The sequence below is a fragment of the Streptomyces sp. NPDC028722 genome (genome assembly GCF_040637655.1).
In the GTDB taxonomy this organism is placed as follows: Bacteria; Actinomycetota; Actinomycetes; order Streptomycetales; family Streptomycetaceae; genus Streptomyces.
In genome coordinates this window covers 57672-115342 of the sequence record NZ_JBEZWU010000004.1, presented here as the reverse complement: position 1 = coordinate 115342, position 57671 = coordinate 57672, and the positions used below count along the sequence as shown (strand labels likewise).

At 72.6% G+C, this 57671-nt stretch carries 54 protein-coding genes and 1 riboswitch (2 of these 55 cut by a window edge); of the genes, 47 read left to right on the top strand and 7 right to left on the bottom strand.

Annotated elements, in window-relative coordinates:
* The 11 genes from alaS to nusB all read left to right on the top strand — a co-directional run.
* A protein-coding gene (alaS, locus tag AB0F03_RS08100; protein ID WP_361987695.1) for an alanine--tRNA ligase crosses the window boundary here: on the top strand, window positions 1-1429 show its 3' portion. The gene continues 1244 nt to the left of window position 1, outside the view; only the last 1429 of its 2673 coding nucleotides appear in the window; its start codon lies beyond the left edge, outside the window; its stop codon occupies window positions 1427-1429.
* 15 nt (window positions 1430-1444) lie between these two features.
* Complete coding sequence (ruvX, locus tag AB0F03_RS08095) at window positions 1445-1909, top strand: Holliday junction resolvase RuvX (protein WP_361987694.1); 465 nt, start codon at window positions 1445-1447, stop codon at window positions 1907-1909.
* Window positions 1910-2031: 122 nt separating this feature from the next.
* Window positions 2032-3687: an endolytic transglycosylase MltG gene (gene mltG, locus AB0F03_RS08090; RefSeq protein WP_361987692.1), complete on the top strand. Its 1656-nt coding sequence runs from the start codon at window positions 2032-2034 to the stop codon at window positions 3685-3687.
* Window positions 3688-3778: 91 nt separating this feature from the next.
* Complete coding sequence (locus AB0F03_RS08085) at window positions 3779-4618, top strand: shikimate dehydrogenase (protein WP_361987690.1); 840 nt, start codon at window positions 3779-3781, stop codon at window positions 4616-4618.
* A 164-nt stretch (window positions 4619-4782) separates the two neighbouring features.
* Entirely contained in the window at window positions 4783-5967 is a 1185-nt protein-coding gene (gene aroC, locus AB0F03_RS08080; RefSeq protein ID WP_361987688.1) for a chorismate synthase, read from the top strand.
* Window positions 5968-5999: 32 nt separating this feature from the next.
* Window positions 6000-6482, top strand: a complete 483-nt coding sequence (locus tag AB0F03_RS08075) for a shikimate kinase (protein ID WP_361988217.1) — start codon at window positions 6000-6002, stop codon at window positions 6480-6482.
* A complete protein-coding gene (gene aroB / locus AB0F03_RS08070) occupies window positions 6479-7570 on the top strand; it encodes a 3-dehydroquinate synthase (protein WP_361987686.1) in 1092 nt (363 codons plus the stop codon). Before AB0F03_RS08075 ends, aroB begins: the two co-directional genes overlap by 4 nt.
* Window positions 7571-7892: 322 nt before the next feature.
* The gene (locus tag AB0F03_RS08065; protein WP_361987684.1) at window positions 7893-8807 is read left to right on the top strand and encodes a Pro-rich N-terminal domain-containing protein; all 915 of its coding nucleotides are present in this window, start codon (window positions 7893-7895) and stop codon (window positions 8805-8807) included.
* A gap of 587 nt (window positions 8808-9394) precedes the next feature.
* On the top strand, window positions 9395-10501 hold the full coding sequence (locus AB0F03_RS08060; protein WP_361987682.1) for an aminopeptidase P family protein: 1107 nt from the start codon (window positions 9395-9397) through the stop codon (window positions 10499-10501).
* A 78-nt stretch (window positions 10502-10579) separates the two neighbouring features.
* Window positions 10580-11146, top strand: a complete 567-nt coding sequence (efp, locus tag AB0F03_RS08055; RefSeq protein ID WP_121789765.1) for an elongation factor P — start codon at window positions 10580-10582, stop codon at window positions 11144-11146.
* A 2-nt stretch (window positions 11147-11148) separates the two neighbouring features.
* On the top strand, window positions 11149-11577 hold the full coding sequence (gene nusB, locus AB0F03_RS08050; protein WP_356824593.1) for a transcription antitermination factor NusB: 429 nt from the start codon (window positions 11149-11151) through the stop codon (window positions 11575-11577).
* A 230-nt stretch (window positions 11578-11807) separates the two neighbouring features.
* Here nusB and bldD read toward each other — a convergent pair whose 3' ends face one another.
* Entirely contained in the window at window positions 11808-12311 is a 504-nt protein-coding gene (gene bldD / locus AB0F03_RS08045; protein ID WP_121789767.1) for a transcriptional regulator BldD, read from the bottom strand.
* Window positions 12312-12565: 254 nt separating this feature from the next.
* On the opposite strand from bldD, the gene pyrR reads away from it, so the two are divergent.
* The 14 genes from pyrR to AB0F03_RS07975 all read left to right on the top strand — a co-directional run bounded on the left by pyrR (window position 12566) and on the right by AB0F03_RS07975 (window position 29302).
* Window positions 12566-13135: a bifunctional pyr operon transcriptional regulator/uracil phosphoribosyltransferase PyrR gene (pyrR, locus tag AB0F03_RS08040; RefSeq protein ID WP_361987679.1), complete on the top strand. Its 570-nt coding sequence runs from the start codon at window positions 12566-12568 to the stop codon at window positions 13133-13135.
* Window positions 13136-13226: 91 nt separating this feature from the next.
* Window positions 13227-14261, top strand: coding sequence for an aspartate carbamoyltransferase catalytic subunit (locus AB0F03_RS08035; RefSeq protein ID WP_361987677.1), 1035 nt, complete (start codon window positions 13227-13229; stop codon window positions 14259-14261).
* 4 nt (window positions 14262-14265) lie between these two features.
* Window positions 14266-15552 (top strand): dihydroorotase, encoded by a 1287-nt coding sequence (locus tag AB0F03_RS08030; protein ID WP_361987675.1) that lies wholly within the window; start codon window positions 14266-14268, stop codon window positions 15550-15552.
* Window positions 15549-16109: a hypothetical protein gene (locus tag AB0F03_RS08025; protein WP_361987673.1), complete on the top strand. Its 561-nt coding sequence runs from the start codon at window positions 15549-15551 to the stop codon at window positions 16107-16109. The genes AB0F03_RS08030 and AB0F03_RS08025 overlap by 4 nt, the downstream gene beginning before the upstream one ends.
* A complete protein-coding gene (gene carA / locus AB0F03_RS08020) occupies window positions 16106-17263 on the top strand; it encodes a glutamine-hydrolyzing carbamoyl-phosphate synthase small subunit (RefSeq protein WP_361987672.1) in 1158 nt (385 codons plus the stop codon). The genes AB0F03_RS08025 and carA overlap by 4 nt, the downstream gene beginning before the upstream one ends.
* Complete coding sequence (carB, locus tag AB0F03_RS08015) at window positions 17256-20564, top strand: carbamoyl-phosphate synthase large subunit (protein WP_361987670.1); 3309 nt, start codon at window positions 17256-17258, stop codon at window positions 20562-20564. Before carA ends, carB begins: the two co-directional genes overlap by 8 nt.
* 54 nt (window positions 20565-20618) lie before the next feature.
* Window positions 20619-21725 carry a quinone-dependent dihydroorotate dehydrogenase gene (locus AB0F03_RS08010; protein ID WP_361987668.1) on the top strand — a complete coding sequence of 369 codons (1107 nt, stop codon included), beginning with the start codon at window positions 20619-20621 and terminating at the stop codon, window positions 21723-21725.
* Window positions 21722-22567 carry an orotidine-5'-phosphate decarboxylase gene (gene pyrF, locus AB0F03_RS08005; protein WP_361987666.1) on the top strand — a complete coding sequence of 282 codons (846 nt, stop codon included), beginning with the start codon at window positions 21722-21724 and terminating at the stop codon, window positions 22565-22567. Before AB0F03_RS08010 ends, pyrF begins: the two co-directional genes overlap by 4 nt.
* Before the next feature lie 301 nt (window positions 22568-22868).
* Window positions 22869-23192, top strand: a complete 324-nt coding sequence (locus AB0F03_RS08000) for an integration host factor (RefSeq protein WP_003977346.1) — start codon at window positions 22869-22871, stop codon at window positions 23190-23192.
* A 59-nt stretch (window positions 23193-23251) separates the two neighbouring features.
* Window positions 23252-23845, top strand: a complete 594-nt coding sequence (gene gmk, locus AB0F03_RS07995; RefSeq protein ID WP_361987664.1) for a guanylate kinase — start codon at window positions 23252-23254, stop codon at window positions 23843-23845.
* Window positions 23846-23898: 53 nt separating this feature from the next.
* Entirely contained in the window at window positions 23899-24171 is a 273-nt protein-coding gene (gene rpoZ, locus AB0F03_RS07990) for a DNA-directed RNA polymerase subunit omega (RefSeq protein ID WP_005319902.1), read from the top strand.
* Between the two features lie 104 nt (window positions 24172-24275).
* Window positions 24276-25478, top strand: a complete 1203-nt coding sequence (gene coaBC, locus AB0F03_RS07985) for a bifunctional phosphopantothenoylcysteine decarboxylase/phosphopantothenate--cysteine ligase CoaBC (RefSeq protein WP_361987662.1) — start codon at window positions 24276-24278, stop codon at window positions 25476-25478.
* A 257-nt stretch (window positions 25479-25735) separates the two neighbouring features.
* Window positions 25736-26944 (top strand): methionine adenosyltransferase, encoded by a 1209-nt coding sequence (gene metK / locus AB0F03_RS07980; protein ID WP_361987661.1) that lies wholly within the window; start codon window positions 25736-25738, stop codon window positions 26942-26944.
* A 210-nt stretch (window positions 26945-27154) separates the two neighbouring features.
* Window positions 27155-29302: a primosomal protein N' gene (locus AB0F03_RS07975; RefSeq protein WP_361987659.1), complete on the top strand. Its 2148-nt coding sequence runs from the start codon at window positions 27155-27157 to the stop codon at window positions 29300-29302.
* Window positions 29303-29664: 362 nt separating this feature from the next.
* On the opposite strand, the gene AB0F03_RS07970 is transcribed toward AB0F03_RS07975, so the two are convergent.
* Window positions 29665-30198, bottom strand: coding sequence for a hypothetical protein (locus AB0F03_RS07970; RefSeq protein WP_361987657.1), 534 nt, complete (start codon window positions 30196-30198; stop codon window positions 29665-29667).
* Window positions 30199-30414: 216 nt separating this feature from the next.
* Here AB0F03_RS07970 and fmt point away from each other — a divergent pair, with 216 nt between their 5' ends.
* The 11 genes from fmt (at window position 30415) to AB0F03_RS07915 (ending at window position 42606) form a co-directional block, all read left to right on the top strand.
* The gene (gene fmt, locus AB0F03_RS07965; protein ID WP_361987655.1) at window positions 30415-31347 is read left to right on the top strand and encodes a methionyl-tRNA formyltransferase; all 933 of its coding nucleotides are present in this window, start codon (window positions 30415-30417) and stop codon (window positions 31345-31347) included.
* A gap of 81 nt (window positions 31348-31428) precedes the next feature.
* Window positions 31429-32847, top strand: coding sequence for a transcription antitermination factor NusB (locus AB0F03_RS07960; RefSeq protein WP_361987653.1), 1419 nt, complete (start codon window positions 31429-31431; stop codon window positions 32845-32847).
* Between the two features lie 138 nt (window positions 32848-32985).
* Window positions 32986-33672, top strand: coding sequence for a ribulose-phosphate 3-epimerase (gene rpe, locus AB0F03_RS07955; protein ID WP_361987651.1), 687 nt, complete (start codon window positions 32986-32988; stop codon window positions 33670-33672).
* Window positions 33673-33762: 90 nt separating this feature from the next.
* Window positions 33763-34806, top strand: a complete 1044-nt coding sequence (locus tag AB0F03_RS07950) for a sugar-binding domain-containing protein (RefSeq protein ID WP_356824576.1) — start codon at window positions 33763-33765, stop codon at window positions 34804-34806.
* 64 nt (window positions 34807-34870) lie between these two features.
* On the top strand, window positions 34871-35299 hold the full coding sequence (locus AB0F03_RS07945; protein WP_361988215.1) for a ribonuclease domain-containing protein: 429 nt from the start codon (window positions 34871-34873) through the stop codon (window positions 35297-35299).
* Window positions 35296-35625 carry a barstar family protein gene (locus tag AB0F03_RS07940; RefSeq protein WP_361987649.1) on the top strand — a complete coding sequence of 110 codons (330 nt, stop codon included), beginning with the start codon at window positions 35296-35298 and terminating at the stop codon, window positions 35623-35625. The genes AB0F03_RS07945 and AB0F03_RS07940 overlap by 4 nt, the downstream gene beginning before the upstream one ends.
* A gap of 131 nt (window positions 35626-35756) precedes the next feature.
* Entirely contained in the window at window positions 35757-37199 is a 1443-nt protein-coding gene (locus AB0F03_RS07935) for a GuaB1 family IMP dehydrogenase-related protein (RefSeq protein ID WP_361987648.1), read from the top strand.
* Between the two features lie 420 nt (window positions 37200-37619).
* Window positions 37620-39110, top strand: a complete 1491-nt coding sequence (locus AB0F03_RS07930; protein ID WP_361987646.1) for an amino acid permease — start codon at window positions 37620-37622, stop codon at window positions 39108-39110.
* Between the two features lie 27 nt (window positions 39111-39137).
* Window positions 39138-39590 carry an Lrp/AsnC family transcriptional regulator gene (locus AB0F03_RS07925; RefSeq protein ID WP_121789788.1) on the top strand — a complete coding sequence of 151 codons (453 nt, stop codon included), beginning with the start codon at window positions 39138-39140 and terminating at the stop codon, window positions 39588-39590.
* Between the two features lie 468 nt (window positions 39591-40058).
* Window positions 40059-40847 carry a carbon-nitrogen hydrolase family protein gene (locus AB0F03_RS07920; protein WP_361987644.1) on the top strand — a complete coding sequence of 263 codons (789 nt, stop codon included), beginning with the start codon at window positions 40059-40061 and terminating at the stop codon, window positions 40845-40847.
* A gap of 61 nt (window positions 40848-40908) precedes the next feature.
* A complete protein-coding gene (locus tag AB0F03_RS07915; RefSeq protein WP_361987642.1) occupies window positions 40909-42606 on the top strand; it encodes an NAD(P)/FAD-dependent oxidoreductase in 1698 nt (565 codons plus the stop codon).
* Between the two features lie 331 nt (window positions 42607-42937).
* Here AB0F03_RS07915 and AB0F03_RS07910 read toward each other — a convergent pair whose 3' ends face one another.
* Both AB0F03_RS07910 and AB0F03_RS07905 read right to left on the bottom strand, forming a co-directional pair.
* Window positions 42938-43624: a DUF5995 family protein gene (locus tag AB0F03_RS07910; protein ID WP_361987640.1), complete on the bottom strand. Its 687-nt coding sequence runs from the start codon at window positions 43622-43624 to the stop codon at window positions 42938-42940.
* 101 nt (window positions 43625-43725) lie between these two features.
* Window positions 43726-45117: a solute carrier family 23 protein gene (locus AB0F03_RS07905; RefSeq protein WP_361988213.1), complete on the bottom strand. Its 1392-nt coding sequence runs from the start codon at window positions 45115-45117 to the stop codon at window positions 43726-43728.
* Between the two features lie 232 nt (window positions 45118-45349).
* On the opposite strand from AB0F03_RS07905, the gene AB0F03_RS07900 reads away from it, so the two are divergent.
* A complete protein-coding gene (locus AB0F03_RS07900) occupies window positions 45350-45808 on the top strand; it encodes a thioesterase family protein (RefSeq protein WP_356946108.1) in 459 nt (152 codons plus the stop codon).
* Here the strand turns inward: AB0F03_RS07900 and AB0F03_RS07895 are convergent.
* Window positions 45768-46982, bottom strand: coding sequence for an MFS transporter (locus tag AB0F03_RS07895; protein ID WP_361987638.1), 1215 nt, complete (start codon window positions 46980-46982; stop codon window positions 45768-45770). The two genes, AB0F03_RS07900 and AB0F03_RS07895, sit on opposite strands and share 41 nt — an antisense overlap.
* Window positions 46983-47121: 139 nt before the next feature.
* Here AB0F03_RS07895 and AB0F03_RS07890 point away from each other — a divergent pair, with 139 nt between their 5' ends.
* Window positions 47122-48615, top strand: a complete 1494-nt coding sequence (locus AB0F03_RS07890; RefSeq protein ID WP_361987636.1) for an ROK family transcriptional regulator — start codon at window positions 47122-47124, stop codon at window positions 48613-48615.
* 194 nt (window positions 48616-48809) lie between these two features.
* Here AB0F03_RS07890 and AB0F03_RS07885 read toward each other — a convergent pair whose 3' ends face one another.
* A complete protein-coding gene (locus AB0F03_RS07885) occupies window positions 48810-49562 on the bottom strand; it encodes an NAD(P)H-binding protein (protein WP_361987634.1) in 753 nt (250 codons plus the stop codon).
* 361 nt (window positions 49563-49923) lie between these two features.
* Window positions 49924-50054, top strand: a riboswitch (FMN riboswitch).
* 158 nt (window positions 50055-50212) lie between these two features.
* Here AB0F03_RS07885 and AB0F03_RS07880 point away from each other — a divergent pair.
* The 9 genes from AB0F03_RS07880 to AB0F03_RS07840 all read left to right on the top strand — a co-directional run bounded on the left by AB0F03_RS07880 (window position 50213) and on the right by AB0F03_RS07840 (window position 57588).
* Window positions 50213-50818: a riboflavin synthase gene (locus tag AB0F03_RS07880; protein WP_361987632.1), complete on the top strand. Its 606-nt coding sequence runs from the start codon at window positions 50213-50215 to the stop codon at window positions 50816-50818.
* Complete coding sequence (gene pnuC, locus AB0F03_RS07875) at window positions 50815-51456, top strand: nicotinamide riboside transporter PnuC (protein WP_361987630.1); 642 nt, start codon at window positions 50815-50817, stop codon at window positions 51454-51456. Before AB0F03_RS07880 ends, pnuC begins: the two co-directional genes overlap by 4 nt.
* Window positions 51453-52754, top strand: coding sequence for a bifunctional 3,4-dihydroxy-2-butanone-4-phosphate synthase/GTP cyclohydrolase II (locus AB0F03_RS07870; protein ID WP_361987628.1), 1302 nt, complete (start codon window positions 51453-51455; stop codon window positions 52752-52754). The genes pnuC and AB0F03_RS07870 overlap by 4 nt, the downstream gene beginning before the upstream one ends.
* Window positions 52755-52781: 27 nt before the next feature.
* Complete coding sequence (ribH, locus tag AB0F03_RS07865; RefSeq protein WP_361987626.1) at window positions 52782-53267, top strand: 6,7-dimethyl-8-ribityllumazine synthase; 486 nt, start codon at window positions 52782-52784, stop codon at window positions 53265-53267.
* 34 nt (window positions 53268-53301) lie between these two features.
* A complete protein-coding gene (locus AB0F03_RS07860; protein ID WP_059248197.1) occupies window positions 53302-53574 on the top strand; it encodes a phosphoribosyl-ATP diphosphatase in 273 nt (90 codons plus the stop codon).
* 48 nt (window positions 53575-53622) lie between these two features.
* Complete coding sequence (gene hisG, locus AB0F03_RS07855) at window positions 53623-54471, top strand: ATP phosphoribosyltransferase (protein ID WP_361987624.1); 849 nt, start codon at window positions 53623-53625, stop codon at window positions 54469-54471.
* Between the two features lie 16 nt (window positions 54472-54487).
* Window positions 54488-54943 carry a PH domain-containing protein gene (locus AB0F03_RS07850; RefSeq protein ID WP_361987622.1) on the top strand — a complete coding sequence of 152 codons (456 nt, stop codon included), beginning with the start codon at window positions 54488-54490 and terminating at the stop codon, window positions 54941-54943.
* 225 nt (window positions 54944-55168) lie between these two features.
* Entirely contained in the window at window positions 55169-56503 is a 1335-nt protein-coding gene (locus AB0F03_RS07845) for a hemolysin family protein (protein WP_361987620.1), read from the top strand.
* Entirely contained in the window at window positions 56500-57588 is a 1089-nt protein-coding gene (locus AB0F03_RS07840) for a hemolysin family protein (RefSeq protein WP_361987618.1), read from the top strand. The genes AB0F03_RS07845 and AB0F03_RS07840 overlap by 4 nt, the downstream gene beginning before the upstream one ends.
* A 65-nt stretch (window positions 57589-57653) precedes the next feature.
* Here the strand turns inward: AB0F03_RS07840 and AB0F03_RS07835 are convergent, their stop codons facing one another.
* Window positions 57654-57671, bottom strand: the end of a protein-coding gene (locus tag AB0F03_RS07835; protein ID WP_361987616.1) for an AAA family ATPase. It continues 1845 nt past the right edge of the window; 18 of the gene's 1863 nt are visible here — the last part of the coding sequence; its start codon lies off the right edge, out of view; its stop codon occupies window positions 57654-57656.

Below are 57671 nucleotides of genomic sequence, written 5' to 3'. Positions count from 1 at the left end.
GCAGGGCCTCTCCGTGGACGAGGACGGCTTCCGCCGCCTGATGAAGGAGCAGCGGCAGCGCGCCAAGGCCGACGCCCAGGCCAAGAAGACCGGCCACGCCGACATGGGCGCCTACCGCCAGATCGCCGACTCCGCCGGTGCCACCGACTTCACCGGCTACACCGACACCGAGAGCGAGACCACGATCGTGGGCCTCCTCGTCGACGGCGTCTCCTCGCCGGCCGCCACCGAGGGCGACGAGGTCGAGGTCGTCCTGGACCGCACCCCCTTCTACGCCGAGGGCGGCGGCCAGATCGGTGACACCGGCCGCATCAGGGTCGAGTCCGGTGCCGTCATCGAGGTCCGCGACTGCCAGAAGCCGGTCCCGGGCGTGTACGTCCACAAGGGCGTCGTCCAGGTCGGTGAGGTCACCGTCGGCGCCAGGGCCCACGCCTCGATCGACTCGCGCCGCCGCAAGGCCATCGCCCGCGCCCACTCGGCCACCCACCTGACCCACCAGGCCCTGCGGGACGCCCTCGGCCCGACGGCCGCCCAGGCGGGTTCCGAGAACCAGCCCGGCCGCTTCCGCTTCGACTTCGGCTCCCCGTCCGCCGTCCCGACGGCCGTGATGACCGACGTCGAGCAGAAGATCAACGAGGTCCTCGCCCGCGACCTCGATGTGCACGCCGAGGTCATGGGCATCGACGAGGCCAAGAAGCAGGGCGCCATCGCCGAGTTCGGCGAGAAGTACGGCGAGCGGGTCCGCGTGGTGACCATCGGCGACTTCTCCAAGGAGCTGTGCGGCGGCACGCACGTGCACAACACCGCCCAGCTGGGCCTGGTGAAGCTGCTCGGCGAGTCCTCCATCGGCTCGGGAGTGCGCCGTATCGAGGCCCTCGTCGGTGTGGACGCCTACCACTTCCTCGCCCGCGAGCACACGGTCGTCGCCCAGCTCCAGGAGCTGGTCAAGGGCCGTCCGGAGGAGCTGCCGGAGAAGGTCTCCGCCATGCTCGGCAAGCTGAAGGACGCCGAGAAGGAGATCGAGCGGTTCCGCGCCGAGAAGGTGCTCCAGGCCGCCGCCGGCCTCGCCGAGTCCGCCACGGACGTGCGCGGTGTGGCCGTCGTCACCGGCCGGGTCCCGGACGGCACCACCCCGGACGACCTGCGCAGGCTGGTCCTGGACGTGCGCGGCCGGATCCAGGGCGGGCGGGCCGCCGTGGTGGCCCTGTTCACCGTCAACAACGGCAAGCCGCTGACGGTCATCGCCACCAACGAGGCCGCCCGCGAGCGCGGGCTGAAGGCCGGTGAACTGGTCCGGACCGCCGCCAAGACCCTCGGCGGCGGCGGTGGCGGCAAGCCGGACGTCGCCCAGGGCGGCGGCCAGAACCCGGCCGCCGTCGGCGAGGCCGTCGAGGCCGTCGAGCGGCTCGTCGCCGAGACCGCCAAGTAGGGAACGGCCATCACGATGCGCAGAGGACGCCGGCTCGCGATCGACGTCGGGGACGCCCGGATCGGGGTCGCCTCGTGCGACCCCGACGGGATCCTCGCCACCCCGGTGGAGACCGTCCCCGGCCGGGACGTTCCCGCCGCCCACCGCCGGTTGCGGCAACTGGTGGAGGAGTACGAACCGATCGAGGTCGTCGTCGGTCTCCCTCGCTCCCTCAAGGGGGGCGAGGGCCCGGCCGCGGTCAAGGTGCGCGCCTTCGCCGAGGAACTGGCCGGCGGCATCAGGCCGGTGCCGGTGCGCCTGGTGGACGAGCGGATGACGACGGTGACGGCCAGTCAGGGGCTGCGCGCCTCGGGCGTGAGGTCGAAGAAGGGCCGCGCGGTCATCGACCAGGCGGCCGCGGTCATCATTTTGCAGCAGGCCCTGGAATCCGAACGGGTGTCAGGCAGCCCACCCGGCGAAGGCGTCGAAGTGGTCATCTGATCGCGATACGGTAACGTTCCGCGCGATGCGCCGGTGTTCGAACAGCCGGCGCACAGCAAGAGGCGGAGCGGACACCGGCCCACCGGCCGCGTGACCGCCGGCCTCGCGGCTCTAGGGGATCGATGACTGAGTATGGCCGGGGCCCGGGCTCCGAACCGTGGCATCCGCAGGACCCGCTGTACGGGGACGGCGGATGGGAAGGACAGCAGGCCCAGCAGGGTCAGCAGTCCCCCTACGGCGACCGGTCGCAGCACCATCCGCAGGAGCCGCAGTACGGCGACTGGAGCCAACAGCAGCCCGGTCACGGCGCACAGCAGCACCCGTACGACCAAGGACACGGCGAGCCCCGCTACGACGAGGAGTTCGCCGGGCACGCCCCGCACCAGTTCCAGCAGGGCGGCTGGGACGCCACCGGCACGCAGGGCCAGGTGCCGTACGCCGCCGACCCGGGTGACCCCTACGGGCAACAGCCCGTGGCCTACGGCGGGGAGCAGCCCGACCTGTACGGCACGGAAGAGGCCTATCCGCCGCCGGTGCCGCCCAGCCGCAGACGCCCCGGCCCGGACCCGGAGCCCGAGACGCCGGCCGAGGAGGAGCACGCCGTCCTCCCGGGCGGTGGCGTCGACGCGGACGACGACGAGGAACACGAGCTGCGGACCCGGCGCGAGCGGCGCGGCAAGAAACCCGTCAAGAGCAAGAAGGGCCGCACCGGCTGCGCCTGCATGGTGGTCGTCCTGGTCTTCGGCGGCGGCCTCGGCGGCATCAGCTACTTCGGCTGGAAGTTCTACCAGAACCGTTTCGGCGCGGCCCCCGACTACGCGGGCAGCGGAAACGGCCACCAGGTCACGGTGGAGATCCCCAAGAACGCCGGCGGCTGGCAGATCGGCCAGAAGCTGCACGAGGCGGACGTCGTCGAGAGCGCCGCCGCGTTCGTCTCCGCGCTCCAGGCCAACCCCCAGGGCAAGTCGATCCAGGACGGTGTCTACACCCTGGAGAAGCAGATGTCCGCCGCGAGCGCGGTGCAACTGATGCTCAGCCCGAAGAGCCGCAGCAACCTGATCATCGCCGAGGGCCTGCGCAACACGGCCGTCTACGCTCTGGTCGACAAGCGCATCGGCGTGGCCGCCGGCACCACGGCACGGGTCGCGAAGAAGGAGTACAAGCACCTCGGGCTGCCCGGCTGGGCGCGGAACCACCCGTATCTGAAGGACCCGCTGGAAGGCTTCCTCTACCCCTCCAGCTACGCCGTCATCAAGGGCCAGAAACCCGAGGACGTCCTGAAGAAGATGGTGTCCCAGGCCACCGCCAAGTTCCAGGAGCTGGGCGTGGAGAGCCGGGCCAGGTCGCTCGGCCTCGACAGCCCGTGGCAGCTGCTCACCGTGGCGAGCCTGGCGCAGGCCGAGGGCACCAGCCACGACGACTTCCGCAAGATGGCCGAGGTCGTCTACAACCGCCTCGAGCCCGACAACCCGCAGACGTACGGCCGGCTGGAGTTCGACTCCACCTACAACTATGTGAAGAACCAGTCGAAGATCGACCTCAGCATCGCCGAGCTGCGTAAGTACGACAACCCCTACAACACGTACTTCTCCAAGGGCCTGCCGCCGGGTCCCATCGACAACCCCGGTGAGGAAGCTCTCAGGGGAGCGCTCGATCCGACGCACGACGGCTGGTACTACTTCATCTCGATGGACGGCAAGACCAGCAAGTTCACCAAGACGCTCGAGGACCACGAGAAGCTCGTCAACGAGTGGAACGCGTCGAGGAAGAAGAACTGACGGCGGGACGGATCTCCGGGCGTACGCGAGGAAGAACGCGGCCCGGACGCGGGGACACGCCCGCACCCGTGAGGCACAAGGACAGGTTTCCATGACATCAAGGGCAGTCGACGGCCGCCGGGCCGCCGTGCTCGGTTCGCCCATCGCCCACTCCCTCTCCCCGGTGCTGCACCGCGCCGCCTACGACGCGCTCGGGCTCACCGGCTGGACCTACGACAGTTTCGAGGTCGACGAGGCCGCCCTGCCCGGCTTCCTGGACCGGCTCGGACCGGAGTGGGCGGGGCTGTCGCTGACCATGCCGCTGAAACGGGCGGTCATCGCCCTGGCCGACGAGATCAGCGAGACCGCCGCCGCCGTCGACGCGGTCAACACGCTCGTCCTCACCGAGGACGGCCGCCGGATCGGCGACAACACCGACATCCCGGGCATGGTGGCCGCCCTGCGCGAGCACGGCATCGACCAGGTCGACTCCGCCGCGATCCTCGGCGCCGGCGCCACCGCGTCCTCCGCGCTCGCCGCGCTGGCCCGCGTCTGCACCGGCGAGGTCGTCGCCTACGTCCGCAGCGCGGCCCGCGCCGCCGAGATGCGGCAGTGGGGCGAGCGGCTCGACGTGGAGGTCCGTACCGCCGACTGGGCCGACGCCGCCGAGGCACTGCGCGCCCCGCTGGTGATCGCCACCACGCCCGCCGGCACGACCGATGCCCTCGCCGCCGCCGTACCCGAACGCCCCGCCACCCTGTTCGACGTGCTGTACGAGCCCTGGCCCACCGAGCTGGCGGCCCGCTGGTCCATGTTCGGCGGCGCCGTGGTCAGCGGCCTGGACCTGCTGGTGCACCAGGCCGTCCTCCAGGTCGAGCAGATGACCGGGCGGGCGCCGGCCCCGGTGGAGGCCATGCGCCGCGCCGGCGAGCACGCGCTCGCCGCCCGCTGACACCGCCGCGAGGCGTCCGTCCTGTGGACCGGAGGCCGCCGCGCCCCCCGGACGTGGGAGGATCGGGGGTGGCGTACCGGGATCGCGCACCCGGTAGCGCCGTCGCCGTACGCGCACACCCGCGTACGCCGGGCAGTACCGGGCGCGAACACTGAGGAGCATCGTTGAGCAGGCTGCGTTGGCTGACCGCGGGCGAGTCGCACGGTCCCGCACTTGTCGCGACGCTGGAGGGCCTTCCCGCCGGCGTGCCGATCACCACGGAGATGGTGGCGGACCACCTTGCGCGGCGGCGGCTCGGCTACGGCCGCGGTGCGCGCATGAAGTTCGAGCGGGACGAGGTCACCTTCCTGGGCGGGGTCCGCCACGGCCTGACCCTCGGCTCCCCGGTCGCGGTCATGGTGGGCAACACCGAGTGGCCGAAGTGGGAGCAGGTCATGGCGGCCGACCCGGTCGACCCCGAGGTGCTGGCCGGCCTGGCCCGCAATGCCCCACTGACGCGCCCGCGCCCCGGCCACGCCGACCTCGCCGGCATGCAGAAGTACGGCTTCGACGAGGCCCGCCCGATCCTGGAGCGCGCCTCCGCCCGCGAGACCGCCGCCCGGGTGGCACTCGGCGCGGTCGCCCGGTCGTACCTGAAGGAGACGGCCGGCATCGAGATCGTCTCCCACGTCGTGGAGCTGGCGGCCGCCAAGGCCCCGTACGGCGTCCATCCCACCCCGGCCGACGTCGAGAAGCTCGACGCCGACCCGGTGCGCTGCCTGGACGCCGACGCCTCGAAGGCGATGGTCGCGGAGATCGACCAGGCCCACAAGGACGGCGACACGCTCGGCGGCGTGGTCGAGGTGCTGGCCTACGGCGTGCCGGTCGGCCTCGGCTCGCACGTGCACTGGGACCGGCGCCTGGACGCCCGCCTGGCCGCCGCCCTCATGGGCATCCAGGCGATCAAGGGCGTCGAGGTCGGCGACGGCTTCGGCCTGGCCCGGGTGCCCGGCTCCCAGGCGCACGACGAGATCGTCACCACCCCCGAGGGCATCCGCCGCTCCACCGGCCGTTCCGGCGGCACCGAGGGCGGTCTCACCACCGGTGAGCTGCTGCGCGTCCGCGCGGCCATGAAGCCGATCGCGACGGTGCCCCGGGCCCTGCGGACGGTGGACGTCGTCACCGGCGAGGCCACCCAGGCCCACCACCAGCGGTCCGACGTCTGCGCGGTCCCGGCCGCCGGCATCGTCGCCGAGGCCATGGTCGCGCTCGTCCTCGCCGACGCGGTCGCCGAGAAGTTCGGCGGCGACTCCGTCCCCGAGACCCGCCGCAACGTGCAGTCCTACCTCGACAACCTCGCGATCCGGTGAGTGCCGTGCCAGCGGTCGTACTGATCGGACCGATGGGCGTCGGCAAGTCCACCGTCGGCCGGCTCCTCGCCGAGCGCCTCGGCGCCGGCTACCGGGACACCGACGAGGACATCGTCTCCGCCGAGGGCCGTGCCATCGCCGAGATCTTCGTGGACGAGGGCGAGGACGCCTTCCGTGCGATCGAGAAGCGGGCGGTGCGGACCGCGCTCGCCGAGCACGAGGGCGTCGTCGCGCTCGGCGGCGGTGCCGTCCTCGACCCGGACACCCGCGCCGCCCTCGCCGGACACCGGGTGATCTACCTCTCGATGGAGGTCGAGGAGGCCGTCAGGCGCACCGGGCTCAACGTGGCCCGCCCGCTGCTCGCGGTCAACCCGCGCAAGCAGTGGCGCGAGCTGATGGAGGCGCGGCGGCACCTGTACGAGGAGGTCGCCACCGCCGTGGTGCCGACGGACGGCCGCACCCCCGAAGAGGTCACGCAAGCAGCGCTGGACGCACTGGAGTTGAAACAAGCATGAGCGAGGCAGTCACCCGGATCCAGGTCGCGGGCACCGCGGGCACCGACCCGTACGAGGTGCTCGTCGGCCGGCAACTGCTGGGCGAGCTGCCCGGGTTGATCGGGGAGCAGGCCAAGCGGGTCGCGGTGATCCACCCGGAGTCGCTGGCCGAGACCGGCGACGCGCTCCGCGCCGACCTGGCCGGTCAGGGGTACGAGACCGTCGCCATCCAGGTGCCCAACGCGGAGGAGGCCAAGACCGCCGAGGTCGCCGCCTACTGCTGGAAGGCGCTCGGCCAGTCCGGCTTCACCCGCACCGACGCCGTCGTCGGCGTCGGCGGCGGTTCCACCACGGACCTGGCCGGCTTCGTCGCCGCGACCTGGCTGCGCGGGGTGCGCTGGATCGCCGTCCCGACCACCGTGCTGGCCATGGTGGACGCGGCGGTCGGCGGCAAGACCGGTATCAACACGGCCGAGGGCAAGAACCTGGTCGGCGCCTTCCATCCGCCGGCCGGTGTGCTGTGCGACCTGGCCGCGCTGGACTCCCTCCCGGTCCACGACTACGTCTCCGGCCTCGCCGAGGTCATCAAGGCCGGTTTCATCGCCGACCCGGTGATCCTGGACCTGATCGAGGCCGACCCCGAGGCCGCCCGGACCCCGGCGGGCCCGCACACGGCCGAGCTGATCGAGCGGTCGATCAGGGTCAAGGCGGAGGTCGTCTCCTCGGACCTCAAGGAGGCCGGTCCGCGCGAGATCCTGAACTACGGTCACACGCTCGGCCACGCCATCGAGAAGAACGAGCGCTACAAGTGGCGGCACGGGGCCGCGGTCGCCGTCGGCATGCACTTCGCCGCCGAACTCGGGCGCCTGGCGGGCCGCCTGGACGACGCGACGGCCGACCGGCACCGCGCCATCCTGGAATCCGTCGGCCTGCCGCTGCACTACCGCTACGACCAGTGGCCCAAGCTGCTGGAGACGATGAAGGTGGACAAGAAGTCCCGCGGCGACCTGCTGCGCTTCGTCGTGCTGGACGGTCTGGCCCGGCCGACCCTGCTGGAGGGCCCGGATCCGGCCGTCCTGCTCGCCGCCTACGGCGAGGTCGGCCAGTAGGTCCCCAACCGGCTCCCGGCGCACCGCGTTCCGGTTCCTGCATCCCGGTTCCTGCGTTCCGGTCTCCGCGTTCCGGCGTGTGCGTTTTTGGTGGTGCTCTCCGACGGTCCGTGCTTCTTCCCTGCGGGAACGGGCACTTCGGGCCGCCCCCGGTCGTTTCACCGAACGACGGCCGGGGACGGTACCGTTCGGTGGCGAGCGGGGGCGCACCCCCGCTGCCGGCGCCAATTGCCTGGAGCGGGTGAGCTGGAGGGGCGTGTCGACACCGACTCGGACGCCTCGGCGGCCGACGAGCCAAGACGACGAGACGGAGTGGCAACGGATGCAGCACGCAGTCGGGTCTCCGCTGCCGCCGCCCCACCGGCCGGGGCAGGGACCGCACGCCGGCTGGGCGCCGGCCGCACACCACCCGGGGCCGCCCCCGGGCGCCTCCCAGGGGCCCGCCCCCGTCCCCCCGCCGGGCTTCCCCGTCCCGCCCGGCCCGCCGCCGCAGGCCCCGCAGCAGCCCCCCACCGGCTCCGCCCCGGTGCCGCCGGCGCCTCCGCGGCACGCGCCGCCTCAGCCCGTCCCCGCCCCGCCGCCGGCCCCTGATACCACCGGGCACGTGCCGCTGCCACCCGGCGGCCCGGTCGGCGTGCCGTCGGCGCCGCCCGCCATGGTCACGGTCCCGGACCCGACGGCCACCACCCTCGCCGTCCTCCTCATCGGTCCGGCGGGCGCGGGCAAGACCAGCGTCGCCAAGTACTGGGCGGACCACCGCCGCGTCCCCACGGCCCACATCAGCCTGGACGACGTCCGCGAATGGGTCCGCTCCGGTTTCGCCGACCCCCAGTCGGGCTGGAACGACAACTCCGAGGCGCAGTACCGCCTGGCCCGCCGGACCTGCGGCTTCGCCGCCCGGAACTTCCTCGCCAACGGCATCTCCTGCATCCTGGACGACGCCGTCTTCCCGGACCGCCCGGTCGTGGGCCTCGGCGGCTGGAAGCGGCACGTGGGCCCCGGTCTGCTCCCGGTCGTCCTCCTCCCGGGCCTGGACATCGTCCTGGAGCGCAACGCGGAACGCAGCGGGAACCGCCGCCTCACCGACGAGGAGGTGGCCCGCATCCACGGCCGCATGGCCGGCTGGTACGGCTCGGGCCTGCCGATCATCGACAACTCCCAGCTGGACGTCCCCGCGACGGCCCGCGTCCTGGACGAGGTCCTGGCGAGAGCCATAGCGAGCCCGCCGAGCTGGTGAACGGGGGAGCGGCGGCTCCCGCCCGGGGCGACGCGCAACGACGCGAGCCACCCGGTGCACGGCGCCGCGCACACACGCCGGGCCCCGGTTCGTCGGGGGCTCCACCGCCCACGACGACGCGTGCCGCGCCTCCGCCCCGACGGCACCGCGCCCGCGCCGGCGAGGTGTCTCAAGAAGCCCCGGACCCGCTGAGCCATGCCCCGACACGTCACTGAGCCGCGCCGCGGGGTGTGGCAGTGCCGCCCCGGGGCCGCGAGGTCGCGCACCAGGCGGGCCAGGGCCGGTCCCGGCCCGCGCAGCCGCGCTCCAGGTCCGTGTGGCCGGTGCCCGGCATTCCCGACTCCCCGATCCGGGCATGCGGAGCCCCGCCCCGGGTGCGCGGCGCCCGTCCCGGCACGCGGCCCCCCGGCCCCACGGAGTCGCCCCCGCGGCCCTGTGCCACCGGCTCCAGGAATCCGACGCAGCCCCGCCCCAGGGCATCCGGAAGGCCGAGGGCCGGCCATCGCGGGTCCCCGCCCCCTCGGCTTCCGTCCCCACTCGGCCCTTGCCAACCGGCACAATCCGGGCAGAACTCCTACGCTCATCTCATGTCAGAGGTGTACGCGAACCGCCGATCCCGGCTGAGGGACCGCTGTAACGCGGCCGGCGCCCCCGCCGCCCTGGTCAGCCGCCCCGCCAACGTGCGCTATCTGGCGGGGGCCGCCCCCCGGGGCGCCGTGCTCCTGCTCGGCAGGCGCGAGGACCTCCTGGTGTGCGCGGGCCCGCCCGACGACCGCCCCACCGAGGGCCGGCCGGACGAGAACGTGCGCCTGCACGTCCTCGCGTCCCCCGGAGGCGACCCGGCGGTCGCCGCGGCCGACCTCGCCGTGGGCCAGGACGCCGACGGGCTCGCCGTGGAGGAACACCACCTCACCGTCAGCCGGCACCGGGCCATCACCTCCGTCGCCCCCGGACTCCGCCTGGTCGACCTCGGCGGCGCCGTGGAGCAGCTCAGGGTGGTCAAGGACGAGGAGGAGATCTCCTGCCTCCGCATCGGCGCCGAGATCGCCGACCAGGCCCTCGGCGAGCTGCTGGAATCCATCCTGGTCGGCCGCACCGAACGGCACCTCGCGCTGGAGCTGGAGCGGCGCCTGGTCGACCACGGCGCCGACGGCCCGGCCTTCCCGACGTCCGTGGCCACCGGTCCGCACGCCGGCCACCGCGGCCACCGCCCCACCGACCGGCGCGTGGAGGAGGGCGACTTCCTCTCCGTGTGCCTGGGCGCCACCTACCGCGGCTACCGCTGCGAGATCGGCCGCACCTTCGTCATCGGCACCTCACCCGCCGACTGGCAGATCGAGCTGTACGACCTCGTGTTCGCCGCCCAGCGGGCCGGGCGCGAGTCCCTGGCACCCGGCACCGCCTACCGTGACGTGGACCGCGCGGCACGGCAGGTACTGGACTCCGCGGGCTATGCGGAGTCCCTGCCACCGCTGACCGGACACGGGGTCGGACTCGAAATCGACGAGGACCCGCAGCTGGCCCCCGCGGCCATGGGTAAACTGGACGCTTGCGTGCCGGTCACCGTCGAACCGGGGGTCCACCTCCCGGGCCGGGGCGGCGTCCGGATCGATGACACGCTCGTCGTGCGCCCCGAGGCGGACGGCGGACCCGAGCTACTCACCATCACGACCAAGGAGCTGCTCGCGCTGTGAGCGACCCCAGGGGCATTGCCCCGGAGCCGCTGGGCGCGTGACCCGGGGTCGTACGTCAGTCCAGGAGATTCCGCAACCGTGGCTTCCACGAACGACCTCAAGAACGGCCTGGTGCTCAAGCTCGAAGGCGGCCAGCTCTGGTCCGTCGTCGAGTTCCAGCACGTCAAGCCCGGCAAGGGCCCGGCCTTCGTGCGCACCAAGCTCAAGAACGTGCTCTCCGGCAAGGTCGTCGACAAGACCTTCAACGCCGGTGTCAAGGTCGAGACGGCCACTGTCGACAAGCGCGACATGCAGTTCTCGTACATGGACGGCGAGTACTTCGTCTTCATGGACATGCAGACCTATGACCAGCTCATGGTCGACCGCAAGGCCGTCGGCGACGCCGCCAACTTCCTGATCGAGGGCTTCACCGCCACCGTCGCGCAGCACGAGGGCGAGGTGCTCTTCGTCGAGCTGCCGGCCGCCGTCGAGCTGACCGTCCAGGAGACCGAGCCGGGCGTCCAGGGCGACCGCTCCACCGGCGGCACCAAGCCCGCCACCCTGGAGACCGGTCACCAGATCCAGGTCCCGCTCTTCATCACCACCGGTGAGAAGATCAAGGTCGACACCCGCACCAGCGACTACCTCGGCCGGGTGAACAGCTAACCGTGGCTGCCCGCAACACGGCCCGCAAGCGCGCCTTCCAGATCCTCTTCGAGGGCGACCAGCGCGACGCCGACGTCCTGACGGTCCTCGCGGACTGGATCCGGCTCTCCCGGTCGGACACCCGGCAGCCCCCGGTCAGCGAGTACACGATGCAGCTGGTCGAGGGCTACGCGGAGCACGCGGCGCGGATCGACGAACTGATCTCCCAGTACGCGGTGGACTGGACGCTCGACCGCATGCCGGTCGTCGACCGCAACATCCTGCGGCTGGGCGCGTACGAGCTGATCTGGGTGGACGAGACCCCCGACGCCGTCGTCCTGGACGAGATGGTGCAGCTGGCGAAGGAGTTCTCCACCGACGAGTCGCCCTCGTTCGTCAACGGCCTGCTGGGCCGGCTGAAGGAGCTGAAGCCGACGCTGCGCCGCGCCTAGCCGCGGTCAGCGGTCAGCCCGCTCAGCGGCGGCCGCGGGTCGTCCATGGCCGCTGGTGCTCATGCCGCGGGGCCGCATTCCGATGCGGCCCCGCGCCCGTGCGCCGTCCCGCGTGCCACCCCGGGCCCCACAGGGCGCCGGAACAGCCGTGAACGCCGCCGGGGCGGCCGGAACCGTGGGGTTCCGGCCGCCCCGGCGGCACGTTTCTGCTGAGGCGCGAGCGGAGAACCTCAGGCCTCGTCGTGGGCGGCCACCGCGCGACGCGCGTCCGCGTCCAGGACGCCCCAGCTGATCAGCTGCTCGGTGAGGACCGAGGGGGACTGGTCGTAGATGACGGCGAGTGTGCGCAGGTCGTCCTGGCGGATCGAGAGCACCTTGCCGTTGTAGTCACCGCGCTGGGACTGGATCGTCGCCGCGTAGCGCTGAAGGGGGCCCGCCTTCTCGGCCGGCACGGTGGCCAGCCGCTCCAGGTCCAGGACCAGCTTCGGCGGCGGCTCGGCGGCGCCGCCCGGCGTGGTGCCCGGCAGCAGCTCCTGCACGGGAACGCCATAGAAATCGGCCAATTCGGCAAGGCGCTGTACGGTCACGGCACGGTCGCCGCGCTCGTACGAACCGACCACCACGGCCTTCCAGCGCCCCTGGGACTTCTCCTCGACACCGTGGAGGGAAAGGCCCTGCTGGGTGCGGATGGCCCGGAGCTTGGCCCCGAGCTGTTTGGCGTATTCGCTGGACATATAGCTCCCCGGACACTGTGTCGACGCGGCCGGCTGTCTTCCCGCCGCGCCGCTGGTAACTCACTGTGAGGTTACGCAGCGTGACTCTTCTGCGTCAAGCCGAATGGTCCACACCGACTCTTCCGTGGTGGCGGCGGCCGGCTGGGCCGAGGGGGTGACGGCAGGGCCGCTGCGGACACCTGCTACCGTGGTTGGCGCAAATCCGACGTCCTTTAAGGTCCGTCCCGTGAGGCGGAGAAGGAGGTCCGTTTCTTATGGACTCACACGCGAACCCGTCCGCCGACGCGCGGCCCGTCCTCGAGGGCCCCGACATCGCGCGGGTGCTCACCCGCATCGCCCACGAGATCGTCGAGCGCGCCAAGGGCGCCGACGACGTGGTGCTCCTCGGCATTCCGACCCGGGGCGTCTTCCTCGCCCAGCGGCTCGCCGCCAAGCTGGAGCAGATCACCGACCGGACGGTCCCGGTCGGCTCGCTCGACATCACCATGTACCGCGACGACCTGCGCCTGCACCCGCCGCGCGCGCTGGCCCGCACCGAGATCCCCGGTGACGGCATCGACGGCAGGCTCGTCGTCCTCGTCGACGACGTGCTGTTCTCCGGCCGCACCATCCGCGCCGCCCTGGACGCCCTGAACGACATCGGGCGCCCGCGCGCGGTCCAGCTCGCGGTCCTGGTCGACCGCGGCCACCGCGAACTGCCCATCCGTGCCGACTACGTCGGCAAGAACCTCCCCACGTCGTTGCGGGAGACGGTCAAGGTCCAGCTCACCGAGGAGGACGGTCGCGACACCGTGCTGCTCGGTGCCAAAGCGGCCGGTCAGTAGCAAGTCGGGCGCCCGGCCGCTTCGGCGCGCCGGGACACGCACCGACCTGCCCTGCTTCTCCCCATTTGAACTGCCTTACGGAGCCTGACAGATGCAGCGTCATCTCATCTCGGCCGCCGACCTCACCCGCGACGACGCCGTCCTGATCCTCGACACCGCCGAGGAGATGGCCCGGGTCGCCGACCGGCCGATCAAGAAGCTGCCGACCCTGCGCGGCCGGACGATCGTCAACCTCTTCTTCGAGGACTCCACGCGCACGCGCATCTCCTTCGAAGCCGCCGAGAAGCGGCTGTCCGCGGACGTCATCAACTTCACCGCCAAGGGGTCGTCGGTGTCCAAGGGCGAGTCCCTGAAGGACACCGCCCAGACCCTGGAGGCCATGGGCGTCGACGCCGTGGTCATCCGGCACGGCGCCTCCGGAGCCCCGTACCGCCTGGCCAACTCCGGCTGGATCGACGCCGCCGTCATCAACGCCGGCGACGGCACCCACCAGCACCCCACCCAGGCCCTGCTGGACGCCTTCACCCTGCGCCGCCGGCTGACCGGCCGCGACACCGGGCTCGGCCGGGACCTGTCAGGCAAGCGCGTCACCCTCGTCGGTGACGTCCTGCACAGCCGGGTCGCCCGCTCCAACGTGGATCTGCTGCACACCCTCGGCGCCGAGGTCACCCTCGTCGCGCCGCCCACCCTGCTGCCGATCGGCGTGGAGTCCTGGCCGTGCGCCGTGTCGTACGACCTCGACAGCACGCTGCCCAAGTGCGACGCGGTGATGATGCTCCGCGTCCAGCGCGAGCGGATGAACGCGGCCTTCTTCCCGACCGAGCGCGAGTACGCCCGGCGCTACGGCCTCGACGGCGACCGCATGGCCAGGCTGCCCGGGCACGCCATCGTGATGCACCCCGGTCCGATGGTCCGCGGCATGGAGATCACCGCCGAGGTCGCCGACTCCGACCGCTGCACCGCCATCGAGCAGGTCGCCAACGGCGTCTCCATCCGCATGGCCGTCCTCTACCTGCTGCTCGGCGGCAACGAACCCGCCGTCACCCACGCCCGCCCGTCAGCCGCCGCACAGCAGCCCGCCGACGAGCGCCCCGCGCACACCCCTTTCACGGCCGAGGAGAAGTAAGACCATGAGCAAGATCCTGATCCGTGGCGCCAGGGTGCTCGGCGGTGAGCCGCAGGACGTGCTCATCGACGGTGAGACCGTCGCCGAGGTCGGCACCGGGCTGTCCGCCGAGGGTGCCGAGGTGGTCGAGGCCGGCGGCAAGGTGCTGCTGCCCGGCCTGGTCGACCTGCACACCCACCTGCGCGAGCCGGGCCGCGAGGACTCCGAGACCGTGCTCACCGGCACCCGCGCGGCGGCGAGCGGCGGCTACACGGCCGTGTTCGCCATGGCCAACACCTTCCCGGTCGCCGACACCGCCGGCGTGGTCGAGCAGGTCTGGCGGCTCGGCAGGGAGCACGGTTACTGCGACGTGCAGCCCATCGGCGCCGTCACCGTCGGCCTGGAGGGCAGGAAACTCGCCGAGCTGGGCGCCATGCACGAGTCCGCGGCCGGCGTCACCGTCTTCTCCGACGACGGCAAGTGCGTGGACGACGCGGTGATCATGCGCCGCGCGCTGGAGTACGTGAAGGCCTTCGACGGGGTCGTCGCCCAGCACGCGCAGGAGCCGCGCCTGACCGAGGGCGCCCAGATGAACGAGGGCGTCGTCTCCGCCGAGCTGGGCCTGGGCGGCTGGCCGGCCGTCGCCGAGGAGTCGGTCATCGCGCGGGACGTGCTGCTCGCCGAGCACGTCGGCTCCCGCGTCCACATCTGCCACCTGTCGACCGCCGGCTCGGTCGAGATCGTCCGCTGGGCCAAGTCCCGCGGCATCCGGGTCACCGCCGAGGTCACCCCGCACCACCTGCTCCTCACCGACGAGCTGGTACGGACGTACAACCCCGTCTACAAGGTCAACCCGCCGCTGCGCACCGAGCGGGACGTCATGGCCCTGCGCGAGGCGCTCGCCGACGGCACGATCGACATCGTCGCCACCGACCACGCCCCGCACCCGCACGAGGACAAGGACTGCGAGTGGGCCGCCGCCGCCATGGGCATGGTCGGCCTGGAGACCGCGTTGTCAGTGGTGCAGGAGACGATGGTCGACACGGGCCTGCTGGACTGGGCCGGCGTCGCCGACCGCATGTCCTTCCGGCCCGCGCAGATCGGCCGGGCCACCGGGCACGGCCGGCCCGTCTCGGCTGGTGAGCCCGCCAACCTCATCCTCGTCGACACGGCATACCGTGGCCAGGTGGACCCCGCGGGCTTCGCCTCGCGCAGCCGCAACACCCCCTACCAGGGGCGCGAGCTGCCGGGCCGGGTCACCCACACCTGGCTGCGGGGCAAGGGCACGCTCGTCGACGGGAAGCTCACGTGACACCTGTGATTCTGCTGGCCGAAGCCAGGAAGTCGGCCGACGTCACCGACTGGCCGGCCCGCATCGGCTGGCTCGTCGGACTCGTCCTGTTCATCGCGCTCGTCTACTGGCTGATGCGCGAGGGCTGGAAGTGGCGCGGCACCCTCCAGGGCGACATCCCGGAGCTGCCCACCGCGCCGGACGAGCCCGGCGAGGCGAGACTGACGATGAGCGGCCGCTACCACGGCTCCACCACCGCCGGGCAGTGGCTGGACCGCATCGTGGCCCACGGCCTGGGCACCCGCAGCCGGGTCGAGCTCACCCTGACCGACGCGGGCCTGGAGGTCGAGCGGCCCGGGGCGGCCGACTTCTTCGTCCCCACCGCCGCACTGCGGGAAGCGCGCCTGGACAAGGGCATCGCCGGCAAGGTCCTCACCGAGGGCGGACTGCTGGTGGTGACCTGGGCGCACGGCGGCAAGCTGATCGACTCCGGCTTCCGCTCCGACCGCGCGGCCGAGCACACCGAATGGGTCGACACCCTGAACCAGATGACCGACAAGACGGAAGGCGCACGATGACGACCTCCACCAGGGGAAGCTCCTCCCAGAGGAACAAGGCGCTTCCCGCCGTACTCGTCCTGGAGGACGGCCGCCTCTTCCGCGGCCGCGCCTACGGGGCCGTGGGGGAGACCTTCGGCGAGGCCGTGTTCTCCACCGGCATGACCGGCTACCAGGAGACCCTGACCGACCCGTCGTACGACCGCCAGATCGTCGTCGCGACCGCCCCGCAGATCGGCAACACCGGCTGGAACGACGAGGACGACGAGTCGGGCCGCATCTGGGTCTCCGGCTACGTCGTGCGCGACCCCGCGCGTGTGCCGTCCAACTGGCGCTCCACGCGCTCCCTGGACGACGAACTGGAGCGCCAGGGCGTCGTCGGCATCTCCGGCATCGACACCCGGGCCCTCACCCGCCATCTGCGCGAGCGCGGCTCGATGCGCGCCGGCATCTTCTCGGGCGAGGCCGTCGCCCCCGAGGCCGAGCTGCTGGAACGCGTGCAGGCGCAGCCGCAGATGAAGGGCGCCAGCCTGTACGAGGAGGTCGCGACGAAGGAGGCGTACGTCGTCCCGGCGGTCGGCGAGAAGCGTTTCACCGTCGCCGCCATCGACCTCGGCATCAAGGGCATGACCCCGCACCGCATGGCCGAGCGCGGCATCGAGGTGCACGTCCTGCCCGCCACCGCCACGGCCGACGACGTCTACGCCGTCGGCCCGGACGGCGTCTTCTTCTCCAACGGCCCCGGCGACCCGGCCACGGCCGACGGCCCGGTCGCGCTGATGTCGGCCGTCCTGGAGCGCCGGACCCCGCTGTTCGGCATCTGCTTCGGCAACCAGATCCTCGGCCGCGCGCTCGGCTTCGGCACCTACAAGCTGAAGTACGGCCACCGGGGCATCAACCAGCCGGTCCAGGACCGTACGACCGGCAAGGTGGAGGTCACCGCGCACAACCACGGCTTCGCCGTGGACGCGCCGCTCGACAAGGTCAGCGAGACGAAGTTCGGCCGCGCCGAGGTCTCGCACGTCTGCCTCAACGACAACGTCGTGGAGGGGCTCCAGCTGCTCGACCAGCCCGCCTTCTCCGTCCAGTACCACCCGGAAGCGGCAGCCGGACCGCACGACGCCGCCTACCTGTTCGACCGCTTCGTTTCCCTGATGGAGGGCCAGCGTGCCTAAGCGCACCGATATCCAGTCCGTCCTGGTCATCGGCTCCGGCCCGATCGTCATCGGCCAGGCCGCCGAGTTCGACTACTCCGGCACCCAGGCGTGCCGGGTGCTCAAGGCCGAGGGCCTGCGCGTCGTCCTCGTCAACTCCAACCCGGCGACGATCATGACCGACCCGGAGATCGCCGACGCCACCTACGTCGAGCCGATCACCCCCGAGTTCGTCGAGAAGATCATCGCCAAGGAGCGCCCCGACGCCCTGCTGCCCACCCTGGGCGGCCAGACGGCCCTGAACACCGCCATCTCGCTGCACGAGAACGGCGCGCTGGAGAAGTACGGCGTCGAGCTGATCGGCGCCAAGCCCGAGGCCATCCACAAGGGCGAGGACCGCGACCTGTTCAAGGGGGTCGTGGAGGAGGTGCGCCGCAAGATCGGGCACGGCGAGTCCGCCCGCTCGGTCATCTGCCACTCCATGGACGACGTCCTCGAGGGCGTCGAGACGCTCGGCGGCTACCCGGTCGTCGTCCGCCCGTCCTTCACCATGGGCGGCGCCGGCTCCGGCTTCGCGCACGACGAGGAGGAGCTGCGCCGCATCGCCGGCCAGGGCCTCACCCTCTCCCCGACCACCGAGGTCCTCCTGGAGGAGTCCATCCTCGGCTGGAAGGAGTACGAGCTGGAGCTGATGCGCGACAAGCACGACAACGTCGTGGTCGTCTGCTCCATCGAGAACTTCGACCCGATGGGCGTGCACACCGGCGACTCGATCACCGTGGCGCCCGCGATGACGCTGACCGACCGCGAGTACCAGGTGCTGCGCGACGTCGGCATCGCGATCATCCGCGAGGTCGGCGTCGACACCGGCGGCTGCAACATCCAGTTCGCGGTGAACCCCGAGGACGGCCGCGTGATCGTCATCGAGATGAACCCGCGCGTGTCGCGTTCCTCCGCCCTCGCCTCCAAGGCGACCGGCTTCCCGATCGCCAAGATCGCCGCCAAGCTCGCCGTCGGCTACACGCTGGACGAGATCCCCAACGACATCACGCGCGAGACCCCGGCCTCCTTCGAGCCCACCCTCGACTACGTGGTCGTCAAGGCCCCGCGGTTCGCCTTCGAGAAGTTCCCGCAGGCCGACTCCACGCTGACCACCACCATGAAGTCCGTGGGCGAGGCCATGGCCATCGGCCGCAACTTCCCCGAGGCCTTCCAGAAGGCGCTGCGTTCGCTGGAGAAGAAGGGCAGCCAGTTCGCCTTCACCGGCGACCCCGGTGACAAGGAAACCCTGCTGCGCGAGGCCGTACGGCCCACCGACGGCCGGATCAACACGGTCATGCAGGCCATCCGCGCGGGCGCCACGCCCGAGGAGGTCTTCTCCTACACGAAGATCGACCCGTGGTTCGTGGACCAGCTCTTCCTGATCAAGGAGATCGCGGACGAGCTGGCCGGCGCGCCCGAGCTGACCGCCGACCTGCTGGCCGACGCCAAGCGGCACGGCTTCTCCGACCAGCAGATCGGCGAGATCCGCGGCCTGCGCGAGGACGTCGTCCGCGAGGTGCGGCACGCCCTCGGCATCCGCCCGGTCTACAAGACGGTCGACACCTGCGCCGCCGAGTTCGCCGCCAGGACGCCGTACTTCTACTCCTCCTACGACGAGGAGAGCGAGGTCGCGCGCCGCGAGAAGCCCGCGGTGATCATCCTCGGCTCGGGCCCCAACCGCATCGGCCAGGGCATCGAGTTCGACTACTCCTGCGTGCACGCCTCCTTCGCGCTGTCCGACGCCGGGTACGAGACCGTGATGGTCAACTGCAACCCGGAGACCGTCTCCACGGACTACGACACCTCCGACCGCCTGTACTTCGAGCCGCTGACGCTCGAGGACGTGCTGGAGATCGTCCACGCCGAGCAGCAGGCCGGCCCGCTCGCGGGCGTCATCGTCCAGCTCGGCGGCCAGACCCCGCTGGGCCTGTCGCAGGCCCTGAAGGACAACGGCGTGCCGGTCGTGGGCACACCCCCCGAGGCCATCCACGCGGCCGAGGACCGCGGTGCCTTCGGCCGCGTCCTCGCGGAGGCGGGCCTGCCGGCGCCCAAGCACGGCACGGCCACCACGTTCGAGCAGGCCAAGGCCATCGCCGACGAGATCGGCTACCCGGTCCTGGTCCGGCCGTCCTACGTCCTCGGCGGGCGCGGCATGGAGATCGTCTACGACGAGACCCGCCTCGCCTCCTACATCGCCGAGTCGACCGAGATCAGCCCTTCCCGGCCGGTCCTCGTCGACCGCTTCCTCGACGACGCGATCGAGATCGACGTCGACGCCCTCTACGACGGTGAGGAGCTGTACCTCGGCGGCGTCATGGAGCACATCGAGGAGGCCGGCATCCACTCCGGCGACTCGGCGTGCGCCCTGCCCCCGATCACCCTCGGCGGCTTCGACATCAAGCGCCTGCGCGCCTCCACCGAGGCCATCGCCAAGGGCGTCGGCGTGCGCGGCCTGATCAACATCCAGTTCGCGATGGCCGGCGACATCCTCTACGTCCTGGAGGCCAACCCGCGCGCCTCCCGTACGGTCCCCTTCACCTCGAAGGCGACCGCGGTACCGCTCGCCAAGGCCGCCGCCCGCATCTCCCTGGGCGCGACCATCGCCGAGCTGCGCGCCGAGGGGCTGCTGCCGAGGAACGGCGACGGCGGCGAGCTGCCCCTCGACGCGCCGATCTCCGTCAAGGAGGCCGTCCTGCCCTGGTCCCGCTTCCGGGACATCCACGGCCGCGGTGTCGACACCATCCTCGGCCCGGAGATGCGCTCCACCGGCGAGGTCATGGGCATCGACTCCGTCTTCGGCACGGCGTACGCCAAGTCGCAGGCGGGTGCCTACGGCCCGCTGCCCACCAAGGGCCGCGCGTTCATCTCGGTCGCCAACCGCGACAAGCGCTCGATGATCTTCCCGGCGCGCGAGCTGGTCGCCCACGGCTTCGAGCTGCTCGCCACCTCCGGCACCGCCGAGGTCCTCAAGCGCAACGGCATCAACGCCACGGTCGTCCGCAAGCAGTCCGAGGGCACCGGCCCGAACGGCGAGAAGACCATCGTCCAGCTGATCCACGACGGCGAGGTCGACCTCATCGTCAACACCCCGTACGGCACCGGTGGCCGCCTCGACGGCTACGACATCCGTACGGCCGCGGTGGCCCGCTCCGTGCCCTGCCTGACGACCGTCCAGGCGCTCGCGGCGGCCGTCCAGGGCATCGACGCCCTCAACCACGGCGACGTGGGCGTCCGCTCGCTCCAGGAACACGCCGAACACCTGATCGCGGCCCGCGACTAGCAGCCCCGAGGGGGACACCGGAAACGGTGTCCCCCTCTTCGTGAGGACACCCACATGTACAAGATCTTCTTCCGCCTGGTCTTCCGGCGGATGGACCCCGAGCAGGCCCACCACCTGGCCTTCCGCTGGATCCGGCTGGCCGCCCGCGTCCCCGTGCTGCGCACCTTCGCCGCCGCCGCCCTCGCGCCCCGCCACAAGGAACTGCGCACCGAGGCCTTCGGGCTGCGGATGCACGGCCCCTTCGGACTCGCCGCCGGCTTCGACAAGAACGCCGTCGCCGTCGACGGGATGTCGATGCTGGGCTTCGACCACGTCGAGATCGGCACGGTCACCGGCGAGCCGCAGCCCGGCAATCCCAAGAAGCGGTTGTTCCGGCTGGTCGAGGACCGCGCGCTGATCAACCGCATGGGCTTCAACAACGACGGCTCGCTGGCCGTCGCGGCCCGCCTGGCGACCCGTGAGCCGGTCTTCCGGACCGTCGTCGGCGTCAACATCGGCAAGACCAAGGCCGTCCCGGAGGCGGAGGCCGTCGCCGACTACGTGAAGTCCGCCGAGCGCCTCGCGCCGTACGCCGACTACCTGGTCGTCAACGTCTCCTCGCCCAACACACCCGGACTGCGCGACCTCCAGGCGGTGGACCACCTGCGCCCGCTGCTGACCGCCGTGCGCGAGGCCGCCGACCGCACGGTGGCGAACCGGCGTGTCCCGCTGCTGGTGAAGATCGCCCCGGACCTCGCCGACGAGGACGTCGACGCGGTCGCCGACCTGGCCGTCGAACTCGGTCTGGACGGCATCATCGCCACCAACACCACCATCGCGCGCGAGGGTCTCGGCCTGCGCTCCGACCCCGCGCTGGTCAAGGAGACCGGCGGGCTGTCCGGAGCCCCGCTCAAGGCACGCTCCCTGGAGGTGCTGCGCCGCCTGTACGCGCGCGTGGGCGACCGGATCACCCTGGTGGGCGTCGGGGGCGTGGAGAGCGCCGAGGACGCCTGGCAGCGCATCCTGGCCGGCGCCACGCTGGTCCAGGGCTACAGCGCCTTCGTCTACGAGGGCCCGTTCTGGTGCCGTGCCGTCCACAAGGGCCTCGCCGCCCGCCTGCGCACCAGCCCCTACGCCACCCTCGCCGACGCGGTCGGCGCCGACGTGAGGAAGCCCGCATGACCCCGTTGGAGCCCTTCGGCGCCCGGCTCCGCCGCGCCATGGACGAGCGCGGCCCGCTGTGCGTGGGCATCGACCCGCACGCCTCCCTGCTCGCCGAGTGGGGCCTGGACGACGACATCGCCGGTCTGGAACGGTTCAGCCGCACGGTGGTGGAGGCCGTGGCCGGCCGGGTGGCTGTCCTGAAGCCGCAGAGTGCCTTCTTCGAACGGTTCGGCTCGCGGGGCCTCGCGGTCCTGGAGACGTCCGTACGGGAGGCGCGGGCGGCCGGTGCCCTGGTCGTGATGGACGCCAAGCGCGGCGACATCGGCTCGACCATGGCCGCCTACGCCGAGGCGTTCCTGCGCGAGGACGCCCCGCTGTTCTCCGACGCCCTGACCGTCTCGCCGTACCTCGGCTACGGCTCGCTCAGCCCGGCCGTCGCGCTGGCCCGGGAGAGCGGCGCCGGCCTCTTCGTGCTGGCGCTGACCTCGAACCCGGAGGGCGGCGAGGTGCAGCACGCGGTACGCGCCGACGGCCGGACCATCGGGGCGACCGTGCTGGCCCACCTCGCGGCGGAGAACGCCGGGGAGGAACCGCTGGGCTCGTTCGGCGCGGTCGTCGGCGCCACGCTCGGCGACCTGTCCTCGTACGACCTCGACATCAACGGCCCGCTCCTCGCGCCCGGCATCGGCGCCCAGGGCGCGACCCCCGCCGACCTTCCCCGTGTCTTCGGTGCGGCCGTCCGCAACGTGGTGCCCAACGTCAGCCGGGGTGTTCTGCGTCACGGTCCCGACGTCAGCGCGCTGCGCGGGGCGGCCGAGCGTGTCGCGGAGGAGATCCGGGCGGCCGTCGGCGGCGCCTGAACCGCCGGCCGTGTGCTCGGCTGAGTGCTGTCGCGTCGACCTGAGTGTGAATACATCGGCAAAACCAGGGCAATATGCCTGAAATGTCCGACCTGACGGAGGCTGACCAGGACTTTTCCGCTGTTCTCGCTGACTCTGGCGCACTTGCCCGCTAGTCTCCGAGCAGTGGGGGCACCTCCCAGGCCCTCAAGGTAGTGGGGGAGAACGGGTGACGCGTGTTGCTCGTAGCTCCCCAGGTGTGGGGCGACTAGGTTCCTCACCGGTCCGTATCCGACAGTTCGACATCCGAGGTGACGTAGGCGTGGCTCTTCCGCCCCTTACCCCTGAACAGCGCGCAGCCGCGCTCGAAAAGGCCGCCGCGGCTCGCCGGGAGCGGGCCGAGGTCAAGAATCGACTCAAGCACTCCGGCGCCTCCCTGCACGAGGTCATCAAGCAGGGCCAGGAGAACGACGTCATCGGCAAGATGAAGGTCTCCGCGCTGCTGGAGTCCCTGCCGGGCGTGGGCAAGGTCCGCGCCAAGCAGATCATGGAGCGTCTGGGGATCTCCGAGAGCCGCCGTGTGCGCGGTCTCGGTTCCAACCAGATCGCCTCCCTGGAGCGTGAGTTCGGCAGCACCGGCTCCTGAGTCCGCCTCCCGACGGACAGGGAGTCCCGGGCACTCCGGGATTGCTGGATAATCGCTGCATGGCAGTAACACTCCGGGGGACGTCCCCCGAACCCCCGGACGCACGTCCGCGGCTGACCGTGCTCTCCGGCCCCTCGGGGGTCGGCAAGAGCACGGTCGTCGCTCATATGCGCAAGGAACACCCCGACGTCTGGCTCTCGGTGTCGGCGACCACCCGCAAGCCGCGCCCCGGCGAGCAGCACGGAGTCCACTACTTCTTCGTCACCGACGACGAGATGGACAAGCTGATCGCCAACGGCGAGCTGCTGGAGTGGGCCGAGTTCGCCGGCAACCGCTACGGCACGCCCCGCGCGGCCGTGCTGGAGCGGCTGGAGAACGGCGAGCCCGTCCTGCTGGAGATCGATCTCCAGGGCGCCCGCCAGGTCCGGGAGTCGCTCTCCGACGCCCAGCTGGTGTTCCTCGCTCCGCCCTCCTGGGAGGAGCTGGTGCGCAGGCTCACCGGCCGGGGGACCGAGCCGCCCGAGGTCATCGAACGCCGTCTGGAGGCGGCCAGGACCGAGCTGGCGGCCGAGCCGGAGTTCGACGTGACCCTGGTCAACACCTCCGTCGAGGACGTGGCGCGCGAGCTGCTAGCCTTGATGGACATTGTGTGATCGTGACTGTGATCACGGTGACTGATTCTTTTCCATCCATCGGAAGGTAGAGCGTGTCCTCTTCCATCACCGCGCCCGAGGGCATCATCAACCCGCCGATCGACGAGCTTCTCGAGGCCACCGACTCGAAGTACAGCCTCGTGATCTACGCGGCCAAGCGTGCCCGCCAGATCAACGCGTACTACTCGCAGCTCGGCGAGGGCCTCCTCGAGTACGTCGGTCCGCTCGTCGACACCCACGTGCACGAGAAGCCGCTCTCGATCGCCCTGCGCGAGATCAACGCCGGTCTGCTGACCTCCGAGGCCATCGAGGGCCCGGCGCAGTAGTTTTTTCGTATTGCGATCGACTTATCCACAGGCCCGGCAGTCGCGCTGCCGGGCCTGTGGTGTGTCATGGAGTCGGTCGTACGTTTTCGAGTCCGGGAGACACGGTGGACAAACCGAGGGTCGTGCTGGGGGTCAGCGGTGGCATCGCCGCCTACAAGGCCTGTGAGCTGCTGAGGAGGTTCACCGAGTCGGGCCATGACGTCCGCGTGGTGCCCACCGCCTCCGCGCTGCACTTCGTCGGCGCCGCCACCTGGTCGGCCCTGTCCGGCAATCCCGTCTCGCCCGAGGTCTGGGACGACGTGCACGAGGTCCCGCACGTCCGCATCGGCCAGCACGCCGACCTGGTGGTCGTCGCGCCGGCCACCGCGGACATGCTCGCCAAGGCGGCCCACGGCCTCGCCGACGACCTGCTGACCAACACGCTGCTCACCGCCCGCTGTCCGGTCGTCTTCGCCCCGGCCATGCACACCGAGATGTGGGAGCACCCGGCCACCCGGGAGAACGTGGCCACGCTCCGCCGCCGCGGCGCCGTGGTCATCGAGCCCGCCGTAGGCCGCCTCACCGGGGTCGACACCGGCAAGGGCCGGCTTCCCGACCCGGCGGAGATCTTCGAGGTCTGCCGCCAGGTGCTGGCCCGGGGCGTCACCGAGCCCGACCTGCGGGGGCGGCACGTCGTCGTCTCCGCCGGCGGCACCCGCGAGCCCCTCGACCCGGTCCGCTTCCTGGGCAACCGCTCCTCCGGCAAGCAGGGCTACGCCCTCGCCCGTACGGCCGCCGCCCGCGGCGCCCGGGTGACGCTGGTCGCAGCCAACACCGGCCTGCCCGATCCGGCGGGCGTGGACGTCGTCCCGGTGGGCACGGCCGTCCAGCTCCGCGAGGCCGTGCTCAAGGCCGCGGCGGACGCCGACGCCGTGGTCATGGCCGCCGCCGTCGCCGACTTCCGGCCGGCCGCCTACGCCGCCGGGAAGATCAAGAAGAAGGACGGCCAGGAACCCGATCCGGTCGTGCTGCTGCGAAATCCAGACATTCTCGCGGAGATCTCCGCCGACCGGGCCCGCCCCGGACAGGTGGTCGTCGGCTTCGCCGCCGAGACCGACGACGTCCTCGCCAACGGCCGCACCAAGCTCGCCCGCAAGGGCTGCGACCTGCTCGTGGTCAACGAGGTGGGGGAGCGCAAGACCTTCGGCTCCGAGGAGAACGAAGCCGTGGTACTGGGCGCCGACGGCAGCGAGACCCCGGTGCCGCACGGTCCGAAGGAGGCCCTCGCCGACATCGTCTGGGACCTGGTCGCCCAGCGCCTGGGCTGACCCGCCCGGCGGTCCCGGGCCGGGCCTCCGCCCGGGTGAACGACGCGCGCCACGGTGCTGCGGCCGGGTGTGGCGGCTCTGGTCACACCGGCTGCGATTGTGCAGAATGCCTGTGCCGCAGGTCACAACGACGCCGAGAAGCGAGACGGGGGCCCGTCGGCCGAGCGCGACCGATAAACTGTTCACGGTCGACCGGGCGCAGCCCTGTGTCGACCGCAAATGATCAGCCAGCAGCCGCTGCAACCACAGGGAGCGTTGTGTCCCGTCGCCTGTTCACCTCGGAGTCCGTGACCGAGGGTCACCCCGACAAGATCGCTGACCAGATCAGCGACACCATTCTCGACGCGCTTCTGCGCGAGGACCCGACCTCCCGGGTCGCCGTCGAGACGCTGATCACCACCGGCCTGGTCCATGTGGCCGGCGAGGTGACGACCAAGGCCTACGCGGACATCGCGACGCTCGTCCGCGGCAAGATCCTGGACATCGGCTACGACTCCTCCAAGAAGGGCTTCGACGGCGCCTCCTGCGGTGTCTCGGTGTCCATCGGCGCGCAGTCCCCGGACATCGCGCAGGGCGTCGACGCGGCGTACGAGGCCCGGGTCGAGGGTGACGAGGACGAGCTGGACCGGCAGGGCGCGGGCGACCAGGGCCTGATGTTCGGCTACGCCTCCGACGAGACGCCGACCCTGATGCCGCTCCCGATCTTCCTGGCGCACCGGCTGTCCAAGCGCCTCTCGGACGTCCGCAAGAACGGCACCATCCCCTACCTGCGCCCCGACGGCAAGACGCAGGTCACCATCGAGTACGACGGCGACAAGGCCGTCCGCCTCGACACGGTGGTCGTCTCCTCCCAGCACGCCTCCGACATCGACCTGGAGTCGTTGCTCGCCCCCGACATCCGCGAGTTCGTCGTGGAGCCGGAGCTGAAGGCGCTCCTGGACGAGGGCATCAAGCTGGACACCGAGGGCTACCGCCTGCTGGTCAACCCGACCGGCCGCTTCGAGATCGGCGGCCCGATGGGCGACGCCGGCCTCACCGGCCGCAAGATCATCATCGACACGTACGGCGGCATGGCCCGCCACGGCGGCGGCGCCTTCTCCGGCAAGGACCCGTCCAAGGTGGACCGCTCGGCCGCCTACGCCATGCGCTGGGTCGCGAAGAACGTCGTGGCGGCCGGTCTGGCCTCCCGCTGCGAGGTCCAGGTCGCCTACGCGATCGGCAAGGCCGAGCCCGTCGGCCTGTTCGTCGAGACCTTCGGCACCAACACCGTCGAGAACGAGAAGATCGAGAAGGCGATCGACGAGGTCTTCGACCTCCGTCCGGCCGCGATCATCCGTGACCTCGACCTGCTGCGCCCGATCTACTCGCAGACGGCCGCCTACGGTCACTTCGGCCGCGAGCTGCCCGACTTCACCTGGGAGCGCACGGACCGCGTGGACGCCCTGCGCACCGCCGCGGGCCTGTAACCCCGCGACACCGCTCACCGAGGCCCGGTCCCCCGCGCGGGGGGACCGGGCCTCGGCGTGTGCGCGGACGGGCCGCGCCGCGCGGCGGTCACGGGGCCGGGCGGCAGACGTGTCGCGGACGTGGCCGGCGGCGGGGCGCCGGGCCCGGTGGCTCGGCCCGGCGGTCAGGTGCGGGCGGTGTTGTCAGTGGCGTTTGGTAAGAATGCAAGCGTGAGCAGCGAGAACGGACCGGGGGACGGCGGCGCCGAGGTGGCGCCGCCGGAGCAGCTCGCGCTCATCCGGGAGAGCGTGCGGAAGGCGAAGGTGCCGCGGGCCAAGCCGCGGACCTGGCGGGGAGCCGCGCTCGCCGAGCACCTGCCCGTCGCGCGGGTGCTGGTCGACAAGGGCGTGCTGCACCTCGACCGCTACTTCGACTACGCCGTGCCGGCCGACCTGGACGCGCAGGCGCAGCCCGGAGTGCGGGTGCGGGTGCGGTTCGGGGCCGGGCGGCACCGGGTGCGCGCGGGGCGCCGGGAGGGCGGTGGGCTCGTCGACGGCTTCCTCGTCGAGCGGCGGGCCGAGTCCGACTACTCCGGCCCCCTGGCCGCCCTCGCCCAGGTCGTGTCTCCCGAGCCCGTGCTGGGCGAGGAGCTGCTGGGGCTGGCGCGGGCCGTCGCCGACCGCTACGCGGGCAGCCTCGCCGATGTGCTCCAGCTCGCCGTACCGCCGCGCAACGCACGCGCCGAACAGCGGCCCTCCCCGGCACCGCTGCCACCGCCGCCGGTCCCGGACACCGGCACCTGGGAGCGGTACGCGCACGGGAGCGCCTTCCTCGGCGCGCTGGCCTCGGGCGGGGCACCGCGGGCCGTGTGGAACGCGCTGCCGGGGCCGCTGTGGAGCGAGGAACTGGCCCGGGCCGTCGCCGCCACGCTGGCCTCGGGACGCGGCGCCCTCGTCGTCGTACCCGACGGGCGGGCCGCCGCCCGTGTGGACGCCGCGCTGACCGAGCTGCTCGGCACCGGGCGGCACGCGCTGCTCACCGCCGACGCCGGACCGGAGAAGCGGTACGCGCAGTGGCTGGCGGTGCGGCGGGGATCCGTGCGCGCCGTCGTCGGCACCCGGGCGGCGATGTTCGCGCCGGTGCGGGACCTGGGGCTCGTCGCCGTCTGGGACGACGGGGACGACAGCCACAGCGAGCAGCACGCCCCGCAGCCGCACACCCGGGACGTGCTGCTGCTGCGCGCCGCCCTCGACGGGTGTGCCTTCCTGCTGGGCGGCTGGACCTGCACCGTGGAGGCCGCGCAGCTCGTCGAGAGCGGCTGGGCCCGGCCGCTGGCCGCCGGCCGGGAGGAGGTGCGGCGGGCCACACCCCTGGTCCGGACGGTCGGTGACGCCGACCTCGCGCGCGACGAGGCCGCCCGCGCCGCCCGGCTGCCCACCCTCGCCTGGCAGGCGGCCCGCGAGGGGCTGCGGCACGGGCCGGTGCTCGTGCAGGTGCCCCGGCGGGGATACGCGCCCCGGATGGCCTGCGACCGGTGCCGGGCGCCCGCCCGGTGCCGGCACTGCTCCGGACCGCTGGAGGGGCAGGACGGCGGCGTCCTGCGATGCGGCTGGTGCGGGCGTGAGGAGAACGCCTGGCACTGCCCGGAGTGCGGCGGCTTCCGGCTCCGCGCCCAGGTCGTGGGCGCGCGGCGCACCGCCGAGGAACTGGGGCGCGCCTTCCCCGCCGTACCGGTGCGCACCTCGGGACGTGAGCATGTGCTGGACACCGTGCCCGGCACGCCCGCGCTGGTGGTCAGCACACCGGGCGCCGAACCGGTCGCCGAGGGCGGTTACGCGGCGGCGCTGCTGCTGGACGGCTGGGCCATGCTCGTACGGCCCGACCTGCGGGCCGGTGAGGACGCGCTGCGCCGGTGGATCGCGGCCGGAGCGCTGGTGCGGCCGCAGTCCGAGGGGGGCACGGTGGTCGTGGTGGCCGAGCCGACCCTGCGCCCCGTACAGGCCCTGGTGCGCTGGGACCCCGTCGGGCATGCCGTGCGGGAGCTGGCCGAGCGGGCCGAGCTGGGATTCCCGCCGGTGTCCCGGATGGCGGCCGTGTCCGGGCCGCCCGCGGCCGTCGCGGAGTTCCTGGCAGCGGTCGAACTGCCGCCGGACGCCGAGGTGCTGGGGCCGGTGCCGCTGCCGCCCCCGCCGCCCGGCCGGCCCCGCAGGCCCGGCGGGCCGCCGCCCGGTGAGCACTGGGAGCGGGCGCTCGTCCGCGTACCGCCGGGCAGCGGCGCCGCGCTGGCCACCGCCCTGAAGACCGCGCAGGCCGCTCGTACGGCCCGGGGGAGCGAGGAGCCGGTGCGGGTACGGATCGATCCGCCGGACATCGGCTGACGGGGGCGTGGGCAGGCGTACGGGGCGTGGGGCGGGAGGCATCGGCGGCGCGCGACTGCCTGAGCCCGCGATGCCGTGCCGGCTCGTGATGCCGTGCCCGTCTCGTTGCCGTTCCGGCCACCCCGTGGCCTGCGGAGTGACGTCCGCGACCGCCTCCGGGGGGCAGGCGCCCGGCCCCGGGGCAGGTCGCGGGCCGGGACGGGCCGCTGCGCCTCTCCGGTGAGTCCGCCGGTGCCCTGGTGCGGCAAGGGCACCCGGCACCCGGCGCCCGGCCCCGGGCCGGCCCGCGTCCGCGTCGGCATCCGGGGACAGGTCTGCCCTCCCGGGCGCGTTCGGGAGGGCAGGGTGCGGGCCGTCAGCCGTCAGCCGTTGCGCGGGCTGGGGAAGGCCGTCGGACGGGCGTCTTCGCGGAGCGCCGGGCTCCCCGCGGTCGGCTGGGTCGGCATGGAGCGAGCCGCCGGGACCGTGGGCAGTCCCGCGTTCGGGGTGAGCGTGCGGGCGCCGGCCGGCTCCGTCGCCCGGTCGGTCTCGGCGGCAGCCTGGGCCGCGGCGCGACGGGCGCCGTAGCGGCGGTGCACCGCCTGCTTGGTGACGCCGAGCGCGGAGCCCACCGCGTCCCACGAGAAGCCCAGCGAGCGGTCGAAGTCCACGGCGGCCGTGACCAGGGTTTCGACGCTGTCCCGCAGCTCCTGGGCCAGGCGCACCGTCGGGGCGGGGGCCCGGCCGTAGACGACGAAGCCCGTGGAGGGGCCGGAGCGGCGCGGGCGGTAGACGTTGCCCAACTGGGCGGTGAGCGTGCGCAGCGCGTCCACCTGCCGGCGGACCCGCTCGATGTCCCGCACCAGCAAGTGCAGGCTGGCCCGGGCCTGGGCGTCGTGGGTTGCATGGTCGGCCATGAACAAGCCTCTCCGAACCGGCGTTGAAAGGAACCGGGCCGCGAAAGGGGCCCGATGTGGTCAACTCTGTCTTGACCAACGCGCCGACGCTCCGCTGGTCACGGGCTGGGGGCGCGCGGTCCTGCGCGTACGCCGCCCACCCGCCCGCGCGCCGCCCGTGGTCATAGACTGGTGCGCTGCCCGCCCGACCCCCGCCCGAGAGGCCCGATCCCGCCCATGAAGCTCGTCTTCGCCGGTACCCCCGAGGTCGCCGTTCCCGCCCTGGACGCTCTGCTCGCCTCCGGGCGGCACGAGGTGGCCGCCGTCGTCACGCGGCCGGACGCGCCGGCCGGACGCGGACGCAGGCTGGTCGCGTCGCCCGTGGCCGAGCGGGCGGAGGAGGCCGGGATCGAGGTGCTCAAGCCGCTCAAGCCCCGCGACCCGGAGTTCCTGGAGCGGCTCAGGGTGATCGCGCCGGACTGCTGCCCGGTCGTGGCCTACGGAGCCCTGCTGCCGAGGGCCGCCCTGGACATCCCGGCCCACGGCTGGGTGAACCTGCACTTCTCGCTGCTGCCCGCCTGGCGCGGGGCGGCGCCGGTGCAGCACGCCGTCATGGCGGGCGACGAGATCACCGGGGCGTCCACCTTCCTCATCGAGGAGGGACTCGACTCCGGGCCCGTCTACGGCACGGTGACCGAGGAGATCCGTCCGACCGACACCAGTGGTGACCTGCTCACCCGGCTCGCCTTCGCGGGCGCCGGGCTGCTGGCCGCGACCATGGACGGTATCGAGGACGGCACCCTGAAGGCCGTACCGCAGCCGGCCGAGGGCATCACCGTCGCGCCGAAGATCACCGTGGAGGACGCCCAGGTGGACTGGGCGGCGCCGGCGCTGCGCGTCGACCGGGTCGTGCGCGGCTGCACCCCGGCGCCCGGCGCCTGGACCACCTTCCGCGGCGAGCGGCTCAAGCTCATCCAGGTCACGCCCGTGCCCGAGCGGACGGACCTCGCGCCGGGCCGGCTCGCGGCGGGCAAGAACAGCGTGCACGTGGGCACCGGTTCGTACGCCGTCGAGCTGCTGTGGGTGCAGGCCCAGGGCAAGAAGCCCATGCGGGCGGCCGACTGGGCGCGCGGGACGCGCATCGCGGACGGCGAGACGCTCGGCGGCTGACGCCCCGGACGGCGGCGGCGGGGACACGCCGACGTAGGCTGGGACCCGCATCCCCTTCATCACATCCGGAGCACCTTTTTCGTGAGCGAGCAGTCCCGGCGGCCCCGCGGGCCCGCCAAGCCCTACCGCCGTCCCCAGAAGGACCCCGTCCGCATCCTGGCCTTCGAGGCGCTGCGCGCGGTGGACGAGCGGGACGCGTACGCCAACCTCGTGCTGCCGCCGCTGCTGAGGAAGGCGCGTGACAAGGGCGACTTCGACGCCCGGGACGCCGCCCTCGCCACCGAGCTGGTGTACGGCACGCTGCGCCGGCAGGGCACGTACGACGCCGTCATCGCCGCCTGCGTCGACCGGCCGCTGCGCGAGGTCGACCCGCCGGTGCTGGACGTCCTCAGCCTGGGCGCGCACCAGCTGCTCGGCACGCGGATCCCGACGCACGCCGCGGTGTCCGCCTCCGTGGAACTGGCCCGGGTGGTGCTCGGGGACGGGCGCGCCAAGTTCGTCAACGCCGTGCTCCGCAAGGTCGCGCAGCACGACCTCCAGGGGTGGATCGAGAAGGTCGCGCCGCCCTACGACGACGATCCCGAGGACCACCTCGCCGTCGTGCACTCGCACCCCCGCTGGGTCGTCTCCGCGCTGTGGGACTCCCTCGGCGGCGGCCGGGCCGGCATCGAGGAACTGCTGGCCGCGGACAACGAGCGCCCCGAGGTGACGCTCGTCGCCCGCCCCGGGCGCGCGACCACCGGGGAGCTGCTGCGGGAGGACGCCGCCGAACCCGGACGCTGGTCGCCGTACGCCGTGCGGCTCGCCGAGGGCGGCGAGCCGGGCGCGGTCGAGGCCGTGCGCGAGGGCCGGGCCGGCGTGCAGGACGAGGGCAGCCAGCTGGTCGCCCTCGCGCTGGCGAACGCCCCGCTCGACGGATCCGACGCGCGGTGGCTGGACGGGTGTGCCGGACCCGGCGGCAAGGCCGCGCTGCTGGCCGCGCTCGCCGCCGAGCGGGGGGCCACGCTGCTCGCCTCGGAGAAGCTGCCGCACCGGGCGGGGCTCGTCGCCCGGGCGCTGCACGGCAACCCCGGGCCGTACCAGGTCATCACCGCCGACGGGACGCGGCCGCCGTGGCGGCCGGGCTCCTTCGACCGGGTGCTGATGGACGTGCCGTGCACCGGGCTGGGCGCGCTGCGCCGGCGTCCGGAGGCGCGCTGGCGCCGGCGCCCCGAGGACCTGGACAGCTTCGCGCCGCTCCAGCGCGGGCTGCTGCGTACGGCGCTCGACTCGGTCCGCGTCGGCGGGATCGTCGGCTACGCCACCTGTTCCCCGCACCTCGCGGAGACCCGGGCGGTCGTCGCCGACGTGCTCAAGCAGCGGCCGGAGACGGAGCTGATCGACGCCCGCCCGCTGCTGCCCGCCCTTCCCGCGCTCGGCGAGGGACCGGATGTGCAGCTGTGGCCGCATCTGCACGGCACCGACGCGATGTACCTGGCCCTGATCCGGCGCACCGGCTGATCCCGCCGCGCGGGCCGGCGGTGCCGCTGTGGTCGGTGATGTCCACAGGCAGTCACATATCGTCGCACCAGTACGATGAACGAACCTGCCTGTGGACGGTGGGGAACATCAGTGCCCCGGGCATGGCAGGCTTGGGGCATGGCCGTGCAGATCAATCCCAGCATCCTTTCCGCCGACTTCGCCCGCCTCGCGGAGGAGGCCAAGGCGGTGCAAGGCGCCGACTGGCTCCATGTCGACGTCATGGACAACCACTTCGTCCCGAACCTGACGCTCGGTGTGCCGGTCGTGGAGTCCCTGGCCCGTGCGACGGACACCCCGCTGGACTGCCATCTGATGATCGAGGACGCCGACCGCTGGGCGCCTCAGTACGTCGAGGCGGGCGCCTCCTCCGTCACCTTCCATGTGGAGGCCGCCGCCGCCCCCGTGCGGCTCGCCCGGGAGATCCGGGCCAAGGGTGCCCGCGCGTCCATGGCGCTCAAGCCCGCCACACCGATCGAGCCGTACGAGGACCTGCTCCCGGAACTCGACATGCTCCTGATCATGACGGTCGAACCGGGCTTCGGCGGCCAGGCCTTCCTCGACATCATGCTGCCGAAGATCCGCCGCACCCGTGAACTGATCGGCAAGCACGGTCTGGAGCTGTGGCTCCAGGTCGACGGCGGCGTCTCGGCCGCCACGATCGAGCGGTGCGCGGACGCGGGAGCGGACGTGTTCGTCGCCGGCTCCGCCGTCTACGGGGCCGAGGACCCGGCAGCGGCCGTACGTGCCCTGCGCACGCAGGCGGAGACGGTCACCGCCCAGGCGTCCTGGGCATGCGACCACTGAGCCACAGCGAAGTGAACGCTTGAATGAACGGCGCCCATCAGGGCGGATCAGCAGCGCCGGATCTGCAAGGATGAACGGCGAATCCAGAGTGTGAACAGCAGTGAGGAGATCGCCGTGTCGGGTATGTCGGCGGGCCGGTCAGCCATGCGGATGGGACCCGCTGAGCTGGTGCAGGCGGCGGCCATGGCCCGCCGCTTCTACCTCGAGGGCAAATCCAAGATCCAGATCGCGGAGGAGTTCGGCGTCAGCCGCTTCAAGGTGGCCAGGGTCCTGGAGACGGCTCTCGAACGGGATCTCGTGCGCATCGAGATCCGGGTGCCGGCCGAACTGGACGCCGAGCGCTCCGACGCGCTCCGCGCCCGCTACGGCCTCAGACACGCTGTCGTGGTCGAGTCCCCGGCCGACGCCGAGGACAGTCCCGACCCCGAGAACCTCGGGGAGGTGGCCGCCGACCTGCTCGGCGAACTCGTCAACGAGGGGGACGTCCTCGGGCTGGCGTGGGGCCGGTCCACCATCAACATGGCCGCGGCGCTCGACCGGCTGCCGCCGTGCACGGTGGTGCAGCTGACGGGCGTGTACGACGCCGGGACCGCCGAGCGCGGCTCGGTGGAGGCCGTCCGCCGGGCCGCCCAGGTGTCGGGCGGTGACGCGCACCCCATCTACGCGCCGATGCTGCTGCCCGACGCGGCCACCGCGGTGGCGCTGCGCCACCAGACGGGGATCGCCCGGGCCTTCGAGTACTTCGACAAGGTCACGGTCGCCTGCGTCTCCATCGGCTCGTGGGAGCCGGGCATCTCGACCGTGCACGACATGCTCAGCGACGAGGAGCGCGCGCACTACGCCTCGCTCGGTGTCGCCGCCGAGATGTCCGCGCACCTCTTCGACGCCGAGGGACGCCGGATCGGGCGGGACCTGGGGGAGCGGTGCATCACGGTCAAGGCCGACCAGCTGCGCCGCGTCCCGGAGGTCGTGGCGATCGCGGGCGGGCAGCGCAAGGGGGCGGCGATCGACGCGGTGCTCCGCTCCGGGCTGGTCACCAGCCTGGTGACCGACACGTCGGCCGCCGACTACCTGATGACCGCGGGACCCACGCCGAAGTCCGCGCTGAACCGTGCCGACCCCGACGGGCACTGACGGCCGGCCCCGGCGGCGGGCCGTCCTCCCGCGGCGGCCGGACGGCCGGGGCGGTTTCGCCGGCGTGCCGCCGCGGCTCGTCCTCCGTGCGTCGGCGGGACTGCTCGTCGCGCTGACGGGACTGCTCGTCTGCCTCTCCGTCCTGCTCACGGGCTGTGCGTCCCCCCAGGGCACCACGACGGCACCGGGCGCGTCCGCCCCGGCGTGGGCCGGGGGCATGGCCACCGTCCGCGAGTCCCGGCTCCCCGCCGAGGCCCGCCGGACGCTCGCCCTCATCGACCGGGGCGGTCCCTTCCCGTACGCCAGGGACGGAGCCGTCTTCGGGAACTTCGAAGGACGCCTGCCCCGGCAGCGGCGCGGCCACTACCACGAGTACACGGTGCGCACGCCCGGCTCGCACGACCGCGGGGCCCGGCGCATCGTCACCGGGCAGGACGGGGAGACGTACTACACCGATGATCACTACGAGTCGTTCCGGGCGGTGCTGAGATGACGGAAGACCTGGGCGGCCGGTATCCGGTCACCCTGGATCTGGACGGTGTCACGGACAAGGCGGGTCTGATGGACCGCGTCGCCCGGGCGCTGAACCTGCCCGACTGGTTCGGGCGGAACTGGGACGCGCTGGCCGATTCCCTCGCCGACGACTCCGGGTGGCCCCAGGGAGCCGCCGCGCGGGGACTGCTGGTCGTCGTACGGGGCTGGCGGCCGTACGCCGAGGCGGATCCGGACGCGTGGCGCACCGCGCTGGACGTGTTCGCCGAGGCGGCCGACGAGACGCCCGCGCTCACCGTCGTGCTGGCCCTTGGAGGATCCTCCTAGGCCGTCACGGCCGGCCTGGACGTTCTGTGAGGGCGGGACGGCGGTGGGGGCATGGGAGAATGAAGTACGTGCTCTTTCCCCCTGGCACACCTGTCCGGGGGCCACCTCTGATCGACTGGGATGTGCAGCACGTGCGTTTCCTCAATGACATCCAGCCCGCGTACGACCTGACGTACGACGACGTGTTCATGGTGCCGAGCCGCTCCGCGGTGGGCTCGCGTCAGGGCGTGGACCTCGCTTCGCCGGACGGCACGGGCACCACCATCCCGCTCGTCGTCGCCAACATGACCGCCATAGCCGGCCGCCGCATGGCCGAGACGATGGCCCGCCGGGGCGGCCTGGTGGTCATCCCGCAGGACATCCCCCTCGACGTCGTCACCGATGTCGTCTCCTGGGTGAAGAGCCGCCATCTGGTGCTGGACACCCCGATCGTGCTGGCCCCGCACCAGACCGTCGCCGACGCCCTGTCGCTGCTGCCCAAGCGGGCGCACAACGCCGGTGTCGTCGTGGACGAGAACCACCGCCCCGTCGGTGTCGTCACCGACACCGACCTGTCCGGCGTCGACCGCTTCACCCAGCTCGAAGTGGTCATGTCCAGGGACCTGCTGCTCCTCGACGCGGACATCGACCCGCGCGAGGCCTTCAACCGGCTGGACGCGGCCAACCGCCGCTACGCCCCGGCCGTGGACGCCGAGGGCAGGCTCGCCGGCATCCTCACCCGCAAGGGCGCCCTGCGCGCCACCCTGTACACCCCGGCCGTGGACGCGAACGGCAGGCTGCGGATCGCCGCCGCCGTGGGCATCAACGGCGATGTGGCGGGCAAGGCCAAGCAGCTGCTGGACGCGGGCGTCGACACGCTCGTCATCGACACCGCGCACGGCCACCAGGAGTCGATGATCAGCGCCGTCCAGGTGGTGCGCGCGCTCGACCCCCAGGTGCCGATCGTGGCGGGCAACATCGTCTCCGCCGAGGGCGTCAAGGACCTGATCGACGCGGGCGCGGACATCATCAAGGTCGGTGTCGGCCCCGGCGCCATGTGCACCACGCGCATGATGACCGGCGTGGGCCGGCCGCAGTTCTCCGCGGTCCTGGAGTGCGCCGCCGAGGCGAAGAAGTACGGCAAGCACGTGTGGGCCGACGGCGGCATCCGCCACCCGCGCGACGTCGCGATGGCGCTCGCGGCCGGCGCGTCCAACGTGATGGTCGGCTCCTGGTTCGCGGGCACCTACGAGTCCCCGGGCGACCTCCAGCAGGACGCCAACGGCCGCTTCTACAAGGAGTCGTTCGGCATGGCCTCCGCGCGCGCGGTGGCCAACCGCACGTCCGAGGAGTCCGCGTACGACCGTGCCCGCAAGGCGCTGTTCGAGGAGGGCATCTCCACCTCCCGCATGTTCCTCGACCCGGCCCGCCCGGGCGTCGAGGACCTGATCGACTCGATCATCGCGGGCGTCCGCTCCTCGTGCACCTACGCCGGCGCCGCCTCCCTGGAGGAGTTCGCCGAGAAGGCCATCGTCGGCATCCAGAGCGCGGCCGGCTACGCCGAGGGCAAGCCGCTGCACGCCAGCTGGAGCTGACCCCGCCCCCGTAGCCGGAGCCGACCCCGCCTCCGTCCCGACGGCCCCCGTTGCTCCCCCCGCGCGTCGTACCCGCGCCCGGGAGGAACGGGGGCCGTCGGCGTTCCCGGCACGGCCGGCGGACGGCGGCCGGCAGGACGGGGAAGGCGGTCCGTGAGGGCGCTGTGCAACGCTCGGCAGCGCGTGCGCAACGAATGGGCATTCCCGGCCGATAGACGCAATGATCATCCGCGGATGCGCAAGGTTGCTGCATTACGCCCGTGAAGGCCCGCCTCGTAGGGTGCTGCGCTAGACGTGGTGTGGCGGGGACCCCGCTCGGTCGGTTCCTGCCCGCGCAGGCTCCCACCGGTCCCCACCCACGAGGGCCGGCGGTCATGCCGGCCCGCCTCGCAATCCCCGGCAGCGATAAGGAGCCCACGCGTGCTCGATCAAGGCGCACCCCCGCAGAACCAGAAACCGGCCGCCCCCGCGTCCCCGGGCGTCGCCGCGCGCCTGATGCGTCGCAAGCCCGTGGAACTCCTGGTCGCAGAGGGCGGCCAGGGTGAGGGAGGGCAGCTGCGGCGCTCCCTCGGACTGTGGCAGCTGACCATGATCAGCATTGGTGCCACCCTCGGCACCGGCATTTTCGTCGTCCTCGGCGAGGCCGTCCCCAAGGCTGGCCCGGCCGTCATCCTCTCCTTCGTGATCGCCGGTATCACCGCGCTGTTCTCGGCCCTCTCCTACGCCGAGCTGGCCGGCACCATCCCGGTCTCCGGGTCCTCGTACTCGTACGCATACGCAACGATGGGCGAGCTGATCGCCTGGGTGTGCGGCTGGTGTCTGCTCCTGGAGTACGGCGTCTCGGTCGCCGCCGTGGCCGTCGGCTGGGGCGAGTACCTGAACGAGCTGCTGGACGGCGTCTTCGGCGTCACCATCCCGGACGCCCTGGCCAACCCGCCCGGCGTCCACGGCGGCGTGTTCAACCTGCCCGCGCTGATCGTCGTGCTCCTCGCGATGACCTTCCTCCTCGGCGGCGCCAAGGAGTCCGCGCGCGCCAACACCATCATGGTGTGCGTGAAGATCGCCGCGCTGGTGCTGTTCTGCGCCATCGGCTTCATGGGCTTCAAGTCCGGCAACTACTCGCACTTCATGCCGCTCGGCATGGGAGGCGTCAGCGCCGCCGGTGCCACGCTGTTCTTCTCCTACATCGGCTTCGACGCCGCCTCCACCGCCGGCGAGGAGGCCAAGGACGCCCAGCGCGACCTGCCCCGCGCCATCATGCTCTCCCTGGTCATCGTCACGGCCTTGTACGTGCTGGTCGCCGCCGTCGCGGTCGGTGCCAAGCCCTGGCGGACGTTCGCGAACTCCGAGGCCGCGCTCGCCCAGATCATGACGGACGTCACCGGCCAGAGCTTCTGGGGCACCCTGCTGGCCTTCTGCGCGGTCATCGCCATCGCCAGCGTCGTCCTGACCGTGCTGTACGGCCAGACCCGCATCCTGTTCGCGATGTCCCGCGACGGCCTGGTGCCCAAGGTCTTCGCCCGGGTCCACCGGAAGACCGGCGTCCCGCGTGCCAACACGGTCATCGTGGCCCTCTTCTGCGGCGTCCTCGCCGCCGCCATCCCGCTGGGACAGCTCGCCGACGCCACCAGCATCGGCACGCTGTTCGCCTTCGCTCTGGTCAACATCGCGGTCGTGGTCCTGCGCCGGACCCGTCCGGACATGAAGCGCACGTTCCGCGTCCCGCTGTCGTGGGTGCTGCCCGCGCTGGGCTTCCTCTGCTGCGTGTGGATGATGGGCAGCCTGTCCACCGTCACCTGGACCGTGTTCGGTGTCTGGATGGCTGTCGGGCTCGTGTTCTACTTCCTGTACGGCTACCGCCGATCCCGTCTCGCGACCGACGAGGACCTCGCGGTGACGGCAGAGAAGTGACCGGACCGAAGAAGTGAACCACCCCCTGTGCTGAACGATCTCGACGAACGCATCGTGCACGCCCTCGCCGAGGACGCCCGCCGCTCCTATGCGGACATCGGGCAGATGGTCGGTCTGTCGGCCCCCGCCGTGAAACGGCGCGTGGACCGGCTGCGCGCCACCGGGGCCATCACCGGATTCACCGTCCGGGTGGACCCGGCGGCGCTCGGCTGGGAGACCGAGGGGTACATCGAGATCTACTGCCGGAGCAACACCTCCCCGGAGACCATCCAGCGAGGTCTGGAGCGCTACCAGGAGGTGGTGGCCGCGTCGACCGTCACCGGAGACGCGGACGCGATCGCCCAGGTGTTCGCCTCCGACATGCGCCACTTCGAACGCGTGCTGGAGCGGATCGCCGGCGAGCCCTTCGTGGAACGCACCAAGTCGGTGCTGGTGCTGTCGCCGCTGCTGCGACGGTTCTCCTCCGGCGCGCCGGGGTGACCCCGGCGCGTCCCGTCCGGTGACCGGCCACCGGACGGGACACGGCCTTTCGACGGCCGAGCGGGCGCCCGTGGCCGAGCGGCGCCCGTGCCCCTCACCACCGACCGGCACAACCGGCCCGGGTCCGCGCCTCCCCCGCGCGACCCGGGCCGGTCCGGTCCTCGTCGGAAGCCGGGCGCATACGACGCCCCGCCCCGTCCCTCATGGAGCCCGCGGCGGCGCCCCGCCCGTCTCCCGGCGGCGTGCCTCACCAGGCCCTCGCCGCAGGCCGCCGCGAGGTCCTTTGCGCAGGTCGTCGCCGGGAACGGAAGGGTCTTCCGCCGGGGTGCGCAACGAATCGCCGCCCGGACCGCGCTCGACGCAACGAACCGTGCACCGGCGCGCAACGGCTCCTGCTTGTCCGGCCGAGCGCGCCGACCGTACCGTCTAATTCGGCCCCCAAACCCCCCGTACCGGTGAGGATCCCGCATGCGCACCGCCCTGCTCCAAGGCTCCGGCCGCCCCGGTTCGATCGTCGAGAACCTCAAGGTCCTCGACGAGGCCGCGGGCCGGGCCGCCGCCGCGGGCGCGGGGCTGCTGGCCGCGCCGGAGATGTTCCTCACCGGCTACGCGATCGGCGACGACATCGCCCGCCTCGCCGAGCCCGCCGACGGCGACTCCGCCGACGCGGTCGCGGAGATCGCCTCACGGCACGGCCTGGCCCTCGCCTACGGCTACCCGGAGCGCGACGGCGACACCGTGTACAACTCGGCGCAGCTGATCTCGGCCGACGGGACCCGGCTCGCGAACTACCGCAAGACCCACCTGTTCGGCTGCTTCGAACGCGACCACTTCACGCCGGGCGAGCGGCACGTCGTCCAGGCCGAGCTGAACGGCCTGACCGTCGGCCTGCTGATCTGCTACGACGTCGAGTTCCCGGAGAACGTCCGCGCCCACGCCCTGGCCGGCACCGACCTCCTCCTCGTCCCGACCGCGCAGATGCACCCGTACCAGTTCGTCGCCGAGTCGATGATCCCGGTGCGCGCCTTCGAGAACCAGATGTACGTCGCCTACGTCAACCGGGTCGGCCGGGAAGGGGAGTTCGAGTTCGTCGGGCTGTCCGTCCTCGCCGGACCCGACGGTGTGGCCCGCGCCCGCGCCGGCCGTGCCGAGCAGCTGGTGGTCGCCGACGCCGACCCCGCCTTCCTGGCCGCCTCCCGCGAGGTCAACCCGTACCTGCACGACCGCCGCCCCGGTCTGTACGGGTCCCTCGTCTGAGCCGTCGCCCGCCGCACCAGCCTCCCCCCTGTTTCACCTCGCGCAAGGAGTCCGTACCCCCATGACGTCCACGGTGCCCAACGCCGTCGAGCACGCCGACGAGCAGCAGCCGCCGATCACCATGTTCGGCCCGGACTTCCCCTACGCCTACGACGACTTCCTGACCCACCCGGCGGGCCTCGGCCAGATACCGGCCACCGAGCACGGCACCGAGGTCGCGGTCATCGGCGGCGGCCTGTCCGGCATCATCGCCGCCTACGAGCTGATGAAGATGGGCCTCAAGCCCGTCGTCTACGAGGCCGACCAGATCGGCGGCCGGCTCCGCACGGTCGGTTTCGAGGGCTGCGACGAGTCGCTGACCGCGGAGATGGGCGCCATGCGCTTCCCGCCGTCCTCCACCGCGCTCCAGCACTACATCGACCTGGTCGGTCTGGAGACCCGTCCCTTCCCCAACCCGCTGGCCGAGGCGACCCCCTCGACCGTGGTCGACCTCAAGGGCGAGTCGCACTACGCCGAGACGATCGGCGACCTGCCGCAGGTGTACCGGGACGTCGCCGCGGCCTGGGGCAAGTGCCTGGAGGAGGGCGCCGACTTCTCCGACATGAACCGTGCCATGCGCGAGCGGGACGTGCCGCGCATCCGCGAGATCTGGGCGAAGCTGGTCGAGAAGCTCGACAACCAGACCTTCTACGGCTTCCTCTGCGACTCCGACGCCTTCAAGTCCTTCCGGCACCGGGAGATCTTCGGCCAGGTCGGCTTCGGCACCGGCGGCTGGGACACCGACTTCCCGAACTCCATCCTGGAGATCCTGCGCGTCGTCTACACCGAGGCCGACGACCACCACCGCGGCATCGTCGGCGGCTCCCAGCAGCTGCCGCTGCGCCTGTGGGAGCGCGAGCCGGAGAAGATCGTCCACTGGCCGTACGGCACCTCGCTGAAGTCCCTGCACGTGGACGGCGAGCCGCGCCCGGCCGTGACCCGGCTGCACCGCACCGCGGGCAACCAGATCACCGTGACGGACGCCAACGGCGACATCCGCACCTACCAGGCGGCCATCTTCACCGCCCAGTCCTGGATGCTGCTGTCCAAGATCGCCTGTGACGACTCGCTCTTCCCGATCGACCACTGGACCGCGATCGAGCGCACCCACTACATGGAGTCCTCGAAGCTCTTCGTCCCGGTGGACCGGCCGTTCTGGCTGGACAAGGACGAGCAGACCGGCCGGGACGTCATGTCGATGACGCTCACCGACCGCATGACCCGCGGCACTTACCTGCTGGACGACGGCCCGGACAAGCCCGCCGTGATCTGCCTGTCCTACACCTGGTGCGACGACAGCCTGAAGTGGCTGCCGCTGTCCGCGAACGAGCGGATGGAGGTCATGCTGAAGTCGCTCGGCGAGATCTACCCCAAGGTCGACATCAGGAAGCACGTCATCGGCAACCCGGTGACCGTCTCCTGGGAGAACGAGCCCTACTTCATGGGCGCGTTCAAGGCCAACCTGCCCGGCCACTACCGCTACCAGCGGCGCCTGTTCACCCACTTCATGCAGGACCGGCTGCCCGAGGACAAGCGGGGCATCTTCCTCGCCGGCGACGACATCTCCTGGACGGCCGGCTGGGCCGAGGGCGCCGTCCAGACCGCGCTGAACGCGGTCTGGGGCGTCATGCGCCACTTCGGCGGCACCACCGACGCCACCAACCCGGGCCCGGGTGACGTCTACGACGAGATCGCGCCGGTGGAGCTTCCCGAGGACTGACCGGGAACACCGACCGAGGCGCGGCCGGCCGGCCCCGGACTCCGGCCGCCCGCGCCTTGTCGAACACCTCGGCGGCGACCGCGGTAGGGGTCGGGTCGGGGCAGGCCCTCGATGCCGTACCGGCCCTGGGCGGTGGGCTCGGCGTACCGGGCCCGCCCGAAGATCCCCAGGCTGTCCTGGCCGGTCCGTTCCGTGGTGCGCGCCACGCAGGGGACGTCCCTGCCGACCGGGTACTGCCGGGTCCGGGGAGGGGAGACGGAGCCGGACCGCCGTGCCGCCGCTCCTGCGCGACCGGGTGCCGGCCGGTCGGCGCACGGCCGTGGCGGACGGGTCAGTCCGTCAGCGGCGTCAGCAGCATCCGTCCCGCGAAGCCCACCGCCGCGTCCAGCCGTTCGGTGAACTCCTCGGCGACGTCGGCGCAGTGCCGCAGCGCCCACAGGGCCCGGGCCGTCGTCCAGGTGGCGTCCCGGGCCCGCTCCAGGCTCCAGGAGCCCAGCAGGTGGGTGAGCGGGTCGGCGATCTGGAGCAGGTCGGGGCCCGGCATCAGGTCCTCGCGGATGCGCTCCTCCAGCGACACGAGGAGATCGCCCACCCGGTCGAACTCGTCCTCCAGATCGCAGGGTTCGCAGTCGAGCGCGCGGCACGTGTCCACCACGGCCAGCGCCAGGTCGTGCCCGATGTGCGCGTTGATGCCAGCCAGCGCGAACTGGAGCGGCCGTACCCCCGGATGGTGGCGGAGCTGGAACAGCGGGCGCCAGCAGGCGGGCGGGCGGCGGTCGCCGGCAGCCGTGTCCACCGCCGTCAGATAGCGCTCGGCGAACCGCACGTCCAGCGTGGCCGCCGCGCGCGGGTCCGCGAACTCCCCGGCGTGCAGGCGCCGGCCGACCTCCTCCGTGACCGCGAGGTAGACCCGGTTGAACACGCCGACGCCGTCCCGCTCGGGCAGGACCGCGCCGAGCGCGCGCATCCGTGAGACGACGTCGTCGACGGGGGTGGTGAGGTGTTCCAGCTGCGCCATGGTGGAAGGGTCGCAGCACCGGGCCGGATGGAGCACCGCCCGGCCCGGTGCTTCGCCGGAACGGGGGAACGCCGGCGGGGGGCGCCCAGGTCGCTCCCGGCCTACGGCTCGGTGGTGCCGCGCTCCGCGTCGTAGGAGGACGTGCCCTCGTCCAGCAGCGGCTCCTGTTGCTTCAGGTGGGCCGGGGCGAGGGCCCGCAGGGCGTGGTAGCCGGTGATGACGACCAGGGTGCCGAGCGCGATGCCACTGAGGCTGAAGGTGTCGGTGAACTTCATGGTGACGTTGCCGACGCCGATGATGATGCCCGCGGCGGCCGGCACCAGGTTCAGCGGGTTGCGCAGGTCCACCTCGGCGTGGCTCCAGATCTGGGCGCCGAGCAGGCCGATCATGCCGTACAGGATGACGGTGATGCCGCCGAGGACGCCGCCCGGGACGGCGGCGACGACCGCGCCGAACTTGGGGCAGACGCCGAAGAGCAGGGCGAAACCGGCGGCGGCCCAGTAGGCGGCGGTGGAGTAGACGCGGGTCGCGGCCATCACACCGATGTTCTCGGAGTACGTGGTGTTGGGCGGGCCGCCCACCGCGGTCGACAGGACGGAGGCGACCCCGTCCGCCGAGATCGCCGTGCCCAGCTCGTCGTCCAGCGGGTCGCCGGTCATCTCGCCGACCGCCTTGACGTGCCCCGCGTTCTCCGCGACCAGGGCGATGACGACGGGCAGCGCGACCAGGACCGCCGACCACTGGAAGGACGGTCCGTGGAAGGAGGGCAGGCCGATCCAGTCGGCGCGCCAGACGCCGGAGAGGTCGAGCCGCCAGTGGTCGGTGAGTTTGCCGCTCGCGTCCACCGAGTGGATCTTGCCGAAGACCTGGTCGAACGCCCAGGAGATGCCGTACCCGAAGGCCAGGCCCAGGAAGATCGCGATCCGGGACCAGAAACCGCGCAGGCAGACCACCGCGAGTCCGGTGAACAGCATCACCAGCAGGGCCGTCCACTGGTCCTGCGGCCAGTAGGTGGAGGCGGTCACCGGGGCGAGGTTGAAGCCGATCAGCATCACGACGGCGCCGGTGACGATGGGCGGCATGGCCGCGTGGATGATCCGGGCGCCGAAGCGCTGCACGGCGAGTCCCACCAGGAACAGCGCGGCACCGACGACGAGGACGGCACCGGTCACGGTCGCGCTCGTCCCGCCCTGGGCGCGGATGACCGCGGCGACCCCCACGAACGACAGGGAGCAGCCCAGGTAGCTCGGCACCCGGCCGCGCGTGGCGAGCAGGAAGATCACGGTCGCCACGCCCGACATCATGATCGCGAGGTTCGGGTCCAGGCCCATCAGCACGGGCGCCACGAAGGAGGCGCCGAACATCGCGACCACGTGCTGGGCGCCCAGGCCCACGGTCCGGGGCCAGGTGAGCCGTTCGTCGGGGCGTACCACCGCTCCGGGCGCGGGCGTGCGCCCGTCACCGTGCAGTTTCCAGCGCACGCCGAGGTCCATGGTGGGGTTCCGCTTTCTCAAGTACGTCAAGAGGGTCCGCACCATTGTCGGCGGACCGGACGGCTGCTCGCGCGCACGGCCCCCCACATCGAGCGGCGGGGCCGCCGGCGGCCGGCCTGCTGACCAGGGGGTTCCCCGCCGGGAACGCTGAGCGGTCGCTTAGTATGTAAAGAGGTCCCGGAGCGCCCGGGGCCGCCACCGTCCCCGTCAGCCACCCTCAGGAGCCCCACCCGTGACCGCACCGGCCCCGACCGCCCCCGCCGTCTCCCACGGCCGGCTGGTCCCCGTCACCGTCCACTTCGACGACCTCGACGCGCTCGGGCTGCTGCACAACGCCCGCTACCCGCTGATGGTCGAGCGGGCCTGGACCGAGCTGTGGAACGAGCACGGCATCCGCTTCGACGGTGACTGGACGGCGGCCGGGGACGCCTGCAACGCGGTCAAGGAACTGCGGATCACCTACGAGGCCCCGGTGACCCGCCCCGGCCCGTACGCCGTCCACCTGTGGCTGGAACGACTCGGCACCACCGGCCTCACCTACGGTTTCCGGTTCTGCTCGGCGGACGGCACCGAGACCTACGCCCACGGCACCCGGGTGCTGGTCCGGCTGGACGCCGCGACCATGCGCCCGGCGCCCTGGAGCGAGACGTTCAGGGCCGCGGGTCGGGCACTGCTGCGCCCCGCGGACTGACCTCCGTACGAGCCCCGCGCTCGGCGGTGCGCAGCACGCCCGCGAACACGGCGAGCCCGGACGCCAGGACCGTCACCACGCAGAACGACACCACCAGGCTGGTCGCCTGGGCCACCCCGCCGATCAGACCCGGCGCGATCAGCCCCGAGGTGTAGGTGATGGTCGCCACACCCGCGATGGCCTGGCTCGGGTTCGGCCCGGCGTGCCCGGCCGCCGCGAAGCACAGCGGCACGACCACCGCGATGCCGAGCCCCATGAGCGCGAACCCGCCCATCGCCACCGCGGGATGCCCGGCGAGGATGACGAGCAGTCCGCCCAGCACGGCCAGCACCCCGCCGGCGCGGACCGTGCGCACCGCCCCGAACCGGTTCGCCACCGCGTCCCCGGCCACCCGGGCCACCGCCATGGTCAGCATGAACGCGGTCGTCGAGGCAGCCGCCAGACCGGCCGAACTGCCCAGCCGGTCCCGCAGGAACACCGCAGACCAGTCCAGGTTCGCGCCTTCCGCGAACACCGCGCAGAAGCCGACCGCGCCGATCAGCAGGGCCGAGCGGGGCGGCAGGGCGAACCGCGGCGGCGGCTCCTCGTCCTCCCCGGGCTGGAGGTCCAGCACCCAGGAGCAGACCAGCAGGCCGAACGCGGTCAGCACGGCCGACGCCAGCACGAAGTGCAGGCGCGCGTCCGAACCGAGATGCGCGGCGAGGGTGCCGGCCGCCGAGCCGATCAGGGCGCCCGCGCTCCACATGCCGTGCAGTCCCGACATGATCGACTTCCCGAGCAGCCGCTCGACCTCGACGCCGAGCGCGTTCATGGCCACGTCGGCCATGCCTGCGGTCGCGCCGTAGGTGAACATCGCCAGGCACAGGGCGACCAGGTTCGGCGCGAGGGACGGCAGCACCAGCGACAGCGTCCACAGCGCCAGCAGCCCGCGCAGGGCCGCGCGGCTGCCGAAGCGGTGGCTGATCCGGCCCGCCAGCGGCATCGCGCAGGACGCGCCGAACGCGGTGAAGGCCAGCGCGAAACCCAGCTGACCTGCGCCGATCGAGGTGTGGTCCTGGATCCACGGCACGCGCGTCGCGAACGAACCGGTCACGGCTCCGTGCACGGCGAAGACGGCCGCCACGGCGTACCGGGCGCGCCTGACCTCGTCCCGCGCGTGGCCCACGTCGCTCATCTCTCCACCCCTCCCCGGGAGTTCCCGCCCCGCTGGCGCCGCACGCGCCGTAAACTATCAGGGACCCTGCCTGATAGATAGCGGGCCTCGGCCCCCGGCCGCCGCGGCCGGTCCGCGCCCATCTGGGAGGATTCCCGTCATGCCCGCAACACCCAGCACCGCCCGGGCCATCAACGACCGGCTGGCCCTGCGGCTGTTGCAGCAGGAAGGCCCGCTCACCGCGGGTCGGCTGAAGCAGCTGACCGGACTGTCCCGGCCGACGGTCGCCGACCTCGTCGACCGGCTCACCGCCGCCGGACTGATCACGGTGGTCGGCGAGTCCGGGGAGCAGCGCCGTGGCCCCAACGCCCGGCTCTACGGCATCGTCGCCGACCGCGCCCACCTCGCCGCCCTCGACGTCCGCACCGCCGGCGTCGTCGTCCTGGTCTCCGACCTCCTCGGGCGGGTGCTCGCCGAAGGGTCCGTGCCGATCCGCGGGGACGCCGGCACCGGTACCGCCGTGGAGCAGGCGGTGGCCGCGGTGGAGCGGACCGCCCGGGAGGCGGGGGCGGACCGTCTGCACACCGTCGGCATCGGCGCCCCCGGCCTCATCGACCCGGTCACCGGCGACCTCCGCGACTCGGCCGGCCTGCCCGCCTGGCACCGCAGCCTCGCCACCGCCCTCCAGGAACGGCTGCCCGGCGCCCGCGTCACCGTCGAGAACGAGACCAACCTGGCCGCCCTGGCCGAACAGCGCGAGGGTGCCGCCCGAGACCGGGACACCTTCGTCCTGCTCTGGCTCGGCCACGGCGTCGGCGCCGCGGTCGTCCTGGACGGCGCCCTGCGCCGCGGTGCCTCCGGCGGCACCGGCGAGATCGGCTTCCTGCCGGTGCCGGGCACGGACTCCCTGCCCTCGGCCCGGGACTGCGGCGGCGGCTTCCATGCCCTGGCGGGGGCGGCGGCCCTCACGTCCTTGGCGGCCCGGTGCGGATTGCCGGCACCGGCGGCGAGGGACGGAGCTGGGGCCGCGGCGGTCGTACGGGAGGCGGTGGCACAGGTGACGTCGGGGGGCGCGGTGCCGGCGGGCGGCGCGCCGGACGCGGTGACGGGTGAAGCGGGGGCGACCGCGGCGAGCGCCGCGGCGGCGAGGGCGCCCGAGGGGTCGGACGGGCTGACGGCCTTTCCCTCTGCGGGGGAGCGGGGAACGGCTGGGGCGGCGGCTTCTTCGGGGGCGGGCGCGGGCTCGCCGGAGGGTGGGCCGGTGGAGCCGGCAGTGGGCGGTCGTCGGGGCGGGGGCGCGGGCTCGGTGGCGATGGCCGGTGCCGGGACGGCCGCTCAGTGGCTCGCCGATACCGGCGAGAGCGCCTCGCAGCGCTTCCTCCGCGTCCTGGCCGACCGGGTCGCCGTCGGGGTCGCCTCCGTCGTGGCCGTGCTGGACCCCGGATGCGTGGTGCTCGGCGGGGAGGTCGGCCGGGCCGGGGGAGCGGTGCTCGCCGGGCTGGTGGAGGAGCGGCTGCGGGCCATGTCGCCCCTGCGCACCGAGGTACGGGCGAGCGGCCTGGGCGGCGCGGCCGTGCTGCGGGGCGCGCTGCTCACCGCCCGGGACCGGGCGCAGGACGAACTCTTCGCACCGCCCGAGCGTCCGACCCCGTGACCGCCGTGCCTCCGCGGGGGCTCGGCGGGGGCTCGGCGGACTTGCGGAGGCCACCACGTCGCGCCTCGGCCCCGTCGCCCTTCAGCTGCGTCGCCCTTCAGCTACGTCGCCCCTCGGCCCCGTCGCCTTCAGCCCACGCCGCCGTTCAGCTCACGCCGCCCCTCCGCCCTTCAGCCCCGCCGCTTCTCAACCCCTCAGCCCTCACCCTTCCCGAACCGTCGGGCCAGGTGCTCCTCGAAGGTGACCTTGCCCTCTGCCCGGTCCGTGGCGAGGTGGCCGCCCGCGCGGAAGGCGCCGTACGTCTTCCCGAAGAGCGGTACGCGTGCCACGGCCCGGCGCCGGCCGGTGGCCCGCAGGTAGGCGCGGGCGAGGGACTCCAGCGTGCGGACCTCGGGGCCGCCCAGGTCCGGTACGCGTCCGGCCGGCGCGCCGAGCGCCAGCGCGGCCAGCCGGCCGGCCACCTCGGCGACCTCCACCGGCTGGTCCGGCACGCCCGCCGGGACCACCAGCACCGGCGGCTTGGCGAGGCCCTGGAAGAGCGTGACCAGCAGGTCGTGGAACTGGGTCGCGCGCAGCACGGTCCAGCCGAGCCCCGACTCCTCGATCTGCCGCTCGACCGCGTACTTGCTCCGGTAGTAGCCGAACGGCACCCGGTCGACGCCGACGATGGAGATGTACGCGAGATGGTCCACCCCGGCCCGCCGGGCCGCCGTGATCAGGTTCCGGGCGGCCTGCTCGTCGCCGCCCCGGGGAGAACTGGCGCAGTGCACGACCGTCCGCACGCCCGCCAGGGCCGCGTCCAGCCCGGCACCGCCCGCGCGCAGGTCGACGGCGTACGGCTGGGTGTGCCGGCTGAGCACCCGTACCTCGTGCCCGTCCGCCCGCAGCCGCTCCGTGACCAGCCGGCCGAGCGTTCCGGTTCCACCGGTCACCAGGATCGTCGTCATGCTGTTCCGTCCCTCCGACACCGGGGCGCTCCGGCCGGAGCGCCCTTCGTCAGGTGGACGGAACAGCCCCCCGGAAACGTGACACGCGTTCCTGGGCGGCCCCCCGGAAACGTGACACGCGTTCCTGGGCGGCCCGGCGGCGGGCAAGGGCCGTCGTCACCGCCGCCGGGCCCGCCCGCACCATAAGAGGACTAGACCAGCTCGGTCAATGGTCCGGACCATCCCAACGCCCGGTGCGAAGCGGCTGGTTGGGCGACTTTCCTGCACGGCGTGAAATGTGCTGTACACACTGTGAGCGAGCCCACACCGTGCGCCGGTCGGGCCGACCACCGGTCGTGGCACACTGGCCCTGTACCAGAAGCAGCGCACTCCGGGGTCGGTGAAAGTCCGAACCGGCGGTTACAGTCCGCGACCCGGTCGCTTCCAGCGGCCGGTTGACCAGGTGAAATTCCTGGACCGACGGTTAAAGTCCGGATGGGAGGCAGTGCGCGGCGGGCGGGCACGCTTTCCGTGTGCGCGCCGCCGTACCGGGCACGTCCGTCCGCGGACGCGTCCCCGTCGGCGACGCCCCCGGTGTGCTCACCCGTAGATTCTGTCGTTCGTCGACAGGCCCCGGAGTCCGTGCCCGAAGAGGCAGGAGGACCCGGGAAGTGTTCACCGGAATCGTCGAAGAGCTGGGTGAGGTCACCGCCGTCGAGAACCTCGGCGACGCGTCGCGCTTCCGGCTCCGCGGCCCCGTCGTGACCGAGGGCGCGCAGCACGGCGACTCCATCGCCGTGAACGGAGTCTGTCTCACGGTCGTCGAGCACGAGGGCGACGAGTTCACCGCCGACGTCATGGCCGAGACCCTGAACCGCTCCAGCCTCGGCGCGCTCACCGCCGGCTCCCGCGTCAACCTCGAACGCCCCACCGCCGTCGGCGCCCGCCTCGGCGGGCACATCGTGCAGGGCCATGTCGACGGCACCGGCCAGATCCTGGCGCGCGAGCCCTCCGACAACTGGGAGATCGTGAAGATCTCCCTCCCCGCGGACCTCTCCCGGTACGTCGTGGAGAAGGGCTCCATCACCGTCGACGGCATCAGCCTCACGGTCGTGGACGCCGGCCCCGACCACTTCACCGTGAGCCTCATCCCGACCACCCTCGCCCTGACCACGCTCGGCGTGAAGCAGCCGGGCGACCCGGTCAACCTCGAGGTGGACGTCATCGCCAAGTACGTGGAGCGGCTGCTCGCGGCCGGACAGGGGGCCGGCAAGTGAACTGGATGAACTCCGAGGCGTTCACCCTCTTCGGTCAGCACATCATCTGGTCGGACATGATCGGCAACATCCTCGGCCTGATCGCCCTCGCCCTGGGCTGGCGCCGCTCCCTGTGGACCTGGCCCGTGCAGTTCCTGTCCGGACTCGTCCTCTTCGCCGCCTTCTACGGCCACCTGACCGGCAGCGCCGGCAAGCAGGCCGTCGTCATGGCCGTCGCGCTGTACGGCTGGTGGCAGTGGCAGCGCAGCAAGGACCGGTCCGGGGACGGCCACATCGCACCCCGCTTCGCCACCTGGCGCGAGCGCGCGGCGATGCTCGCGGCCGCCGCCGTGGGCACGGTCGCGGTCGCCCTGCTCTTCAAGGCGTACCCCGACCTGTCCTGGGACCCGTGGCCCGACGCCTACATCTTCGTCGGCACCATCGTCGCCATGTACGCCCAGGCCAAGAGCATGGTCGAGTTCTGGTTCGCCTGGCTGCTCGTCGACCTCGTCGGCGTGCCCCTCAACTTCGCCAACGGCTACGCCTTCTCCGGCTTCGTCTACGTCATCTACGGCGCGCTCGTCCTGTGGGGCATGCGCGACTGGTGGCTGCGCTCCCGCAGGGCCGCGCAGCCCGTCCTGGAAGGAGCGCCGGCATGACCTCCGCACCACCGCTGTACGGCACCGACCCGATCGAGGACTTCGCGCTCGACCCGGTCGAGCAGGCCGTCGCCGACATCGCCGCCGGCCGCCCGGTGGTCGTCGTGGACGACGAGGACCGGGAGAACGAGGGCGACCTCGTCATCGCCGCCGAGAAGGCCACCCCCGAGATCGTCGCGTTCATGATGAGCGAGTGCCGGGGCCTGATCTGTGCGCCCATGGAAGGCGAGGAGCTGGACCGGCTGCGGCTGCCGCAGATGGTCGAGGACAACACGGAGTCGATGAAAACCGCGTTCACAGTCTCCGTGGACGCCTCCGCCGCTCACGGTGTGAGCACCGGCATCTCGGCGGCCGACCGCGCCACCACGCTCCAGCTCCTCGCCGGCGGGACGGCGCAGCCCACCGACTTCGTCCGCCCCGGCCACGTCTTCCCGCTGCGCGCGAGGCCCGGCGGCGTCCTGGTCCGCGACGGGCACACCGAGGCCGCCGTCGACCTCGCCCGGCTCGCCGGGCTGCGCCCCGTCGGCGCCATCGTGGAGATCGCCGGCGAGGACGGCCGCATGCTCCGGCTGCCCGAGCTGATCCCCTTCGCCCGCAAGCACGGCCTGACGATCATCTCCATCGCGGACCTGATCGCCTACCGGCGCGGCAGCGAGCCCACCGTCCGCCGCGAGGCCGAGACCGTCCTGCCCACCCGGCACGGCACCTTCACCGCCTACGGCTACCGGTCCACCGTCGACGGCGTCGAACACGTGGCCCTGGTCCACGGCGAACCGGGCGACGGCGAGGACGTCCTGGTCCGCGTCCACTCCGAATGCCTCACCGGCGACGTCTTCGGCTCCCTGCGCTGCGACTGCGGCCCCCAGCTGGACACCGCGTTGCGACGCATCCAGGAAGAGGGCCGGGGCATCGTCGTCTACCTGCGCGGACACGAGGGGCGCGGCATCGGCCTGCTGTCCAAACTGCGCGCCTACGCGCTCCAGGAGCAGGGCCACGACACCCTCGACGCCAACCTGGAACTCGGCCTGCCCGCCGACGCCCGCGACTACGGCGCCGGCGCGCAGATCCTCGCCGACCTCGGTGTACGCAGCGTCCGCCTGATGACCAACAACCCCGACAAGACCGAGGCGCTGCTGCGCCACGGCCTGCGGGTCACCGGCCGCGAGCCGATGCCCGTCCAGGCCGGCGAGCACAACCTCCGCTACCTGCGCACCAAGCGGGACCGGATGGGGCACGACCTGCCCTGGCTCGAAACGCCCGCCGAGGCCGCCCCCGCGGCCACCTGCGGCAACCAGTAAGCAAGAGAGAAAGCACCGAGGAGAGACGTGAGCGGCAAGGGCGCACCGGAACTGTCCGTACGCAACGTGAGCGACCTGCGGGTCGCCGTCATCGCGGCACAGTGGCACGAGAAGGTGATGGACGGTCTGGTGAACGGCGCACTGCGCGCCCTGCACGACCTGGGCATCGACGAGCCGACCCTGATCCGGGTCCCCGGCAGCTTCGAACTGCCGGTGGCCGCCAAGGTCCTCGCGGGCCGCGGCTACGACGCCGTGGTCGCCCTCGGCGTCGTCATCCGGGGCGGCACCCCGCACTTCGACTACGTGTGCCAGGGCGTCGCCCAGGGCCTCACCCAGGTCTCCGTCGAGACCGGCGTCCCGGTCGGCTTCGGCGTGCTCACCTGCGACACCGAGGAGCAGGCCCTGGACCGGGCCGGTATCGAGGGCTCGAACGAGGACAAGGGGCACGAGGCGGTGACGGCCGCGGTGGCGACGGCGGCCACACTGCGCTCGGTATCCGAGCCCTGGCACTGAGGCACCGCGCGGACCACGTAGGGTGGGGGCCACCATGTCCAAGAAGACGTTCGAGCAGCTCTTCACCGAGTTGCAGCACAAGGCCGCCCACGGCGATCCCGCCACCTCCCGCACCGCCGAGCTGGTCGGCAAGGGCGTCCATGCCATCGGCAAGAAGGTCGTCGAGGAGGCCGCCGAGGTCTGGATGGCCGCCGAGTACGAGGGCAAGGAGGCGGCCGCCGAGGAGATCTCGCAGCTGCTGTACCACGTCCAGGTGATGATGGTCGCCCGGGGGATCTCCCTGGACGACGTCTACGCCCACCTCTGAGCCGTACCGCACCGCACCCGTAGAGAACGAGCAAAGGAAGCCGACCTCATGCTGCGCATCGCCGTCCCCAACAAGGGTTCCCTGTCCGGCCCTGCGGCGGAGATGCTGCATGAGGCCGGCTACCAGCAGCGCCGCGAGTCCAAGGAACTGCGCATCGTCGACCCGGTGAACGAGGTCGAGTTCTTCTACCTCCGCCCGCGCGACATCGCGATCTACGTCTCCTCCGGCCGCCTCGACATCGGAATCACCGGCCGCGACCTGCTGGTCGACTCGGGCGCCGACGCCGAGGAGATCCTCCCCCTGGGCTTCGCCCGCTCCACCTTCCGCTTCGCCGCCAAGCCCGGCACCGCGGCCGGTATCGAGGACCTCAAGGGCCGCACGGTGGCCACCTCCTACGAGGGCATCGTCGCCCGGCACCTCACCGACAGCGGCATCGACGCCTCCGTCGTCCACCTGGACGGCGCCGTCGAGACCGCCGTCGAGCTGGGCGTCGCCGAGGTCATCGCCGACGTGGTCGAGACCGGCACCAGCCTGCGCAACGCCGGCCTGGAGGTCTTCGGCGAGCCGATCATGAAGTCGGAGGCGATCGTCGTGCGCCGCACCGGCGCCGACGGCGAGGAACCGAAGGTCCAGCAGTTCCTGCGCCGCCTCCAGGGCGTCCTGGTCGCCCGGACCTACGTGATGATGGACTACGACTGCCGGGTCGAGGCGCTGGAGAAGGCCGTGGCGCTCACCCCCGGCCTGGAGTCCCCGACCGTCTCCCCGCTGCACAACGAGGGCTGGGTCGCCGTGCGCGCCATGGTCCCCGCCAAGGAGGCGCAGCGGATCATGGACGACCTCTACGGCATCGGCGCCCGCGCTATCCTGACCACGGCCATTCACGCCTGCCGCCTGTAGGGGTACACGCACCGAGATGTCCGACCTCCCCGCCCTTCCCGTCACCTTCCGGCCGGGTCACACCCGGGCCATCCTGCTCACCGCCGGTGTCGCGATCTTCCTGGTGCTCTCCGGGATCGCGATGCTCCTGGACCACCTCGGCCCCGGTTCGCGGCTCAGCTTCGTCATCACCGGGGCGCTGATCCTCTGGGCCACGGCCCAGCTCGCCCGGATCAGGGTCGTCGCCGACGAGTCGGGCGTCACCGTCGTCAACATCGCGAGCAAGCGGCGCCTGGCCTGGGCGGAGATCCTCCGGGTGAACCTCCGACCGGGTGACCCCTGGGTGTTCCTCGACCTCAGCGACGGCACCAGCCTGCCCGCGCTCGGCATCCAGCCCGGTATCGCCCGGCAGCGGGCCATCGCCGACGCCGGCACCCTCCGCGCCCTGGCCGAGGCCCGCGCCACGGCCAGGGCGGCGGAGGATCAGGGCTGACTCGGGGCGGAATCAGGGACCGCTCCGGGGTGCCGGCCCTGCCGCACCCGCCCATATCTTGATTAATCTGGTGACGGAGGCCTTTCCGCCGCGCCTCCGCCCCTGCGCGCCGCCCGGCACCCAGGGGTTCCTGCTACCCGAGGAGTGACTCCCTCCAGCGATGGACGGATCGTCCTGTAGTACCTGCGCCGCCCCGACCCGACACAACGGGAAGGCGGTGGCAGCGTGACCATCCCCCTGCTGCTCCTCGGAGCGGCGTTCCTGCTGATTCTGGCCAACGGTTTCTTCGTGGCGGCCGAGTTCGGTCTGGTGACCGTCGAACGCCCCGAAGCCGAGAAGGCCGCCGCCGACGGTGACAGACGCGCCCGTACGGTCGTGGAGTCGCTGAAGGAACTGTCCTTCCAGCTCTCCGGCACCCAGCTCGGCATCACCATCACCTCCCTGGTCGTCGGCATGCTCGCCGAACCGGCCCTGGCCGGGCTGCTGCACGGCCCGTTCGCCGCGATCGGCATCCCCGGGGGCGCCGTCTCCGGTGTCGCCGTGGTCGTCGGCATGCTGCTGGCCTCGGCGATCCAGATGGTGATCGGCGAACTGGTGCCCAAGAACTGGGCCGTCTCCCGGCCGTTGCAGGTCGCCCGGTTCGTCGCCGGCCCGCAGCACCGTTTCGCCCTTCTGTTCCGCCCGGTGATCTCCGCGCTGAACACGGTCGCCAACCGGCTGGTCCGCGCCCTCGGCGTCGAACCCACCGAGGAGCTGGCCTCCGCCCGCACCCCCGGGGAGCTCGTCTCCCTGGCCCGGCACTCCGCGCAGGCCGGCGCCCTGGAGCAGGACACGGCCGACCTGTTCGTGCGCACCCTGTCCCTGGGCGAGCTGACCGCGCAGCACGTCATGACGCCGCGCGTGCGGGTCAGCGCCCTCCAGGACTCGGCCACCGCCGAGGACGTCGTCAACCTCACCCGCGCCACCGGCCTGTCCCGCTTCCCCGTCTACCGGGAGAAGATCGACGAGGTCGTCGGCATGGCCCACCTCAAGGACGCCCTCGCGGTCCCGGCGGCCGACCGGCTGCGCACCCCGGTCGGCCGCATCGCCCGCAAGGCGCTCCTCGTCCCCGAGACCCTGCCCGTCCAGCCCCTCCTCGCCCGGCTGCGCAGCGAGCAGCCCATCGCCGTCGTGGTCGACGAGTACGGCGGCACGGCCGGCGTGGTCACCCTGGAGGACATCGTCGAGGAACTGGTCGGCGAGGTCCGCGACGAGCACGACGGCCAGGACGTGCCCGAGCTGGCTCCCGCCCCGCCCGAGGACGGCAGGGCGGCCTGGGATGTCGACGGCAGCTGTCGGGTCGACATGCTCCAGCGCATAGGCCTGGAGGTGCCCGAGGGACCGTACGAGACCGTCGCCGGACTGGTCGCCGACCTGCTCGGCCGGATCCCGGCCCCCGGTGACCGGGCCGAACTGCCCGGCTGGCGGCTCGCCGTCCGCCAGGTCGGCCACTACCGCGCCGAACGGGTCCGCGTGGTCAGGACGGCCCCGGCGGTCAACGTGATGGAGGCCGCCCGATGAGCGTCCTCCAACTGCTCTTCGCCGCGCTGCTCGTGCTCGCCAACGGCTTCTTCGTCGGCGCCGAGTTCGCGCTCGTCTCCGTCCGCCGCAGCCAGATCGAGCCGCTCGGCACGGCCCGCGCCCGCCAGGTGCTGTACGGCCTGGAGCGCCTGCCCCAGATGATGGCCGCCGCCCAGTTCGGCATCACCGTCTGCTCCCTGACGCTCGGCGCGGTCGCCGAGCCCACGGTGGCGCACCTGCTGGAACCCCTGTTCGAGGGGATCCACCTCCCCGACGGCGTGATCCACCCCCTCGGTTACGTCATCGCCCTGGCCGCCGTGGTCTTCTTCCACCTGGTCATCGGCGAGATGGTGCCGAAGAACCTCGCGATGGCCGCACCCGAGAAGGCGGCCCTCTGGCTCAGCCCGGGCCTCGTCTACTTCGCCCGTCTCTGCAAGCCGATCACCGCCGCCCTCGGCGCCTGCGCCCGGGGCATCCTGCGGCTGTTCCGGGTCGAGCCCAGGGACGAGGTGGAGGCGGTCGTCACCACCGAGCAGCTCAACCGCCTGCTGGAGGACTCCGGCCAGGCGGGCCTCCTCGACCCCGAGGAGCAGGAACGCCTGGAGGACGCCCTGGAGCTGGGATCCCGCCCGGTGACGGACGTCCTGCTGCGCCGTGAGTCCCTGGTCACGGTGACCCCGGCGGTCACCCCGGGCCAGATCGTGGAGCTGACCGCCCGCACGGGCTACTCCCGCTTCCCGGTCGCGGCGGCCGAGAAGGGCCCCTTCATGGGCTATGTGCACGTCAAGGACGTGCTCGACCTGGAGGACTCGGCCCGGGCGGTGCCGCAGCACGTGTGGCGCCCGATGGCCACCCTCCGCGCCGAGCTGCCGCTCGACGACGCCCTCACGGTGATGCGCCGGGCGGCCACGCATCTGGCCCAAGTGGCGGACGCCTCCGGCAAGGTGCTGGGCCTGGTCGCTCTGGAGGACGTACTGGAGCTGCTGGTGGGCGAGGTCAGGGACCCGGCGCACCGGGAGCCGGCCGGCGTGCGGCTGACCGAGCCTCGGGTGAGCGGAGAGCCGGAAGGCGTGCTGACGACGTAGGCCGACGTGACGCGCGGGCGCGCGGGGGCTGGTCACACGGCCCCCGCGCCCCCGGGACAGCGCACCTAGGGGGCCGAAGGGTC

What these genes read in the sequence shown, in the direction of transcription:
- AB0F03_RS08060 (WP_361987682.1), top strand. Translation starts at nt 9,395, where the DNA reads ATGTCAGAGGTGTACGCGAACCGCCGATCCCGGCTGAGGGACCGCTGT.
- hisG (WP_361987624.1), top strand. Translation starts at nt 53,623, where the DNA reads ATGCTGCGCATCGCCGTCCCCAACAAGGGTTCCCTGTCCGGCCCTGCG.
- AB0F03_RS07890 (WP_361987636.1), top strand. Translation starts at nt 47,122, where the DNA reads ATGCCCGCAACACCCAGCACCGCCCGGGCCATCAACGACCGGCTGGCC.
- pyrR (WP_361987679.1), top strand. Translation starts at nt 12,566, where the DNA reads ATGGACTCACACGCGAACCCGTCCGCCGACGCGCGGCCCGTCCTCGAG.
- AB0F03_RS07940 (WP_361987649.1), top strand. Translation starts at nt 35,296, where the DNA reads ATGACGGAAGACCTGGGCGGCCGGTATCCGGTCACCCTGGATCTGGAC.
- aroB (WP_361987686.1), top strand. Translation starts at nt 6,479, where the DNA reads ATGAGCGAGGCAGTCACCCGGATCCAGGTCGCGGGCACCGCGGGCACC.
- gmk (WP_361987664.1), top strand. Translation starts at nt 23,252, where the DNA reads ATGGCAGTAACACTCCGGGGGACGTCCCCCGAACCCCCGGACGCACGT.
- AB0F03_RS07910 (WP_361987640.1), bottom strand. Translation starts at nt 43,624, where the DNA reads ATGGCGCAGCTGGAACACCTCACCACCCCCGTCGACGACGTCGTCTCA.
- AB0F03_RS07885 (WP_361987634.1), bottom strand. Translation starts at nt 49,562, where the DNA reads ATGACGACGATCCTGGTGACCGGTGGAACCGGAACGCTCGGCCGGCTG.
- AB0F03_RS07915 (WP_361987642.1), top strand. Translation starts at nt 40,909, where the DNA reads ATGACGTCCACGGTGCCCAACGCCGTCGAGCACGCCGACGAGCAGCAG.
- AB0F03_RS07860 (WP_059248197.1), top strand. Translation starts at nt 53,302, where the DNA reads ATGTCCAAGAAGACGTTCGAGCAGCTCTTCACCGAGTTGCAGCACAAG.
- pyrF (WP_361987666.1), top strand. Translation starts at nt 21,722, where the DNA reads ATGACCCCGTTGGAGCCCTTCGGCGCCCGGCTCCGCCGCGCCATGGAC.
- AB0F03_RS08075 (WP_361988217.1), top strand. Translation starts at nt 6,000, where the DNA reads ATGGGCGTCGGCAAGTCCACCGTCGGCCGGCTCCTCGCCGAGCGCCTC.
- bldD (WP_121789767.1), bottom strand. Translation starts at nt 12,311, where the DNA reads ATGTCCAGCGAATACGCCAAACAGCTCGGGGCCAAGCTCCGGGCCATC.
- rpe (WP_361987651.1), top strand. Translation starts at nt 32,986, where the DNA reads ATGGCCGTGCAGATCAATCCCAGCATCCTTTCCGCCGACTTCGCCCGC.
- AB0F03_RS08035 (WP_361987677.1), top strand. Translation starts at nt 13,227, where the DNA reads ATGCAGCGTCATCTCATCTCGGCCGCCGACCTCACCCGCGACGACGCC.
- AB0F03_RS07870 (WP_361987628.1), top strand. Translation starts at nt 51,453, where the DNA reads ATGACCTCCGCACCACCGCTGTACGGCACCGACCCGATCGAGGACTTC.
- AB0F03_RS07850 (WP_361987622.1), top strand. Translation starts at nt 54,488, where the DNA reads ATGTCCGACCTCCCCGCCCTTCCCGTCACCTTCCGGCCGGGTCACACC.
- AB0F03_RS07905 (WP_361988213.1), bottom strand. Translation starts at nt 45,117, where the DNA reads ATGGACCTCGGCGTGCGCTGGAAACTGCACGGTGACGGGCGCACGCCC.
- AB0F03_RS07920 (WP_361987644.1), top strand. Translation starts at nt 40,059, where the DNA reads ATGCGCACCGCCCTGCTCCAAGGCTCCGGCCGCCCCGGTTCGATCGTC.
- AB0F03_RS08065 (WP_361987684.1), top strand. Translation starts at nt 7,893, where the DNA reads ATGCAGCACGCAGTCGGGTCTCCGCTGCCGCCGCCCCACCGGCCGGGG.
- mltG (WP_361987692.1), top strand. Translation starts at nt 2,032, where the DNA reads ATGACTGAGTATGGCCGGGGCCCGGGCTCCGAACCGTGGCATCCGCAG.
- carA (WP_361987672.1), top strand. Translation starts at nt 16,106, where the DNA reads ATGACGACCTCCACCAGGGGAAGCTCCTCCCAGAGGAACAAGGCGCTT.
- ruvX (WP_361987694.1), top strand. Translation starts at nt 1,445, where the DNA reads ATGCGCAGAGGACGCCGGCTCGCGATCGACGTCGGGGACGCCCGGATC.
- AB0F03_RS08010 (WP_361987668.1), top strand. Translation starts at nt 20,619, where the DNA reads ATGTACAAGATCTTCTTCCGCCTGGTCTTCCGGCGGATGGACCCCGAG.
- fmt (WP_361987655.1), top strand. Translation starts at nt 30,415, where the DNA reads ATGAAGCTCGTCTTCGCCGGTACCCCCGAGGTCGCCGTTCCCGCCCTG.
- AB0F03_RS07895 (WP_361987638.1), bottom strand. Translation starts at nt 46,982, where the DNA reads ATGAGCGACGTGGGCCACGCGCGGGACGAGGTCAGGCGCGCCCGGTAC.
- AB0F03_RS07970 (WP_361987657.1), bottom strand. Translation starts at nt 30,198, where the DNA reads ATGGCCGACCATGCAACCCACGACGCCCAGGCCCGGGCCAGCCTGCAC.
- AB0F03_RS07840 (WP_361987618.1), top strand. Translation starts at nt 56,500, where the DNA reads ATGAGCGTCCTCCAACTGCTCTTCGCCGCGCTGCTCGTGCTCGCCAAC.
- AB0F03_RS08030 (WP_361987675.1), top strand. Translation starts at nt 14,266, where the DNA reads ATGAGCAAGATCCTGATCCGTGGCGCCAGGGTGCTCGGCGGTGAGCCG.
- AB0F03_RS08085 (WP_361987690.1), top strand. Translation starts at nt 3,779, where the DNA reads ATGACATCAAGGGCAGTCGACGGCCGCCGGGCCGCCGTGCTCGGTTCG.